Genomic DNA, 42337 nt, shown 5'->3' on the forward strand with positions numbered 1-42337 from the left:
ACGCCGGGTCGCGCGGCCAGCGGTCGGCCGGCAGCGGGGGCAGCCCGGCCTGGGCCGCGGCGTCCAGTGCGGGCGCGTCGGGCAACGCCACCGCGGGATGGTTCTGCAGCAACGCGTGCTGGCCCTGCGCCAGCTCGGCCATGAACAGCAAAAAGTCGCGCATCGCGTGGCCGGCCGCGCGCTGGCGCAGCCGCATCTCGCGCTCGGCGAACAGCGTGCCGCGCTCGGGCAGCCGCAGGAACGGCACCTGCTGCCCGGCCTGGACGGCGATCTCTTCGGGCGACAGCAGCCGCGTGCTGGAAGTCAGGGTCATCGGGTCACTTGTCTCCGCTGACCTCACGGTACCAGAGCGGGTGGTTGCGGCGCGCCCAGTTGTCCGAGACGGTGCCGCGCGTCATCGCGCGCATCGTGCCCTTGACCCAGATCGCGGCATACACGTGGACGATCACGCTGAGCACCAGCACCACCGCCGACACCGCGTGCACCACCACCGCGATGCGCCGCAGCACGATCGGGAAGTAATCGGCGAACCACGGCTGCCAGAACACGAAGCCGGTGACGAACAGCAGCAGCAGGCTGATGGCGAACAGCCAGAACACCAGCTTCTGCCCGCCGTTGTACTTGGCCACCGGCGGCATGCCGTGCTCGTCGCCGGTCTTCATCAGGTGCGGCGCCGCCTTGACCCATTCGGTGTCGCGCGGCTGCCAGGTGTTCTCGCGCCACACCCGGGCGAACAGCAGCACGAAGCCCAGCACCATCAGCACGCCGAAGAACGGGTGCAGGATGCGCGTCCAGGGCCCGCCGCCGAACAGCATCGTCAGGAAGTAGAGGGCAGGGTGGAAGAACGCCAGTCCCGACAGCCCGGCACAGACGAACAGCAGCGCCACCGCCCAGTGGTTCATGCGCGTGCCGTCGGCATAGCGCTGGATGAAGCGTGTCATGAGCGGCCTCCTTCATCCTCGGGCACCTCGACCGGCCCGACCTTGGTGTAGTGGAAGAAGCCGGCGATCGCCGCGCCGATCATCAGCGCCAGCGCGATCGGCTTGGCCGCGCCCTTCCACAGCGAGACCCACGGGCTGATCGTCGGATTGGCCGGCAGGCCGTGGTACAGACCCGGCTGGTCGGCGTGCTGCAGCACGTAGACCACGTGCGTGCCGCCGACGCCCTGCGGGTCGTAGACGCCGGCCTGCGCGTAGCCGCGCTCCTTCAGGTCGGCGACGCGTTCGGCGCCGTACTCGAGCATGTCTTCCTTGCTGCCGAAGTGGATCGCGCCGGTCGGGCAGGCCTTCACGCAGGCCGGCTCCAGGCCGACGCCGACGCGGTCGGAGCACAGCGTGCACTTGTAGGCCTTGCTGTCCTTCTTGCTGATGCGCGGCACGTCGAACGGACAGCCGGTGACGCAGTTGCCGCAGCCGATGCAGTTTTCCTCGATGAAGTCGACGATGCCGTTGGTGTACTTGACGATCGCGCCCGGCGCCGGGCAGGCTTTCAGGCAGCCCGGGTCGGCGCAGTGCATGCAGCCGTCCTTGCGGATCAGCCACTCGAGCTTCATCTCCTCGTTGAGCGACTTCGTCTGCACCTCGGAGAAGCGCATCACAGTCCACGATTCGGCGCTCAGGTCGGCCGGGTTGTCGTAGACGCCGACGTTGTTGCCGACGCTGTCGCGCAGGTCGTTCCACTGCATGCACGCCACCTGGCAGGCCTTGCAGCCGATGCAGCTGGAGACGTCGATCAGCTTGGCGACCTCGGCCGTCGTGCGCGCCTGCGGGCTCGGCGTGGTGGTGGCCGAGCGCGCGGCGATATCGAGAGACTGGAGTGAAGACATGGCTCAGGCCTTCTCGATGTTGACGGTGAACGACTTGTATTCGGGGGTCTGCGTGTTGGCGTCCCCCACGAACGGCGTCAACGTGTTGACGAGGTACCCCTTCTTCGCGAGGCCGACGAAGCCCCAGTGGTTGGGCAGGCCCACCGTGTCGACCTTGCGGCCGTCGACCTCCAGCTGCGGGATGCGCTGCGTCACCAGCGCCACCGCCTTGATGAAGCCGCGCTTGGACGACACCTTCACCGTGTCGCCGTTGGCGATGCCCTTCGCCTTGGCCAGCTCCAGCCCGATCTCGACGAACTGCTGCGGCTGGATGATGGCCGAGGTCTCGACGTTCTTGGTCCAGTAGTGGAAGTGCTCGGTCAGCCGGTAGCTGGTGGCGACGAACGGGAAGTCCTTCGGCGTGCCCATCGCCTCGAGGTCGCCCTTGAACACGCGCGCCGCCGGGTTGGCGCGTGCCTTCGGGTTGTTCGGGTGCATCAGGTTGTTGGCCAGCGGCGACTCGAACGGCTCGTAATGCTCGGGCAGCGGCCCCTCGGCCATGCCGGTGGGTGCGAACAGGCGCGCCACGCCCTCGGAGGTCATGATGAACGGCTGCACGCGCTCGGCATCGGCCGGGCTCGCGTCGGGCCGGATGTCGGGCACGTCGGCACCGCCCCACGCCGTGCCGTTCCACTGCACCAGCTTGCGCCGCGCGTTCCACGGCTTGCCGTCGGGTGCGCTCGAGGCCGCGTTGTACAGGATGCGGCGGTTCGCCGGCCAGGCCCATGACCAGTTCAGCGTCTGGCCGATGCCCCACGGGTCGCTGTTGTCGCGCCGCGCCATCTGGTTGCCGGCCTGCGTCCAGGCGCCGCAGTAGATCCAGCAGCCGCTGGCGGTGCTGCCGTCGTCGCGCAGCAGCCCGAAGCCCGGCAGCTGCTCGCCGGCCTTGGCCAGCACCTTGGGCGGCGTGCCCGCCGGTGCCTTCGGATCGGCCGGGGCCAGCACGTCGGCCAGTGCGCGGCCGTTGTATTCCATCGCCAGCTCTTCGGCCGACGGGCTGTGCGGGATCTTGTAGGGCCAGGTCAGGTTGACGATCGGGTCGGGGAAGGCACCGCCGTCCTTCGCATAGGCCGTGCGCATGCGGTGGAAGATGTCGGCGATGATCTCCGGGTCGCCGCGCGCCTCGCCGGGCGGCTCGGCGCCCTTCCAGTGCCACTGCAGCCAGCGGCCCGAGTTGGTCAGCGAGCCGTCCTCTTCGGCGAAGCAGGTCGACGGCAGCCGGAACACCGTGGTCTGGATGTCGGCGCTCTTCACGTCGTTGAACTCGCCGAAGTTCTTCCAGAACTCCGAGGTCTCGGTGTTCAGCGGGTCGATGGTCACCAGGAACTTCAGCTTCGACAGCCCGGCGATGATCTTCTTCTTGTCGGGGAACGAGCCGACCGGGTTGAAGCCCTGGCAGATGTAGCCGTTGAGCTTGCCCTGGTTCATCAGCTCGAAGGCCTGCAGCACGTCGTAGACCTTGTCGATCTTCGGCAGGTAGTGGAAGGCCCACGCGTTCTCGGCCGTCGCCGCGTTGCCCCACCACGATTTCTGCAGGCTGACGAAGAACTTCGGGTAGTTCTGCCAGTAGCTCATCTGGTTGGGGCGCAGCGGCTTCAGCGCCCGGGTCTTGTAATAGGTGTCGAGGTCCTGCTCGGACTCGCGCGCGAGCGACAGGTAGCCCGGCAGCGAGTTCGACAGCAGCCCCAGGTCGGTCAGGCCCTGGATGTTGCTGTGGCCGCGCAGCGCGTTCATGCCGCCGCCGGCGATGCCGATGTTGCCCAGCAGCAGCTGCACGATCGCGGCGGTGCGGATCATCTGCGAGCCCTGGCTGTGCTGCGTCCAGCCGAGCGCGTACATGATGGTCATCGCCTTGTTCGGCAGCGCGGTGCCGGCGATCATCTCGCACACCTTCAGGAACTTGTCCTTCGGCGTGCCGGTGATGCGGCTGACCAGCTCGGGCGTGTAGCGCGCGTAGTGGCGTTTCATCACCTGCAGCACGCAGCGCGGGTGCTCGAGCGTCGGGTCGACCTTGGCGAAGCCCTTGTCGTCGAGTTCGTAGGCCCAGCTCGCGTTGCTGTAGCTGCGCTTGGCCTCGTCATAGCCGGTGAACAGGCCGTCCTGGAAGCCGTAGGCCTCGCCGACGATGAAGGGCGCATTGGTGTACGCCTTCACGTACTCCTTCTGCAGCTTGTCGTTGCCGATCAGGTAGTTGATGACGCCGCCCAGGAAGGCGATGTCGGTGCCGGCGCGGATCGGCGCGTAATAGTCGGCCATCGCGGCCGAGCGCGTGAAGCGCGGGTCGACGACCACCAGCTTGGCCTTGTTGTGGTGCTTGGCCTCGATCACCCACTTGAAGCCGCAGGGGTGGGCTTCGGCGGCATTGCCGCCCATGATCAGCACGAGGTCGGCGTTCTTGATGTCCACCCAGTGGTTGGTCATCGCACCGCGGCCGAACGTCGGGGCCAGACTGGCCACCGTCGGTCCGTGTCAGACGCGCGCCTGGTTGTCGAAGACCAGCATCCCCATCGAGCGCATCACCTTGTGCGTGATGTAGCCCGATTCGTTGCTCGACGCCGACGCGCACAGCATGCCGGTGCTGGTCCAGCGGTTGACGACCTGGCCGGCGGCGTTGGTGGCGACGAAGTTCGCGTCGCGGTCGGCCTTCAGCAGCTTGGCGATGCGCGTCATCGCATCGTCCCAGCTGACGCGCTTCCATTCGGTGCTGCCGGGCTCGCGCACCTCGGGATACTTGAGGCGGTTCGGGCTGTGCACGAAGTCGAGCAGGCCGGCGCCCTTGGGGCACAGCGTGCCGCGGTTGACCGGGTGGTCGGGGTCGCCCTCGATGTGGATGATGTCCGAGACGACGTTCTTGGCCTTGTCGCCCAGGCTGTACATGATGATCCCGCAGCCCACCGAGCAGTACGGGCAGGTGTTGCGCGTCTCGGTGGTGCGGGCCAGCTTGAAGTGGCGCGTCTCGGCCAGGGCGGTCGCCGGCGAGAAGCCGAGCGCGACGAGGCTGGAGGCGGCCAGCCCTGCGCCGCTCACGCGGAAGAACTGCCTTCGGTTCATGTCCATCTGGGGATCTCCTGGGGGACTTGGCACGTAGGATCAAATCTTGTCGCGGATCGGCGCGGCCTGCAACGTCTTTCTATTTGGCGGGGGCCGACGCGGTGCCGTCGCCGCCGGTGGGGGCGGGCGCGGCCGACTTGCCGCCCGGCGCTTCGCCCGGGTGCGCGGCCATGCCGCCGATCGCGGTGGACCCGCCGGCCGGGCCGGTGGCGCCGGAGGCCGGGGTGTCCACGGGCTGGGGCGTGACGCTCGACGTCGGCGCGCTCGCGGGGCCGGGTGTCGTGGCAGGCGGCGCCTCGCGGCGTTCACACGCCGACAGCGCAAGCAGCATCAGCAGGCAGGCAAGCCTCATGCGAATCCCCCGGCGATGACAAAGGGCCGGCCAGTAAGCCACACGCGTGGGCGCGCCGCAAGTCAAAACTCTCGTGCATGCGGCAGTGATAACCCTGTCCATCGCCGGACGAATGGTCAAGCCATCGCGCCAACGGGACATGGTGCGGCGCCGCATGGCCCGGCACACTGCGGCTCTCCCATTCCACCCGGAGCCGCCCCATGCCGATCCGCCATGCCGTTGCCGTCACGCTGCTGTCCGTCTCGACCTTGCTCGCGGGCAGCGCCGCGCAGGCGCAGGCCGCGTCCGTTTCTGCTCCCGTTTCTGCTCCCGCTTCTGCGCCCGCATCCGCGCCCGAGCTGCCGGCCTGGTTGCGGCGCGGCCTGCCCAATGCCGGCCACGAGGCCATCGCGTCGCTGGCCGGCACCTGGAAGGTCCGCATGGGCGTCTATGCCACGCTGGGCCGCAGCCCCGACGCACCGCCGCTCGTCACCGACGACATGGTGACGCGGCGCGAATGGGTGGGCGGCGGGCGCTACCTCGAGGACACCACCGAGGGCACGCTGGAGGGCCACCGCTACTGGCGCCGCGGCTGGCTCGGCTACAACACCATGGACCGGGCCTACGAGTGGGTCACCATCGACGCGAGCAACGCCGTCATGATGATCTACGCTGCGCCCAAGGCCTCGGGGCCGCAGCGCACGATCAACCTGTTCGGCAGCTTCACCGACCAGGGCGTGTCGGGCGAGGCGTATGCGGGAAAGTCGGTGGGCATGCGCACGCTGATCCGCATCGAGTCGCCGGATCGGCACACCATCGAGCTGTACCTGACGCCGCCCGGGGCGCGCGAGCAGCTGGCCACGCGGGCCGTCTACGTGCGCGCGACGCCGTCCTGAGCGGCCGCGCGCCGGCGCAGGCCGGACGGCGCCTCGCCCATGATGCGCTTGAAGCTGCGGCTGAAGCTCGCATCGGATTCGTAGCCCAGGCGCGTCGCGATCTCGGCCATCGTCAGTGCCGTCGTGCGCAGCAGCTCGGCCGCCCGCTGCATGCGCCATTGCGCGACGTAGCGCGCGGGCGACGTGCCGAGCGCGGCGGCAAAGCGCTCGCTGAAGGTGGAGCGAGACACCGCTGCCACGGCGGCCAGCGCCTCGACGTCCCACGGCTCGCCGGGCCGCTCGTGCAGCGCCGTCAACGCGCGGGCGACGGCGGGGTCGCGCGCCGCGGCGATCCAGCCGGTCGCGTGGCCGGGGTTGTCCTCCATCCACAGGCGCAAGGCACGCACCACCACCAGGTCGGCCAGGCGCGCCATCACGGCGGACGTGCCGAAGCCGGGCGCGGCCGCTTCCTCGGCCATCTGCTCGACCGCTGCCGCCAGTGCCGGGTCGCGCAGGCGCACGCCGGACACCCTCAGCACGGCCGGCATCGCGCTGACGATGTGGCGCGTGGTCAGCGGGTCGAACACCATGCTGCCGCACAGCACCAGCCCCGCGCGCCCGCTGCCGCCGGTACGCAACCGGTAGCTGCAGGGGCCGGCCAGCGCCGGCTGCAGTTCATCCAGCAGGCGCGGCGCGGCGTCGGGCGGGTCGGCGATGACGTGGTCGCTCGCGTGCGGCAGCAGGGCCAGGTCGCCGGTGGCCAGGCGGATCGCGTCATGTCCTGCCACCCGCACCGTGCATTCGCCGCGTGCGACGAAATGAAAGCGCATGCCCGGCCCCTGTGGCAGCCGGATCGCCCACGGCGCCGCCAGCTCGCAGCGGCAGTGCTCGGCCTGCAGCGGGCGCAGGTGCTGCGTGATCGCGTCGAAGAAGCTGGGCATCACGGCATTCTCATGGGCATCGGGTAACCTCGTGGGCCGCACACCACCCGCAGGGGCCCGAGATGACGATTTCCGAACGCACCGAGTCGTTCTTCGGCAGGACCGTGGTCGACTACGAGAGCGGCAAGCCGGCCGGCGCGCCGCCGGCCACCACGGTCTACCGCCTGAGCCTCGACTATGACGCGACGCAGACGATGACCGAGCTGCTGCGCGAGTTCCTCGGCGTGGTCGACAAGGCCACGCTGCAGGCGCTGGTGATCGGGCCCTGGGGCGAGCCGCACGACACCGGGCCGGACGAGCTGCTGGCCGAGCTGGTGCGGCTGGCGCCCCAGCTGCCGGCCTTCGAGGCCTTGTTCGTCGGCGACATGACCTACGAGGATTGCGAGATCTCGTGGATCATCCAGGGCAACTACGCGGCCTTCCTGAACGCCTACCCGGCGCTGAAGGCCTTGCGCATCCGCGGCGCCACCTCGCTCGAGCTGCCGGCCTTCCGGCACGCCGGGCTGCGCCACCTGGCGATCGAATGCGGCGGGCTGCCCACCGGCATCGCCGGCGCGCTGGCGCGCTCCAGCCTGCCGGCACTGGAACACCTGGAGCTGTGGGTCGGCACCTCCGACTACGGTTTCGACGGCAACCTGGCGCTGCTCAGCGGGCTGGTGAACCACCTGCGAACGCCGGCGCTGCGCACGCTCGGCCTGCGCGACGCCGAGATCGCCGACGAACTCGCGGCCTGGCTTTCCGGCGAGGCCTGGGTCGCGACGCTGGAGATGCTCGACCTGTCGCTGGGCACGCTGGGTGATGCCGGCGCGCAGGCGCTGCTCGCGAGCCCCCACGTGCGCGGCCTGAAGAAACTCGACCTGTCGCACCACTACATCTCGGCGCCGCTGCAGGCGCAGCTGCGGGCCGCCATCCCGGGCGTCGTGCTCGACGACCCGCAGCAGGAAGACGACGGCGACCGCTACGTGGCGGTCGGTGAATAGACCGCAGCGGCCCTGGGTCGTGCTGGGCGTCGGCGGCAGCAAGCGCAGCCGCGGCCTGCAGGCGGCCCGCGCGGCGCTCGGCCTGGCGCCGGTCCGGCTGGTCGAATGGCGCGACTGGCTGGCGCAGCCCGACCGGCTGTCGCAGGCGCTGGCCGGCCCGTGCGACTTCAAGATCGAGCCGCCGGGCGACGATGCGCAGGCCCACCTGCAGCTGCTGCACCGCGGCTGCGACGCGCTCGGCCGGCCGCGCTGCGCCGCGCCCGGGCATGGCGAGCTGCTCGCGACCGACGCCTGGTTCCACGGCTTCGCCGATGCGATGGCGCGCATCGCCGCGGTGCTTGCGCAGGCGCCGCAGGCGCACGTGGTCAACGCGCCGGCCGACATCGTCGCGATGACCGACAAGCTGGCCTGCCAGCAGCGCCTGCAGGCGCACGCGGTGCCCACCGCGGCACTGCTCGGCCCGGTGGACGGCTACGACGCGCTGCGCGCGCTGCTCGATGCGCACGGCCTCGACCGGGCGTTCCTGAAGGCGCGCTATGGCTCGTCGGCCGCCGGCGTCGTCGCCTACCGCCGCAACCGGCGCGGCGACGAGCAGGCCACCACGTCGGCCGCGCTGCAGCCGGTGGCGGGCGCCGCGCCGCGGCTCTTCAACGTCAAGCGCCTGCGCAGCTACCACCGGCCAGCCGAGATCCGGCAGGTGGTCGACGGCATCGCTGCGCAACAGGCCTATGCCGAGGCCTGGCTGCCCAAGCCGCGCTGCGGGGCCGGCCACTTCGACCTGCGCGTGCTGGCGCTGGACGGGCGTGCCGCGCACCGCGTGGCCCGCATCGGTCAGCGCGCGATGACCAACCTGCACCTGGACAGCCGGCGCGGCGACGCGGCCGCGCTGCTGTCGCCCGACGAACTGCGGCTGCTGGAAGCCACCGCCGAGCACGCGGCCACCGCCTTCCGCGGCAGCCGGCTGATCGGCTTCGACGTCGTCGTGCGCGGCAGCTCGGCCCACGTGCTCGAGGCCAATGCCTTCGGCGACCTGCTGCCCGGCCTGCTGTGGCAGGGGCAGGACACGCACGCGGCCCTGCAGCAGGGGGCCGCATGACCGAGGCCCCCGACATGAACCGCGTCGTCGGCACGCACGACATCGTCTTCCTCACGCTCGACACGCTGCGCTACGACGTCGCGCAGTCGCTGTTCGAGCGCGGCGAGCTGCCGGTGCTGTCGCGCCACCTCGGCCCGCAGGGCTGGGAGCGGCGCCACACGCCGGGCAGCTTCACCTATGCGGCGCACCATGCCTTCTTCGCCGGCTTCCTGCCCACGCCGGCGCGGCCGGGCCGCCACCCGCGGCTGTTCGCCACCGCATTCCTCGGCAGCGAGACCACCGCCGCCAGCACCTGCGTGTTCGACGAGGAGAACATCCTCGCCGGGCTGTCCGCGCGCGGCTACCACACGCTGTGCATCGGCGGCGTCGGCTTCTTCAACCGGCTGACCGCGCTCGGCCGCGTGCTGCCGGGGCTGTTCGCCGAGAGCCACTGGAACCCGGGGATGGGCGTCGGCCAACGCCGCTCCACCGAGCGCCAGGTGGCGCTGGCGATCGAGCGGCTGCAGGCGCTGCCGCAGAAGCTGTTCCTCTTCATCAACGTGTCGGCCATCCACGCGCCGAACCGGGCCCACCTGCCCGGGCACGCGGTCGATTCGCTCGACACGCACGCCGCCGCGCTGCGCCACGTCGACATGGCACTGGCCCCGCTGTTCGACGCCTGCGCGCAGCGCGGGCCGTGCTTCGTCATCGTGTGCTCCGACCATGGCAGCGCGTACGGCGACGACGGCTACAGCGGCCACCGGCTGGCCCACGACAGCGTCTGGACCGTGCCCTACGCGCACTTCTTCCTCGCGCCGCCATGACCGCCTTGCCACCCTCGCTCGCGCAGCGGCTGCACGAGGGGCCGTACCAGGCCTACTCGTACTCGTACCCGCACAAGAGCGCCTACCGCCCGCTGGCGCCGCCGCGCGCGCTCGACGCGCTGTGGGCCGGGCAAGACCGCTCGGCGCTGTTCGCCTACGTGCACCTGCCGTTCTGCACCATGCGCTGCGGCTTCTGCAACCTGTTCGCGATGGCGCAGCCGCACGACGACCTGGTCGACCGCTACGTCGACGCGGTGCTGCGCCAGATGCGCGCGCTCGACCGGGCGCTCGGCGAGCGGCGTTTCGCGCGGCTGGCGCTGGGCGGCGGCACGCCGAGCTACCTGTCGGCGGCGCAGCTGCAGCGGCTGTACGACGGCGCCGCGCAGTGGCTTCGCATCGACCTGGCCGCGACGCCGTCGGGCATCGAGGTCTCGCCCGAGACCGTCACGCGCGATCGGCTGGCGGTGTGCCGCGCGGCCGGCGTCACGCGCGTCAGCATGGGCGTCCAGAGCTTCTCCGAGCAGGAGGTGCGTTCGCTGGCGCGGCCGCAGCAGAACGCCGTCGTGTCGGCGGCGATCGGCGAGATCCGCCATGCCGGCTTCCCGGTGATGAACCTCGACCTGATCTACGGCATCGCCGGCCAGACGCTGGCGAGCTGGCTGCAGTCGCTGGACAGCGCGCTGGCCTTCGCGCCGGAAGAGATCTACCTGTACCCGCTGTACGTGCGCGAGCAGACCGGGCTCGGCAAGCTGGCGATCCGCCATGCCGCGGCGCCGGTGGCGGCGGCCGACGCGCGCCCTGCGCTCTACGCCGCCGCGCGCGAACGCCTGCGGGAAGCCGGCTACGTGCAGGTGTCGATGCGCATGTTCCGCGCGCCGCACGCGCCGCAGGACGACGGGCCGGTCTACTGCTGCCAGACCGACGGCATGGTGGGCCTGGGCGCGGGCGCGCGCTCGTACACCGCGGGGCTGCACTACTCCACCAGCTATGCGGTCGACCGTGCCGCGACGCGCGACATCGTCGAGGATTTCGCGTCACGCGACGAGGCGCGCTTCGGCTGGGCCGAGCACGGCTTCGCGCTCGACGGCGACGAGCAGCGCCGCCGCCACGCGATCCAGTCGCTGCTGACGTTGCCGGGGCTGGAGCATGCCGCCTACGGTCGGCGCTTCGGCACGCAGGCCCTGGACGACCTGCCGCAGCTGCGCCAACTGGCCGAACTCGGCCTCGCGCACGACGACGGCCGGCAGCTCGTCCTCACCGAACGCGGCGTGGCCGCCAGCGACACCATCGGCCCGTGGCTGGTCTCGCCGCGCGTGCAGCGGTTGATGCAGGGGGCGGCGTGCTGACGCTGCTGTACCGCGGCAGCCTGAGCAGCTGCAACTACGCCTGCGGCTACTGCCCGTTCGCGAAGCGGCGCGACACGCGCGCCACGCTGGCGCGCGATGTGGCCGAGGTGGCGCGCTTCGTCGCCTGGGCCGGCCGGCAGCCGCGCGAGCTGCGCGTGCTGTTCACGCCCTGGGGCGAGGCGCTGGTGCGGCGCCACTATCGCGATGCGATGCTGGCGCTGGCCGCGCTGCCGCAGGTGCGCCAGGTGGCGGTGCAGACCAACCTGGCGGCGCCGCTGTCCTGGCTGGCGCAGGCGCCGCGCGGCAAGCTCGCGCTGTGGTGCACCTTCCACCCGGGCCAGACGCCGCTCGCGCGCTTCACCGAGCGCTGCGCGCGTCTGGCGGCGATGGGCATCGCGCATTCGGTCGGCGTGGTGGCGCTGCGCGAGCACTTCGACGCGATCCGTGCACTGCGCGCGGCGCTGCCGGCGTCCTGCCACCTGTGGCTCAACCCGTACGACCGCCGCGGCCCCGGCTACTACACGCCGGACGACCTGCAGTGGCTCGATGGCGTCGACCCGTGGTTCCACCACGGCCACCAGGACACCGCGTCGCGCGGCAGGCCCTGCCGTGCCGGCGAGGACGTGTTCTCGGTGGATGGCGACGGCGAGGTGCAGCGCTGCCACTTCGTGCCGCGGCGGCTGGGCAACCTCTACGTGGACGATCTCGCTGCGATGGCCGCCGTGCGGCCGTGCCCGCGCTTCAAGTGCGATTGCTTCATCGGCTATGCGCACCGCAAGGACGTCGGGCTGTACGAGGATTTCGGCGACGGCGTGCTGGCGCGCATCCCGCTGCCGTCGCCGCGCTGAGGTCAATGCCGCATCGGCAGCGTCTGCTGGTCCCACAGCTGCTGCGCCTCGATGAAGCGCGACAGGCCGACCTCGGCCACCTCGACGTCGCGCTGCAGCGCCGCGTCATCGGCGTCGTCGTGCTGCAGCACCACCCGCATCAGGCGCGAGCGCAGCAGCGCGAGCGCGGCGTCGTGTTCCGGGATGCCCAGCGCGCGCAGCTGCGACAGCGCCTGGCGCAGCACCGCGATCGGCAATGCATGCGCCGCGGCCGGGGTCTTCTGGCGCAGCGTGCTTTCGAGCATGCTCAGGTGGGCCAGCACCTTGCGCGCGTGGGGGTGGCGTGCCAGCAGGCCGCGCAGTTCTTCGGCGATGCGCTGCTGCGTCTGCGGCGGCACCGCATCCAGCCAGCCCGGCAGCCCGGCCGGTGGCGCGGCGGCCGGCGCGGCGGGCGGCGCCGCATCGTGCTTGCGCGTGAAGCGGCTGCGCACCAGCTGCGCGAGCAGCTGCCAGGTGCCGCGGCGCGCCGGCCGCGGTGCGGGATCGTCATCGGGGAACGGGCCTTCGAGCACGCCGGCGTGGCCCAGCGTCGTCAGCAGCGAATCCACTTCATGCGGGGACAGCCCCGCCTCGGATTGCAGCCAGCTGCGGTTGACGGGATGGACCGACATCGCGCTCAGGGCCTTGCGGAACTTCATGCGGTCGATGGGGGCCGGCAACCGGGGCAGCCTGCTGATGCGGTAGGACATGGCGCGCGAGCCTGTGGAGCGGGGGTGCCGCAGATCGTAGTGGCGCGCCCGCCGCTTGTCAGGTCGGCCAGCCGTCACCGTCCGTTCGGCACAGGCCCACCGCGGCCAGGCGCAGCACCAGCGCATCGGCGGCCGCATGCGGCGTCGAATGTGCAGAGTCGATGCAGATCTCGGCGTCCAGCGGCGGCTCGTACGGCGAATCGATGCCGGTGAAGCCGGGGATCTCGCCGCGCCGCGCGCGCCGGTACAGGCCCTTCGGATCGCGCGCCTCGCACACCGACAGCGGCGCATCGACGAAGACCTCGAAGAACTCACCCGGCGCGAAGCGGGCCCGCGCCGCCTCGCGCGCGGCGCGAAACGGCGAGATCAGCGCGGTGATCACCACCAGCCCCGCGTCCACCATCAGCCGCGCGACCTCGGCGACGCGCCGCATGTTCTCGATGCGATCGGCGTCCGAGAAGCCGAGCCCGGCGCACAACCCGGTGCGCAGCTCGTCGCCGTCGAGCACGTAGGTGCGGATGCCTTGCGCATGCAGGCGCTGCTCGAGCAGCCGCGCGAGCGTCGACTTGCCGGCGCCGGACAGCCCGGTCAGGTAGACGATGCCGGGCCGGTGCGCATTGAGCGCCTCGCGCTGCGGCCGGGTGACGCGCCCCGTCATGCCGCGGCGTCGGCCGGTGCCGACAGGATGCGGCCCACCAGGCCGCCCAGTTCCTCGAAGGTGTTCTGCTTCTCCAGCAGCCCGCGCACGCCGGCTTCGCGCGCCCGCGCGCGCAGCTCGTCGGTGATGTAGCCCGAGCTGATGACGATCGGCAGCCCGGGCCGGATGCCCGCCAGCGCCTCGGCGACGTCGAGCCCGGAACACTCGGGCATGTTGAAGTCGGTGACGACGAGGTCGAAGGCGCGTGGATCGCGCCGCACCGACTCGATCGCCACCGGCGCATCCTGCAGGCTGGTCACGCGGTAGCCCCAGCGCTGCAGCAGGCTCTCGACCATCACCACCATCGTCGCGTCGTCGTCGATGTACAGCACGTGCTCGCCGTGGCCGCGCACCGGCGCGCTGGCCTCGGGCAGCGTGCCGGGGATGGTCTCCTCTTCGTCGACCGCCGGCAGGAACAGGTGGAAGGTGCTGCCGCGCCCGGGCTCGCTCTCGACGTGGATCGCGCCATGGTGCGCCGCCAGGATGCCGTGCACCACCGACAGCCCGAGCCCGGTGCCCTGGCCCACCGGCTTGGTCGTGAAGAAGGGCTCGAAGATGCGCTCGCGCGTGGCCGCGTCCATGCCGACGCCGGTGTCGCTGACCCACAGGTGCGCATAGCGTCCGGCCGGCAGCCCGGCGTGCGCCGGCGTCCCGTCGTCGGCCAGCCGCACCGTCTCGAGGCCGACGCAGATGTGCCCGGCGCCGTCCTTCAGCGCATGCCAGGCGTTGGTGCACAGGTTCATCAGCACCTGCTGGATCTGCGTCGCGTCGGCATGCACGTTCAAGGGCTCGCCGGCCACCACGATCTCCAGCTCGGCCTGGGCCGGCAGGGTGGCGCGCAGCAGCCGGTGCGTCTCTTCGATGATCGGCCGCAGCGACTGCGTCAGCAGCTCCTGCGGCTCGCGGCGGCTGAAGGTCAGGATCTGCCGCACCAGCGTGCGTGCGCGCGAGCTGGCCTTGTGGATCTCCTCCAGGTTCGCCAGCACGGCGTGGCCGCCGTCCAGCTGCGCCACCTGCTCGCGCGCCAGCGCCACGTTGCCGAGGATGCCGCCCAGGATGTTGTTGAAGTCGTGCGCGATGCCGCCGGCCAGCGTGCCCACCGATTCCATCTTCTGCACGTGCCTCAGCTGCGCCTCGAAGCGGTGCATGTCGGCCTCGGCCTCCTTGCGTTCGCTGATGTCGGTCATGGCGATGCGCACCAGCGGCGCGGCGTTGCCGGCGCTCACGCGCATGCAGTCGAGGTGGGCGTGAAAGCTGGTGCCGTCCACCCGCTGCAGCTGCAGCTCCAGGCCGTGCTTGTCGCCGCTGCCCAGCACCTGCGCGAAATGCTGCTGCCAGCGCGCGGCATCGTCGGCCCCCGCGAAGCGCGACAGCGGCGCGGCCAGCAGCCGCTCGCGCGTGTCGCCCAGCATGTCGGCGCCGGTCAGGTTGAGCTGCGCGATCACGCCGTCGGCCGACACCGTGAGGTAGCCCACCGGCGCGAAGTCGTACAGGTCGACGTAGCGGTCGCGCGTGAGCTCCAGCTCTTCCTGGGCCTGGCGGTGCTGGGCGCGGATCACCGCCTGGCCCAGTTCGCGTTCCAGTGCCGGCGCGAGGCGCGCCAGGTTCTGCTTCATCACGTAGTCGCTCGCGCCGGCCTTCATCGCCTCGACGGCGGTCTCCTCGCCGATGGTGCCGGAGACGAAGATGAACGGGATGTCCAGCCCGGACGCGCGGAAGATGCGCAGCGCCTCGACGCCGCTGAAGCTGGGCAGGCGGAAATCCGACAGCACCGCGTCCCACGGTTCGGTGCCGATGACGGACTTCAGCGACTGCGCGTCCTGCACGCGCCGGTAGCTCGGGTCGAATCCGCCCTGGCGCAGCATCCGGATCGCCAGCCTGGCGTCGTCCTCCGAATCCTCGACCAGCAGCACCTTGACCGGCTTTCGCGTCACGGGGCGGCCCCCAGCTGCGGCGGCACCTCGTTCATCATCAGCCAGTAGATGCCCAACACCTTCACCGCCTCGAGGAACTCGGCGAAATCCACCGGCTTGCGCACGTAGCTGTTGGCGCCCAGCGCGTAGCCCGAGATCAGGTCCTGCTCCTCCTTGGACGAGGTCAGGATCACCACCGGCAGGTACTGCGTGCGCGGGTCGGCGCGCATCGCCTTCAGCACGCCCAGGCCGTCGAGCTTGGGCAGCTTCAGGTCGAGGATGACCAGCGTCGGCAGCGCGGCGCCGGCGCGCTCGGCGTGCGCGCCGCGCGCGAACAGGAAGTCGAGCGCCTCGATGCCGTCGCGCGCCACCGCCATCGGGTTCATCAGGTGGCTGCGCTTGAAGGCGCGCAGCGTCAGCGCCACGTCGTCCGGGTTGTCTTCAACCAGCAGGATGACCTTGTTGGAGTCGTTCATGCGAGGGGTCCTTGAGACTGAAATAGAACGTGGCGCCCTGGCCCGGCTGGGCCTGCACCCAGATGCGCCCGTCGTGGCGGCGGAAGATGCGTTGCACGATGGCCAGGCCGATGCCGGTGCCGGAGAACTCGCTTTCGTGGTGCAGGCGCTGGAAGGCGCCGAACAGGCGGTCGGCGAAGCTCATGTCGAAGCCGACGCCGTTGTCGGCGACGAAGCAGCGGCGCTCGCCTTCGCTGTCCTCGATGCCGACGCGGATCACCGGCTGCTCGGTCTTGCCGGTGAACTTCCACGCGTTCTCCAGCAGGTTCTGCATCGCGATGTGCATCAGCGACTTGTCGGCCTGCACCGTCATGTTGTCGTCGATCTGCCACTGCACCGAGCGCTCGGGGTACTGGCGGTCCAGCGAATCGGCGATCTCGCGCGAGATCGCGCTCAGGTTGACGGTGCGGATCGCGAGCTCGGTGCGCGTGACGCGCGACAGCCCGAGCAGCTCGTCGATCAGCCGGCCCATGCGCTGGCTGGCGGCGCGGATGCGGTTCAGCGAATCGCGCGCCTCGTCGTCGAGCTTGTCGCCGTAGTCCTCGAGCAGCGCGAGCGAGAAGCCGTCCATGCTGCGCAGCGGCGCGCGCAGGTCGTGCGAGACCGAGTAGCTGAAGGCCTCGATCTCCTTGTTCAGCGCCGCCAGCTCCTCGTTCTTGCGCTGCACCTCGGCGAAGGATTCGCGCAGCGCCTGCGTCATCGCGTTGAAGTTGCGCGACATGTCGCCGATCTCGTCGTGGCTGTCGACGGCGAGCTGGAAGTTCCAGTTGCCGGACGCGATCTCGCGCGTGGCCTGCTCGAGCCGGCCGATCGGCGCCAGCACGTGGCGGCCGAGCAGCCATGCGATGGCGGCCGTGGTGGCGGCGATCAGCGCCAGCCCGGCCAGGATCGCGATCTCGACGCGGTGCTGCGCCGCATTGATGCGCTGCGTCGAGTCGTCGGCCAGGCGCAGCGCGGCCGTCAGGCTTTCCTGCTGCAGCACCAGCAGCCGGCTCGACAGCTGCGCTTCGAACTGGCGCGTCGCCTCGGGGCCGGCGGCCGGGTCGGGGCTGGCGTTCGAACTGGTCAGGAAGTCCGCGAAGATGCGGTGCGTGGCCTCGATGTTCTCGCGCAGGTCGGCCAGCACCGCCTTGGCTTCGGTGTTCGAGAAGCTGCTCGCGGCCAGCAGCTTGTCGAGCCGGGTCGAGGCCTCCTGCTCCTGCAGCCGCGCGCGGTCGGAGCGGTGCAGGATGTACTCGAAGGTGACCAGCCGCAGGTCGTTCAGCGCGCGTGCGATCTCGGAGGTCTGGCGGCGCTGGCGGTTGGCGTCCTCGACCTCGGTATTGGCCCACCAGATCACGGCCGCGATCAGGCCGATGGTGGCGAGCGCGGTGGCGGTGCCGACGCGGCCCTTGGTGCTGATTTTCATGGGGGGTGCTCCATGGTCAATGGACCACCGTCACGCGCGCCGGCTCGATCGCGAGCAGCGCCTCGAGGTACAGGTGCGGCAGGAAGTTGGGCAGTGCCGCCTTGGGTGCGTAGCCGCGCGCCATCGCCCAGCGGGCCTCGTCTTCGAGCGTGATCAGCTGCGACTGCAGCAGGTCGACGCGGAAATCGAGCTCGGCCCAGCTCGCGCGCAGCACCTTGGGGTCGATCTTCAGGCGCTCGGCGACCAGCGCCATCGCCTGCTGCGGCTGGTCGCGTGCGAAAGCCTCGGCGCGCACCAGCGCGCGCACCAGCTTCTCGGCGACCGCCCGATGCTCCTTCAGCCACGCGGTGCGGGCCGCGACGACGTGCGTCACCGCATAGGCGTTCGGCTCGACGAAGGATGCGGCGTTCTCGCTCAGCGCCGATTCGGTGGCGGAACGCACCGGCTGCCAGGTCGACACCGCATCGACGCTGCCCTGTGCGAGCTGCTGCGTCATCTGGCCCGGCGGCACGTCGACCAGCGTGATGGACGAGGGCTGGATGCGCTGGCGGATCAGGAAGGCCCACAGGAAGTACTCGCCGCTGGTGCCGGCGGTGGCGCCGATCTTCTTGCCGATCAGGTCGCGCGGGGTTTCGATGCCGCGGTCGCGGCGCGCGACGATCGCCATCTCGGACGACACGCTGGCCACCGTGGCGGCGATGGAGAACTGGCTGCCCTTCAGCACCGAAATGACGAAAGGCACCTCGGCGGCGGCGGCCATGTCGATGCGGTCTTGTTCGAGCAGGTCGATCGCGGCCTTGCCGTGGCTGACCGGCGTGAGCGTCGCGTCCAGCCCCTCGGCGGCGAAGAAGCCCTGGGCGGCGGCCAGGTGCAGCAACGCGGCGTGTGGCGTCGACGAGACGGCGATGCTGAGCTTGTCGAGCGTCTGCGGCGCGGCCGGGCTACGGGTTTGTGTGTAGATGAAACCCAGGCCGGCCAGCACCGCGATGACGGCCAGCGGCCCGGCGGCCCACGCCAAGCTCCGCGTCAGGCGAGCACGCACGCTGGATCCGGCCTGTGACAGAGGGCTCACGATTTTGTTCTCCCTCGTACGACGCTGACCGGGTGGCCGGTGCAGCGCACGTCCGTACGCCTCATTCACTGTGCCTAAGGGTACGGGGGCTGCCGCCCGGTGGCAAGCCCCCGGCGCTGCGGGCTTCCCCCTGGGAATGCCCTACTGCGGTATCTTCTCGCGCCATGAGCAGTTCGAGCGACCCGGAAGTACGCGCCCCTTTCCTGGTGATGGCCCACCATCGGTCGGGCTCCAACTTCCTCCATGACCTGTTGCAGGCCCACCCGGCCATCGAATGCATCAACGAGCCGCTGTCGATGCACACCCGTTTTTTCCGGCAATGCGACCTGGTGCAATGGACCGACGTCGACTACGACCCCGAGCTGTTCCACCGCTCGCTGGCGCAGCACCCGGGGCTGCGCGCCTACCTGGGGGAGCTGCGCGACTACCTGATGGGGTCGACCACGGCCCGCGTGGTCGGCTTCAAGGAGACGGCGCTGTTCGGCAAGCTCGAATGGCTGAAGGAGTTCATGCCGGCGCTGAAGGTGCTGTTCCTGACGCGCGACCCGCGCGCCATCGTCTCGTCGGTGCTGCGCAGCGACCTGTCCGAGTTCTGGCTGTATCAAGACCTGGTGCCGCAGGCCTTCCGCGAGTCCTGGCCGCACTACGAGAGCCGCGCCGGCGAGGCCGAGCCGGCCGTGCGCGCGGCCGAGATCGCGGCGATGAGCGTGGCCACGCGGCAGGCGCTGGCACGCCGCAGCCTGCACCTGTTCGAGCACCGGCTGGTGCCGCTGGAAGGCCTGGTGCGCGAACCGCAGCCGGCGCTGCGCGCGATGACGGATTTCCTCGGGGTCGAGCCGCACCCCGAGCAGGCGGCTTTCCTGCAGCAGCGGCAGGCGGCCAGCCGGGGCGGCATGTTCTCGTCGTTCCGCGCGCCGGCCGACGTGCAGGAGGCCTGGCGGCGCCACCTGAGCAGCCGCCAGATCGAGGTGATCGACGGCGTGCTGGAGGCCGCGAGCGAATGACGGACGCCCGGGTGGAACGCTATCTCGACGAGGCGGTGCGCTTCGTGCCCGACCGCACGCGGCTGGCCGGTGCGGCGCCATTGCGCGTGGCCCGCAGCCTGCTGACCTGCGGCCTCGCGGCGGAGGTGCTGAACGCGATGCGGGTGCCGGAAGAGGACGAGACCAGCTACCGCCACATCAACGTGCACAACCCGCGCTGCCCGCTGGTCTTCGACCGGCCGGCGCAGCGCTGGGCCTGCGTGGCGGGGCTGGACGAGCACCCGCTGTGGAGCGTGTCCTGGGCCGGTGCGGCGCTGATCTGCGGCCACCTGGGGGCGCGGCTGCCGAGCGTGGCCGAATGGGAGTGCTTCGCGTCGAACAACGAGCCGGCGCGGCGCTACCCGTGGGGGGACGTCGAGCCCGACCCGTCGCGCGCCAACTACGACGAGCACCATGGCGGCACCACGCCTGTGGGCCGGTTCGCGCCGAGCGAGATCGGCCTGCTCGACCTGGCGGGCAACCTCAGCGAGTGGTGCACCGACCGCGGTGCGTCGCCGTTCGAGCGCGTCGTGAAGGGCGGCGCGTGGAGCAAGCCGGCGCGCTTCCTGGCGATCGCCGCCAGCCGCGGCAAGTGGGAGCGGCTGGGCACGACGACGATCGGCCTGCGCCCGGTGTGGGACGACGGGAGGGCGGCATGAAGCTGGTGATCTTCGACCTGGACGACACGCTGGTGAACTTTGCCGCGACGCGCGAGGTGGCGTATGGCGAGATGGCGCGGCTGCTGGACGGCGAGGGCGTCGATTCGAAGGCCTTCATCCAGGCCTGCGTGCAGGTGGACCGGCCGCTGTTCCTGCAGTTCGAGCGCGGCGTGCTAACGCGCCAGCAGTACCGCGAGCGCCGCTTTGCCGACCCGTTCGGCCTGATCGGCGTGGCGCCGGCGGGCGACATCGTGCCGCGGCTGAACAAGCTGTTCATGGATTGCGTCAACGACAGCCCGCTGCTGTACGACGACGTGCGCCCGGTGCTGGCGGCGCTGCGCGGGGAGGGGGTGCAGACGGCGATCCTGACCAACGGGCCGTCGGATGGACAGCGCCGCAAGCTGAAGGCGACCGGGCTGGACGCGGCGGTCGACCACGTCGCGATCGGCGAGGAGGCCGGCGTCAGCAAGCCGATGGCGCGCGCCTTCCACAACGTGGTGGAGCGCTTCGCGATGAAGGCGCACGAGGTGCTGATGGTCGGCGATTCGCCGGAGCTCGACTACGACGGCGCGGTCAGCGCGGGCTTGCAGGCGCTGCTGCTGGACCGCGATGCGCGGCATGCCGACGGCAGCCGGCCGACGATCCGGTCCTTACGCGAGATCCGGCCCGCATGACGACCTTCGAATGGATCATCCTGCTGTTCGCCGGCGCCGCGCTGCTGGCCGCGCTGGCCCGCCGCGTCGGTGCACCGTACCCCACCTTCCTCGCGATCGGCGGCGCGCTGCTGGCCCTGGTGCCCGACGGCCCGCGCTGGACGCTCGATCCGCACCTCGCGCTGACGCTGTTCGTCGCGCCGGTGCTGGTCGATGCCGCCTACGACACCTCGGTGCGCGACCTGCGCGCCAACTGGAAGCCGATCGCCGGGCTGGTGATCGCGGCCGTCGGCACCACGGTGCTCCTCGTCGCGCTGGCCGCACGCTGGCTGGTGCCCGGCATGCCGTGGCCGATCGCGATCGCGCTCGGCGCCATCGTCGCGCCGCCCGATGCCGCGGCCGCCACCGCGGTGATGCGACAGCTGCAGCTGCCGCACAAGCTGCTCACCATCATCGAAGGCGAGAGCCTGCTCAACGACGCGAGCGCGCTGCTCATCTACCGCCTCGCGATCATGGCGATGCTGGCCGGGCACCTGGGCGTGGCCGCATTCACGCCGGTGCTGCTGCTCACCGTCTTCGGCAGCCTGGTCGTCGGCGTGCTGCTGGCCCGCGTGCTGCAACCGCTGTTGCAGCGCAATGGCGACGTCCCCACCGCGCTGATCCTGCAGTTCACCACCACCTTCGGCGTCTGGATGGGGGCCGAGGCGATCGGCCTGTCCGGCATCCTGACGCTGGTCACCTACGCGATGACGATGGCCCGCCGCGGCGGCGCCGGCATGCCGGCGCGCATGCGCATCCCGGTCTTCGCGGTCTGGGAGGCGGTGGTGTTCGTGCTGAATGCGTTCGCCTTCGTGCTGATCGGCCTGCAGCTGCGCCCGATCTGGGAGCGGCTCGAGGCCGGCGGGCGGGGCGGCGAATCGCTGGCGGTGGCGCTGGCCGTGCTGGCGGTGACCATCGTGGCGCGCTTCGCCTGGGTGATGGCCTACAAGTTCGTGCCGCTGCCCGGGCGGGTGCGCACGCTGCCGGTCCGCCAGGTGCTGGGCGGCGCCGTGGTGCTGTCGTGGGCCGGCATGCGCGGCATCGTCACGCTGGCCGCGGCCTTCGCGATCCCCGAGACGCTGCCCGGCGGCGCGCCGTTCCCCTACCGCGACCTGGTGCTGCTGTGTGCCTTCACCGTCGTGCTGGGCACGCTGGTGCTGCAGGGCCTGACGCTGAAGCCGCTGATCCGCTTCATCCACCTGCGCGACGACGACCCGGTGGGCCGCGAGGTGCGGCTCGCGCGCACCCATGCCTACCGCGCGCTGCTCGACGCGATCGACGGTGACGAGTCGCAGCACGCCCAGCTGCTGCGCCAGGAATACGCGTCGGCGCTGGCGCTGAACCAGGACCGCCAGCGCGACGAGCAGGCGATCGACGAAGGCTCCGGCGGCCCGCTGCGCCGCCGCGCGATCGCCGCCGCGCGCACGCGCACGCAAGAGCTGCTGCGCGCCGGCGTCATCGGCGACGCCGCCTTCCGCGTCGTCGTGCAGGAGCTCGACTGGGCCGAGCTGAGTGCCGGCGCCGGCCGCTCGCACTGACACCTGAACGGGACTCAGGCTTCTTAAGTTGTCGTACATCTTGATGAACATTGCCTTGCAAGCAGCGGTCTGAAACCGTTTTCTGACAGGGCAACTCCGGGGTTTTCTCACGAATTGAAGTCATACGATGACTGATGACTTGGTGGAATCCGCCACCGGGTCGACTTCAGTGAGGAGACAAGCAAGATGCAACGACGCACATTCATGGGCGCGGCGCTGGCGCCGATCGCGCTGGCCGCCTGCGGCGGTTCGGACGACGACGGCACGCCGCCGCCCACCACGCCGCAATCCACGGCCGCCGCGGCGATGAAGCGCGCGGTGACCTACATGGACGAAGAGGTGTCGTACCGCGGCGGCTATGTCTGGTCGTATTCGCCGGACCTGACGCAGACCTTCGGCGAGATGGAGGCCAAGCGCACGATGTGCTGGATCCAGCCGCCGGGCACGCCGTCGGTGGGCAACATCTACCTCGACGCGTACCACGCCACCGGCGACGAGCGCTTCTACCAGGCAGCCGAGCGCACCGCGCTGGCGGTGGTGGCGGCCCAGCACGCGTCGGGCGGCTGGAACTACATCCACGACTTCGCCGGCGAGGAATCGCTGAAGCACTGGTACGAGACCATCGGCCACAACGGCTGGCGGCTGGAGGAGTTCCAGAACTACTACGGCAACGCCACCTTCGACGACGCCGGCACCGCGGTGGCCTCGCAGCTGATGTTGCGCATGCGGCTCGAGAAGAAGGACGCGCGCTTCGAGGCGCCGCTGAACAAGGCGATCGACTACATCCGCCAGGCGCAATTCGGCCCCGAGCTGGGCGTGGCCAACGGTGGCTGGCCGCAGCGCTTTCCGCACTACGCCGGCTCGAAGAGCGCGATGCCGGCACCCAACCCGGAGCAGATCCCGGCCGGTGCGCACGCCGGCATGGAGGATGGCGACTACACGCTGCACGTCACCTTCAACGACGACGTGATGGGCGAGAACATCAAGTTCCTGACGCTGTGCGTGATGGCGCTGGGCCGCACCGACCTGGTCGACAACATCACGCGCGCGATGGCCTGCATGCGCGGGCTGCAGCTGCCGGCGCCACAGGCCGGCTGGAGCCTGCAGCACCTGTCTCGCGACACCGCCGGCCGCACCGCCGGCGCCGCGGCGGGGGCGCGCACCTACGAGCCGCGCTCGCTGGCCACGCACACCACGCAGACCAACATCCAGCAGCTGTTCCACTACTTCACGCTCACCGGGGATCGCAGCTTCCTGGCGCGCATCCCCGAGGCGATCGCGTGGCTGAAGACGGTGCCGCTGCCGGCCGACGCGATCCAGCGCAACCCGCTGCTCAGCGGCCGCACGCACCCGACCTTCATCGAGCTCGACACCAACGAGCCGCTGTACGTGCACCGCTACGGCTCGAACATCCACAACGGCGCCTACTACGCCGACAAGGACCTGGCGAACACGCTGAGCCACTACTCGGCGGGCCGCTCGATCGACCTGGCCGGCCTGCAGAAGCGCCACGACGAGCTGAGCGCGATGAGCGATGCGGCGGTGGCCGAGATGGTGGCGCGTTCGCCGCTGAAGGCGACGCAGCCGACTGCGCTGCCGAAGTACTTCGGCATCCGCGAGGTCGACTTCCCCGACCTGTTCGCCGGCGCGGTGATGGCGACGCCGACGGTGCCGCAGGCCGAGGTGGACACGCTGGTCACCGACCTGGGCGACAAGAACTACTGGACGGCGCCGGTGCCCGAGGTCGTCAACCCGTACCGCGGCGACGGGCCCGGCACGCCGTACACCGGCACGGCCTACCGCAGCAAGCACGTGGGAGACATCTACGACACCTCGCCGTACCCGGCCGACAACCCGCCGGACATCGCGCCCTACGTGAAGCGCGACAAGCCGCAGTTCATCGTGACGGCGGATTTCATCCGGCGCATGGGGCGATTGATCGCGTTCGTCGCGCCGGTGAAGGCGGCCTGACGGGGCGCAGCGTCGAAGACGATGGCGTGGAGTCGTTCAAGCGGGGCTCCGGCCGCAGGCAGAATCGCGCGGCCATCCACACCATCTCTTCATGACTACCAATCCTTACGCCCCTCCCACCGCCGTCGTCGACGACGTCCCGACGCCGCTGGCCGCATCGGCCGAACCGCCGTTCTTCGCGGTGTCACTGCCCAAGCTCGTGGTGCTGTCGCTCTGCACGCTGGGCCTGTACGAACTGTTCTGGTTTTACCGCAACTGGCAGCGCATCAACGTGCGCGAGCAGTACAAGCTCAATCCGGTGCTGCGCACGTTCTTCTCGGTCATCTTCTGCTATGCGTGCTTCTCGCGCATCCGCGAGCACGGCAGCCGCCTGGGCGTTCAGCCGCCGCTGGCCGCCGGGGCGTTGGCCGCCGGCTGGATCGTCACGACGATCCTGTGGAAGCTGCCCGATCCGTTCTGGCTGATCAGCCTGCTCGCCGTGTCCTTCATGCTGCCGGTGCAGGCCTATGCCAACCGCGTCAACGCGGCCGCGGTACCCGACCACGACCCGAACAGGCGCTTCACGGGCTGGAACTGGTTCGCCGTCGTCGTGGGCGGCGGCCTGCTCGTGCTGGCGATCCTCGGCTCGTTCGTGCCGGAGTGAGCGTCAGCCCGCGGCGGCACCCGCCGGCGCCAGCAGGTTGGCGTCCCGCGCCAGCCGCCAGCGGCCGTTCTCCTTGTGGAACACCGTCAGCGCCTGGCCGGTGCGCGTGCTCGCCGGCGAGCCGTCGTGCGGCGTGATCGTCACCTTCAGGCGGTTGCGCGCGATGGCCCAGTCGCCGCTGACGATCAGCTCCTCGATCTCGCTCGTGCCGTCGACCGACGGGCCGCCGGCGCCCGCCTGGGTCCGGGCCTGCTTCTCGAACAAGGCCTTGTCCATCGGCGGCTTGCCCGGCTGCAGGAACAGCGCGTCGTCCGCCACCAGCGCCAGCACGCGCGTCGCATCGCCTTGCTGCGTGGCTTCCATCCACTGGCGCACGAGTTCGTGGATCTGGCGCTTGTCGTCCGCGGTGCCGACCTCGTCGACGAAGGTGCCGGGCTTGGCCTCGTGCGGCAGCGACCACCCGAAGTAGACCTCCACCTCGATCAGCTGCTCGCCGCGCACCGACAGCCGCTCGGCATTGCGGAAGCGCTTGCCGTCGAGCGTGGTGGYCTCGTAGACGACGAAGACGCGGTCGTCGCCATCCGGCGCGATGCTGACGAAGTCGAAGCTCTTCGTGCGCTGGCTGTTCGGCCAGCAGCGCTCCAGGTAGGCGGCGCGGTCGAGCGCATTGTCGAGCGGGCTGGTGAAGCGGAAGTCGGGTGCGACCAGCGCCTCGATGGCCGCGCGGTCCTTGGTGACGTAGGCCTGGTAGCAGGCGCGTGCAATGGTCTCGGCGTGGCTGGCGTTCATCGGCGTACTCCTGTCATCGGTCCTCGGGCTCGTCACCCCGATCCAGTCTGAACCGCCGCGCGAGCGGCCCGGCGGGCGGCAAGTTTTGCCGGTGACGCGGCCGGGGCCAAGGTTTGCGCGACCCGATCCGTTTGGCCACCCGGCTACCTGAGCGAGCCCGACAGGAACTGGCGCAGGCGCTCGCTGCGCGGGCGCGCCAGCACCTCGCGCGGGTCGCCCTGTTCCTCGACCAGGCCCTTGTGCAGGAACAGCACCTGGTTCGACACCTCGGCCGCGAACCCCATCTCGTGCGTGACGACCACCATCGTGCGGCCCTCGGCGGCCAGGTCGCGCATCACCTTCAGCACCTCGCCGACCAGCTCGGGGTCGAGCGCCGAGGTCGGCTCGTCGAACAGCATCACCTCGGGCTCCATCGCCAGCGCCCGCGCGATCGCCACGCGCTGCTGCTCGCCGCCGGACAGCTGCGACGGATAGAGTCCGCGCCGGTGCGCGACGCCCACGCGCGCCAGCAGCGCCTCGGCGCGCTCGACGGCCTGCGCCTTCGGCACGCCCAGCACGTGCACCGGCGCCTCGATCACGTTCTCGAGAGTCGTCATGTGCGCCCATAGGTTGAAGTGCTGGAACACCATCGCCAGCTTGCTGCGCAGCCGCTGCAGCTGCCGGGCATCGGCGGCCTGCAGGCTGCCGTCGCGCGCCGGTTTCAGCGCGATCGCCTCGCCGCCCACCGCGATGCGGCCGGCGTTCGGCTGCTCGAGCAGGTTGATGCAGCGCAGCAGCGTGCTCTTGCCGGAGCCGGACGAACCGATGATGCTGATGACGTCGCCGCGGCGGGCCTGCAGCGACACGCCGTTCAGCACCTCGACCTCCCCGAACCGCTTGTGCAGCCCGTCCACGCGCAATGCTTCCATCCCGAAAGGGTAGCGCAGCTATGATCCAGGCCGCCGCGCGCTGCGTAGAAGCAGCATGAACGTCGCCCGCCCACTGCCCGCCCAGGTCGCGTCGCGCCCGCGCTACCTGTCGGTCGCGGCGCCCTTGAACGCCCGAAGCCCGATGCCCAGCAGCGATGAACTGTCCCAGCTGATCCTTGCAGTTGCACAGCAAGGCGACCGGCAGGCGTTCGCGGCGCTGTTCAAGTACTTCGCGCCGCGCGTCAAGTCCTACCTGCTGCGCACCGGCAGCCACGAGCACCTGGCCGAAGAGGTGGCGCAGGAGACCCTGGTGTCGGTGTGGCGCAAGGCCGGCTCCTTCGACCCGGCGCACGGCCACGCCTCGACCTGGGTCTTCACGATCGCGCGCAACCTGCGCGTCGACCACGTGCGCCGGCGCGGGCTGCACATCGCGTCGGGCCTGGACCTGGGCGACGAGGCGATGGACGACTGCGCGCCGTCGTCCGAAGACGCGCTGCGCTCGGCCCGGCGCGAGCGCGGCGTGCGCGAGGCCCTGGCGCGCATGACGAGCCAGCAGGCGCAGCTGGTGCGGCTGTCGTTCTTCGAGGAGCATCCCCATGCGCAGATCGCGCAGGAGATGGGGATGCCGCTCGGCACCGTCAAGTCGCGCATCCGCGCCGCGATCGGCCGACTGCGGGAGATGCTGGATGGGATCGAATCATGATTGAGCAACATCCGCACGACGACCTGCTGCTGTCGTATGCCGCCGGCACGCTGGCCAGCGGCCCGTCGGTGGTGCTGGCCGCGCACCTGGAAGTCTGCGAGCACTGCCTGGAGCGGCTGCGGCTGGCCAAGACGCTGGGCGGCGCGCTGCTCGACGAGATCGCGCCGGTGCCGCTGGACGTGGATGCGCTGGCGCGCACGCTGGCGGCGATCGATGCGCCCGAGGGGGGCGTGCTGCCGCCCGCGCCCCCGCGCCCGCCGCTGCACCGCCCGCCACTGCCCGAGGGGGCTGCGTGGCCGCAGTCGCTGCAGCACTGCAGCGCGACGCCGTGGCGCTTCATCGCCCCGGGCATGCGCTGGAGCCGTGTCAGCGTGCCGTGGGATCCTGCGGCCAATGTCTTCCTGCTGCGCATCGGCGCGGGCAAGTCGCTGCCGAAGCACAGCCACGACGGGCGCGAGCTGACGCAGGTGCTGCACGGCGCGTTCGAGGACAGCCGGGGGATTTACCGCCCGGGCGACTTCGACGAGGCCGATCCCCATGTGCACCACGAGCCGGTGGTGCGGCCGGGCGGGGCGTGCATCTGCCTGACCTCGGTCGAAGGGCGCATGCGCTTCGACGGGGTGGTGGCTAGGTGGTTCGCGTCGTTAGTCGGCATGTGAGGCCGGCGGCCACCGCGGTGGCGAAGGTGCCCCAGCACAGGTCGAGCAGCGTGACGCGCCACGGCCAGCCCACCAGCGTGGCCTGGTTGGTGAGGTCGTAGGTGGCGTAGGCGACGAGGCCGAGCACGGCGCCGCGCCACAGGGCGGCCTGCCAGCGCGATTGCTGCAGGCCGGGCAGCACGGCCAGGACCACGATGCCGGCGACGTAGAGCTCATAGAAGAGCACGGCCGGCAGCCAGGCGATGTCGTCGCGCATCAACGCACCGAGGGCGGGCTTGTACAGCAGCTGCGAGGTCGACAGCAGCCAGCACGAATCCAGCGCCAGGAAGGCGAGCGCCGCGAGGCCGTAGGCCTGGGCAAGGCGAAGGGGTTTGACTTCGGTCACGGGTGGATCCTCCGCAGCTTCTACGTTGACGCACTCTGGCTGGATCGAGAAGAATGGCCCGCTTTGCGAAAGGCCACAATGCCATCCCTCCAGGCTGATGCAACGCGATGAGTTCGACACCCGCCCAGCGGATTGACGACGTGCTGCGCCGCTGCCCGGTGCCGTTGCTGAAGCAATCCGGCTACAAGACAATGGTCAGGCGATCGACCCCTGGTGGGCGATCGCGCCGGACACGGATGTCGATGGGCTGGGTGCTGAACTGGTGGGTGTCCTGAAGGAAGTCGCGTTTCCGTACCTCGACAGGATCTCGACGCTCGAGGGTGTGACGGCATCGCGGGCCAAGACCCCGTCGCTGTCGACGGCCAGCGAATTGCTGCTGCTCGGGCGCACCGCCGAGACGTTCGCCGCATTCGAGGAATGCAGGGGCCGGTTCGAGCAGCCGCAGGCGTCCTCACGGCCCGGGAGCAGCGCCATGCAGCGGAGCGCTTGGAGCATGGCGCCTTACGTGCTCTGTGCGTTGCACATCTTCGTCGTGGTGCTCTTGCTTGCGATGATGTTTCGAGCAATCTGGCGACATCGCCTGCGCAATTCAGTTGCATGACAAATCCAATGCCCTACCAAGACCAATTCGTCCCCGCCGCCCTGATCGTCGCGTCGACGCTGGTCTTCTTCGTGCTGGAGCGCGTGCGCCCCGGACGAGCCCTGCCGGCATCCCCAGGCTGGTACGCCCGCGCGACGCTGATGAACCTGATGCAGCTGGCCCTGATCGGCGTCGGCGGGTTGACGTGGAACCGCTACTTCCGTGACCACGCGGTGCTGCCGCTGGGACACTGGCCCAGCGCCATCCTCGAGGGTGCGTTCTACTGGTTCGTCGGCACGCTGATCTTCTATTGGTGGCACCGCCTGCGCCATGCCAATGGTTTCTGGCTGATTTTTCACCAGGTGCACCACAGCCCCAGCCGCATCGAATTGCTCACCGCGTTCTACAAGCACCCGATCGAGATCGCGGCCGATTCCATCATCACCGGCTTCTTCATCTACTGCGTGTTCGGCGGCACGGCCGAAGCCGGAGCCTGGACGTCGTTCTTCGGCGCCACAGGCGAGTACTTCTACCACTCCAACATCCGCACGCCGCGCTGGGTGGGCTGGTTCCTGCAGCGGCCGGAACACCACTCCATCCACCACGAGCTCGACGTGCACAAGTACAACTTCGGCGACATCACCTGGTGGGACCGGCTGTTCGGCACCTTCAAGGACACCAACGGGTTCGCCGCGCGCTGCGGCTTTCCGGGGCGGCAGGAGGAGAAGCTGGGCGAGATGTTCAGCTTCAAGGATGTGTATCGATGAAGACTCGTTTCGTTGTCGCCTGCCTGCTGGTCGTGGCCGCCGCGACTGCGACATCGACGAGCCGATGGCCAATCTCGCGATCATCGAGAAAGGAATCATCCGGCTGCAGGGCAATGGCGGCAACTATCGCTCCAGGAGCTCGGATGAGCAGGCCATGGATTCGGAGCCGGGGCATCTGGATGCTCGACTTCCAGCGGACGAAGAACAACGACTGGTGATCGCCTACCAAGGCGGATGCTGGTGGTTCAGCGTCGGGGTGAGTCCTGCAGGAAGGTATCGCGCCGTCAAACCTTCTCGATGATCGCTTCACACCACGTTTCGCGGGCTTTCTGAGTTCGCTGCTGCGGGTGGCGATAGGCGAATTCGCGGCTGCTGTCGCGCAAGCCAATCAATGCCGCGCCATTCAGCGATGTCACTGCTGCTTGTGCCATCGTTCTCAGCCCACGGTTGAGGCCCCAGGCGGCAATGATGGGTGCCTGGGGTTTGCGCACCAGCGCGGCCTGGAGTTCCGCGCTGCGATGGTTGGCAAAGATGGAATGCTCTTGGCGTCCGAATGCCTTCTCGCACGCCTTGATGCATGCAAGGAGCTGTGCGCTTCTCGGCTCCCGCAGGTCCGAAAGATTGATGACGCGCACGAAGCTCCAGCGGAAGTGCTGCATCAACCGCATGACCTGATACTGGGTCAGGTCGGGTCTGGCTGGCTCGAGGCTTGCAGCGTTTCGGGGAAGCAGGCCGCCTCCTTCCAGAGGCATCGACCCGCCCGGGTTCATCATGATCACGATCGCGTCGGCCTGAACACCGGGTTTGCTGGATCGATGGATCTCAAGGAGATCGCGGCACAGGTAGCGCGCCGATCCCCTGTTCAAGCAGTAGAAGTGACCCTTGACTGTGAAGTGCTCCTTCAGCCTTGCCGCCGGAAGCTGATGCGATTTCGGTTCGGTCACAGCGGTGTCGCTTGGGAGATGTCCCGCTGCTGAAGCAACGCTCTTCCGAGACGGCCATCGAAGTCGGCGATACGGTCCAGGAGGTCAAGCAGGCCCACCGACCGCTCGATGATCACGCGGCGCCATTGGCTGTCCTTGTGGCGGGCGAATCTGGCGTCAACGTTGACAAGGAGGCGCCGAAGCTCCTCGGCCTCGGCCGATGACCTGGCGTCCTTGCTGCGCCAGCACAGGGCGAGCGAGTACTTCGACTTGGTGGTATCCGTGAATCGCGCGCGCAGGAAGACGGGCCACCATTCCTCGCCCAAGAACTTCTCCCAACCGCTCGGACACATCTCCAGCCAGGCGCGCTTGTGGTTCACGTTGTCCTTTGGCAAGGACGGAAACCGAGCCAGGATTGCCGATTTGACTGAAGCCATACCTTGGGCTTCCTTCAGGGCTTCCACTGCGCTCTTGTTCTGCAACAGGAACAGCAGGGCCGCGTCAGTTTCGTTTTTCGTCTGGAGCCATTCACGCTCCAGTCGACCCCGAGAAAATCCGATGAGTTGCTTCACGGCCTCGGGGTAGGACTGGTGGAGGTCCGCTGCCAGCTTCAGGCACTTTTCGTTGGCTGGACTCTCCCAGTCCGTCTGGCGATTGCAGTAGCTGACGACGAGCTGGGCGGCTGCGTTGCCACGGGCCACGTGCATGAGTGCTCTCTGCGCAGACGTCTCCAGCCAGTCGTAGCCAATGTGCAGCCAGGAACTCGCTGCTGGTCTCAAGGCGGCATCCTCGCCATCGAACTCCCTGTCGAGGGCGATGTAGACCTGGTGGTAGTCACGCAAGCGCGGATTGGCGGCCACGGCTTCGACGAAGCTGTCGCGATAGCCGTCAAGTTGCTCCTGCCGCTGCGCAGCACCCGCCTTGTTCTCGATCAGGATGACGAACTGGTTCTGGGCGTCGATCACGAAGAGGTCGACACGCTCGCTGGCTTTCATGCCAAGTTCGCGCGCGGTGAATGCGGCGCCAAAGCTGCTTGTGCGGATCTTCGACGGCGGCCAGTCCTTGAAGAATCTCGCTGTCGTTCCGCGCCCGTCGAGGCCGCTGTCGCCGGCGGCCGCCAATGCCGACGAGTAGATCAGCAGGTCTCGGAGGATCTCATCGCCTTGGCCGTGGCCTTCCTTGGCGTCGAGCATCCACGCGAGCACGTCTGAATGCTGGTTTTCGCTCAACGAGATGACGTCAAGCACCTCATCGCCGGTGCGCTGCAACTCGCACAACTCCACGAGCCGCTTGTCCGCCATCAACGCCTCGAGCGATGCGCCGAGTTCGATTGTTGCCATCGTGGTGCCCTCCCAGGCTGGCGCGAAGCCGTGCGGCGACCTTAGCAGATGCCTTGGAAATCGCAATTGCCGAGTTCCCGCTCAGACCCCGTCTGACATGAGATCGCACTACAGTAGGCCGATGCGCCCGACGATCTGGCACCACACGCACGTCTTCGACGAAGGCAACCCGCTGGCCGAGCGCAACACGCTGCTGGCGGCGGTGCTCACTGCCGCGATGATGGTGGTGGAGATCGCCGGCGGCTGGTACTACAACTCAATGGCGCTGCTGGCCGACGGCTGGCACATGAGCTCGCACGTGCTGGCACTCGGCCTGTCGGTGGTGGCGTATGCGGCGGCGCGGCGCCTGGCCCGGCATGCGCACTTCGCATTCGGCACCTGGAAGATCGAGATCCTGGGCAGCTACACCAGCGCCATCCTGCTGATGGGGGTGGCGCTGCTGATGGCCTGGCAATCGGCCGAAGGCCTGCGGGTGCCGGCCGCCATCCACTACGACGAGGCCATCGCGCTGGCGGTGGTGGGCCTGGGTGTCAACCTGGCCTGTGCCTGGCTGCTGGGCGGCGCACATGGCCATGGCCACGACCACGGGCATGGCCACGTCCACCCGCATGACCACCACGAGCACCACGCCCACGACGACCACCGCGACCACCACCGCGGCGACCTGAACCTGCGCTCGGCCTATGCCCACGTGATGGCCGATGCCGCGACCTCGGTGCTGGCCATCGTGGCATTGTTCGGCGGCAAGCTGTGGGGCGCCGCGTGGCTCGACCCGGTGATGGGCCTGGTGGGCGCCGCGGTGGTGGCCGCCTGGGCCTTCGGGCTGGTGCGCGACTCGGGCCGCGTGCTGCTGGATGCCGAGATGAACGCGCCGGTGGTGGCCGAGATCCGCGAGGCGATCGCCGCCAGCCCGATGCCGGCCAGCATCTGCGACCTGCACGTGTGGCGCGTCGGCAAGGGCAAGTACGCCTGCATCGTCTCGCTCGCCACTACCGCCGACGCGACGCCGGACGACTTCAAGAAGCAGTTGGCGGTGCACGAGGAGCTGGTGCACATTTCGGTGGAAGTGAACCGGATGCCGGTGATAGCCGCCGGCTGAGCGGGCGCAAGTACGCCACCAAAGGCGGTGGGGGTGGCGCTGGAGGATGTGGCGTTGGCGGCGCGGGTGTGCCGCGCCGTCGGGGTCATGGCTTGGGCGGCGGATCCACCGCCAGCGGATCGCTCGCCGGAAACGTCATCGCCAGCGCGTCATCCAGTTCCCCTTCGAGCGTGGCGACCCCCGCCCGCTCGGGCGCGATGGCGTGCTCCAGGTCGCGCTCGGCCTGCAGGCTCGCCAGGTCTCGCCCGATGGTGACCACCGCCAGCACCCGGCCGCCCTGGCGGTAGCGCACCGTGCAATCGCGCGCCGCCAGCGAGCCGTCGATCTCGATCGCATCCCAGCGTTCGGCATGGCCCACGTACTGGATGGCCACGTCGTAGTGCTGGCTCCAGAAGAAGGGGCTGATGTTGAAGGGCTGGCGCTGGCCCAGCATGTTCTGCGCGGCAACCTGGCCCTGGCGCTGCGCGAGCGCCCAGTGCTCGACGCGGATGCGTTCGCCCGCGTGCGGATCGGGCCAGCGCGCGATGTCGCCGGCTGCATAGATGCCGGGCACGCTGGTCTGCAGGTAGGCATCGACGCTCACGCCGCGGTCGACCGCCAGCCCGGCCTGCTCGGCCAGCGCGATCGACGGGCGCACGCCCACGCCCGCGACGATCAGCTCGGCCTGCAGCGCGCTGCCGTCGGCCAGGCTGACGCGCGTGCCCTCGACGCCGGCCACCGTGGTGCCGAGGTGGAAGACCACGCCCTGCGCCGTGTGCAGCTCGCGCACGAAGTGGCCCACTTCGGGCCCGAGCACGCGCTGCATCGGGATGGCGTCGGGCGACACCACGTGCACCTCGAGGCCGCGGCTGCGCAGCGAGGCCGCCACCTCCAGGCCGATGAAGCTGGCGCCGATGACGAGCGCCGAGCGGGCAGACGCTGCCTTCCCGGCGATGGCGCGGCTGTCTGCAAAGCTGCGCAGGCTGTGCACCTGGCCGGGCGCGGCGCCGGGCACCGGCAGCTGCACCGGATCGGCCCCGGTGGCGAGCAGCAGCGCGCCGAACGGGCGCGTGGCGCCGCCGGCGATGCGCAGCCGACGCGCCGCCACGTCGATGGCCTCGACGCGGGTGTTCAGCAGCAGCTCGATGCGGCGTTCGGCATACCACTCCGTGGACCGCAGCGGCATCCAATCGGCCTGCGCGGTGCCGGCGAGGAAATCCTTGGAGAGGTTGGGCCGGTCGACGGGCGCGTCGGCATCGGCGCTGAGGATCGCGAGCCGGCCTTCGTAGCCTTCGCGCCGCAGCGTGTCTGCCGCGGCCAGGCCGGCTGCGCCGCCGCCGACGATGAGCACGTCTTGCAGCGGGGCGTGCTTGCGCGAGCGCGGCGGCTGCACGATGCGCTCGCGCGCGAAGACCTGGGTGCCGACCTGCTCGACGCGCCAGCAGGGCAGGTCGTCGAGCGGCGGCGCGCACAGCGCTTCGCCGGTGCGGATGTCGAACTGGCCGTGGTGCATCGGGCAGTGCAGCACGTGGCCGCTGAGCAGGCCTTGGGCCAGCGGGGCGTGGTAGTGGGTGCACTGGGCGCCGATGGCGTAGAGCGCGTCGCCCTGGCGCAGCAGGAGGGCGTCTTCGCCGTCGATCTGGCCGGGGAGCATGGCGCCGTCGGCGAGCTGCGCGAGGGGGATGCCGGCCTTGAGGTCGGGTGGGGTGGTGTCGGGCATGGTCGTGGCGGGGGCTGCGGGATCCGAGGGGTGCACGGTACTCCTGTGGGGCGGGGATGCCAACAGCTTGGCCAACCCACCGCCCCTTCCCCAACGGCCGTCTACCGCTGCAGGCAGTTCCCCAACATCGCGAACACCGAGAGGACCGTAACGGCCATGAGGATGGCCAACACTGTCGTTCGTGGCATGAAAGCTCCTGTGGACGGTTGCGGGGGCTCAGCGATTCAGCGCGCCCCTGGGGCTGCGCCGCCGCGGCGGCATCACGCCGAACTCTGGCCGGTGCATCTGCTGATCGCCGACCCAGCCGCTCAGGCGCGTGGCCTGGTCGCCGATGAGTTCGAGCGAGGCGATGCACAGGCCGCGCAGGGCGGTGTCTTGCGCCTGGGTGATCCACGGTGGCACGGCCGGGGCCTCGGGCGGGGGCGGCGAGGGCGGTTTTCGTTCACCCGCTTCCAGCCACGCGGCCACGCCATCGCTGACGTCGATGACGTGCTCCAGCAGGCGATGCACCAGGCCGGCCTTGAGCGTGAACTCGAGGCTGTCGACGGGGGATGTGCGGAAGGGTTGGAAGGAAGAAGAGGAACCCGCTTGGTCGGACTGCGGTGAAGAAGCGGGGAAGGTTGGCGTCTTGCGATCGCCAACAGGGATACCAGCCATGGTGTCGGCTCCTTGGTTGCGGTGAAAGACCGCACCCGCGCTGCTAAACGAGGGTGGCGGCCCAAAGCAGGGTTAGCAGACCGGAACCAAGGGACCGGCGAGCCCGAAGGCTCCCCCACCCGGGCCGCCCAAAATCTGGAACGACATAGGTGTTCGACGCGAGGAATGCCGCGGTAACGGCTGCGCGCCTTGGTTCTTCGGGCTGCTAAACCCGGCCTGCGTTGGGGCAGGCCGGGGCACTGTAGCACTGTGGGGTCGAGGGCTCTGCTGAGCAGAGTGAGAATGCATGCGGCTATGGGCCGATGGCGGCAACGGTCGAAAGCTGCACTCTCGGGCTGTTCAGGTAGAACGACTGCTTCAGACTGGTTGCGGTCGGTCAGGGACGGCGTCCGAACGACAGCTCTGACCGAGAGGAGACTTTCGTAGCGCCTCGCGGCGAGTCCCCCGCAACGCGCCGGATCGGTCGCCCAGCAACGCCCGGGCGGACGAGGCCGCCATTTCGGCGCTGACCTGGTCGAGTGACTGCTCTTGCGAGCCGTGAATGTGAACTGTCGACCCGTTGCGGACCTCGACGCGGCATTCCTCGCAGACGGAAAGCTGTCGTTCAGCCTTTAATGTGGAGGGACCGGCCGGATTGGCAGCATCTGTAGAGGAAGACCGGCGACCTCCAGCCTCAATCGTTCTCCCGATGCGTGGATCAGACCGTCGGGGCATACGGCGCAACCGGAAAACAGCGGTGCCTGCAGGCACGTCCCCAATATGCATACGCCGTTGGTGTTTCGCGACGAGCCAAGTCATCGCTCCTCGCCCGCTTCGCCAGGCACTCATCTTCCTCCAGAAACTTCAATGGATCAGATTGATGCCATCTCTACAAGCGAAGCTTGAACTCTGCGAAGCAGAACACGCGCATGATCTGCATCATCGTTGTCACGGAGCAGCACATGAAGAAGGACCGGCCGCCTACCAACCAGCGTTCTTGCATAGAGCGTTCGCTTTGTGAGGGACCATGACGCTTCGCTTCTTTCTTCCCATTGCGCCCATTGGCGCCCTTCGATCTCAACGATGTCGATAGAGGAAAGATCGGCCTCGCTCTTAAAATCCAGAAACTCCTCGAAGAGTTTCTTGGCTTCTTGTTCGCTTTCTTGCCGAAAGTCTTTCAAGCCATGTTCGGACTCTTCCATCGAGTCGACAACAACGAAGAAGGCTATGCCGTCGAGTTGGAACAGAGTCAGACTAGGTGCGAAGTCGACCTTGGTGTTATTTGCAACAAAATTGAGGGCGAAAGACGACGATGGCAATTCCCATGTGGCAACTAAATCACCGGGACCTTTTCGAGCAGTTTTGGGTCGAATTTCCGCCCCTTGCACGACAGCCACAAGGCCAAGTGCGGCCAATACTATTGCCCATTTAGTGAACGCGTTTAATAGGCATGCTAGTGTCTTCATCGCTGATAGCTTAGCGTAAGCGGTAGCTCGCAGTCGACGGCAAGGAGCCGCTGAAGTGATCCGCATCGATGCGGTGGGCTGGCGGGGCAACCGCTGGACATGCGCACGGGCTCGCACACGGCGCTCTGCCGGGTGGTCGAGGTGTTGGCAGCGCGCACCGCATCACGCATGCCTGTTCGCCAACAGGCATGCCAGCCGGCTGAAGGTATGCGTCGGCTATCCCGTCTTGACGGAGGCTCAAGCCGCTGTTGTTACCGACCTGCGATGAGGAAGCAGCTCCGCAACCCGATTCGCGGGATGCGTTGGCTGCTGCCCGAGCACGTCCTTCGGGTAGACCCAGGGATCGAGCCTGTTGAGCCGGGCCGACTGGATCAAGTTGATCACGGCTGAAACCCGCTTGCCCGCACGCAAGCTGCCGGCGAACAACCAACTATTGCGCCCAAGCGCGATAGGGCTTATGCGGTTCTTCGCCCAGTTGTTGTCCGCCAGCGGCGAGCCGTCGTCCAGGCCGCGCGTGAGCGCTGCCCATCGCCAAAGCTGTAGTCGATCGCCCTGGCGTTCGCTGATCGCGCCGGCACCTTCTGCCGGGGCAACACCAGCCAAGAGCACCGCATATCGGCCATCGACATCCCACCGACCGCCGCCGCTCGCACGAAAGCAGTCGGTCGCGAATGGCAAGTACTGGCCGACTGCTGCCGGCCGCTGAATCCACGGCCCTCTACTTGACGACAAGCAGTCTGGACGAGATGTCATAGCGGAGTAGTTGTGGAAGCTTACCGTCATTCTGGTAGACGAACTGCTCTGCTGCCTCGCCAGCGGCAAACGATGTCTTGTATGAGAGCGTTACGACAGTGCCGTTCTGCGTGTAGTTGATGCCCCATCCTTCACGCTTGGCCGACCCCACGTTCCCGAGCTTGCGATGAACAGCAGACAGGAACTCGATGAATTCCTCGCGCGTGACCACCTTCTGGAATTCCGTGGAGCCCTGGTACCAGATGGTCTCGAACCTCCCCTCATCCAACAAGGCGTGGAACTTGGCTACTTCGGCCTCGACGCTGTCAATCTTCTCGGAGGCGGTGCAGGCGCCAAGGAAGATTGCGATGAGCAGTGGAGCGACAGAACGGCTATTCAACATCCAGTTTCTCTTGAGAATAGGCATGAGACGAGTTTGCGACCGGAGGCGCACTTCGGGCGACGTGACGATGCCTGCATTCCGGAGTGGTTTGTCTGCTGCGATGACACGCAGTCCCGGGCCAGGTTCGACACGTCCAGGCAGCCTACCCTAAAGAGGCCGTTCGTCGACGACTGTTCATGGCCGGCAGCCGAGATTCGAGCCTACACACGTCCCGCGCTCGGCGCGCGCCCCTCTCGGATGTCTACATCGTCAAGGATAGGTCGCGCCAAAGCCTCGCGCATCAGTTGCAGTTGGTCGTCTAGGGCGTCGAGCGTGTCACCGTGGACGTACGTCGGGCTCACGTTCGTTGAGACGGGCTGACCGGCATCGTCATAGTAGACATCGAAAATGCGGAGGCCGTCCGCGCCTCGTACGACTCTGTAGTTCCAGCTGCTCATGCTGTGCAGTCTAGCGATCAAGGCTTGGACGGTGCCGTCGCCTTGTCAGCGCGCCGGATACCGGCCGCTCACGAGTGACCGGTTGTGGCCGATTCTCGCCGATCAGCTGCCGCACCTGATTGCGGGCAGGCGACACTGCGACGCAGGTCGGACACGATATTGGCCGCGTCGGCAGACGGCGCGATCTACTTGGGAGAACCATCAGATGCGTGGATCAGTTTTCGTAGCGCTTGACGTGGAATCGGCGCAGGAGGCTCTTTCTCTTGTGGCGGCTCTCGGCGACGAATGCATGGCCTACAAGGTCGGATTGCAGACTCTGGTTGAAGCAGGGCCAGACATCGTTCGACAGCTGATCGCTCGAAGAAAGAAGGTGTTTTTGGACCTCAAGTCTCACGAGATCCCAAGCTCCGTGGCCGGAGCGGTTCGTGCTGCGGGTAAGCTCGGGGCAAGCATGGTCACAGTCCATGCTTCAGGAGGATCAGCGGTGCTGAAAAGCGCCGTCGAAACTTCGCTGCCGTTCCCCGGCCTGCAGGTACTGGCGCTCACGGTCATCACCAGCCTTGGTGACGCCGACCTGCCGGAGATTGGCCTGAAACCCGATGTCAAAGAACAGGTACTGCGCCTCGCCAAACTCGCTGTCTCATGCGGATGCCACGGAGTGGTTGCGTCTCCACATGAGGCCGCGATGCTCGCCGGCGAACTGCCGCGGGGAACTCGCATCGTGGTTCCTGGCATTCAACTGAACACGCCCACCGGCGGTGATCAAGCGCGCTTCGCCTCACCCGAGTACGCGAAGGCGGCAGGAGCAACTGACATAGTTGTGGGCCGTGCGGTTGCGAAAGCGGTCAATCCGCAAAGCGCATATCGCATGGTTGCCTCCGCGTTCGAACGGTAGCCAACTCGAAACCGGTCGCTGGCGAAGGTCACCTCCTGGCCGGAACCGTCGTCGCGCCACGATAGGATACAGCCATGGTTCAGGCGGCGGCGCTGGCAAGCAGCCGACGCAGCCGCCATTGATTGCCTCAGATTTCAGTCTGTTCGGAGATCTCGAGAGCGTCGTCGACTTCGATGCCCAGGTACCTCACCGTCGACTCGAGCTTCGAGTGCCCAAGGAGCAGTTGCACGGCGCGAAGGTTCTTGGTGCGCCGGTAGATCAGCGTCGCCTTCGTTCGTCGCATCGAGTGCGTCCCGTAGTCGGCACGGTCCAGCCCGAGTTCGTCGACCCAGTGCCCGAGGATTCTGGCGTACTGACGAGTACCCAGATGGAGCGAGTCATGGAGGCGGCTTGGAAACAGGAAGTCTTCGGGCTTCAACCCAGCGAGCTTGATCCACGCCTGCACGGCATCTCGGGCGACTGGCGTGATTTCGAACTGAACCGGGCGCTGAGTCTTGTGCTGGACAACAATGGCACGCGCAGCCACCTGATCGCCGTGGCATACATCGCGGACCTTCAGGCCGATCAGATCGCAGCCGCGCAGTTTGCTGTCGATGCCGAGGTTGAAAAGTGCCAACTCACGAACCCGGCCTTCCATCTGCAACCGGACGTGCAGGGCCCAGATGTCCTTGAGCTTGAACGGCGCTTTCTGTCCGACGAGCTTGCCCTTGTTCCACGGTTCGCGACGAGCGGCGTTACCTGCGGTGCCCATGATGGTCTCCTATCGAGTTGAGGGCCATTCAGGATGCACGCGGCCGCCGCTTGGGCACTTGCTCTGGGCCACGCCCCTGGCGGCGCGGTCTCCGATGCTGAAGGGCTGCTTTGGAGCGGTCTGGCAAACTCACGCAGCCGGCCAGGAGCAGCCGGTCGCAACTGTCTGCTTCCGGGTTCGTCAGCGAGCCTCAGCGCAGAACCGGTTCCTGATAGCCTTGCCACATGCTTCCAGAACGGATCTCAGCCTATCTGAACGCGGGTGACACGGTGGTTGTCGAGACCTCGACCGAGGATTTTGGCGAGACGACTTTCGTTCGAGTACGGCCGGTGCCGAAGCCGGGCGTCCCTCGAGAGGAGCGACGATATCTGAACTCAGCTTGGTCTCAATGGGAGTATTGGGACTTCGAGTTTCGTCGCCTTGTTCTTCAGGACGGCTGGAGAGATGACGAATGGAACTTCGATCGCTACATCATCGAAGATGGGCGGAGGCTCGCTATCGATCAGGCCACGTTCGAGGCGGCATTGAATGACTGGGTTCCTGAGGTTGCCCGCTTCAAGCACATCAGCGAATCTGCGTGTCCAGAGTAGGTCGATAGCTCTCCGCAGTCGATGGCCGCATCCGGTGCATCGCGACTGGCAATGACCGGCCAGGAGCGGGCGCCCACGAGCGGCGGCTTTGGCGTAGTTCACCCGCACTACCATCGAGTCCATGGCTTCTCTTCATGAAAGCGCCGATTTCTCCGGCAAGTCTGAGCTTCCCAGAGGCTGGGAGGACGACGTCTTCAGGTACTGCACGTTCTCCAATCTCGATATCGAGGGCAGCGCTTTCGAGGGCGTGTTGAGCGGCTGCAAGATCGAAGATTCGAGCTGGTACTGGGGCCTGTTCAACACAACGAAGTTTGTTGAGGTTGAGTTCCACAACTGTGTCTTCCGAGGTTCGGGCTTCGCAGGATGCCTTTTCGCAAAGTGCCACTTCGAGAACTGCAGGTTCACCAAAGACAACCTTGATGCCAACTGCACGTTCACGGAGTGTTCTTGGTACGACTGCGAGCAGACGGGGTGCGAAGGTCTGTCACGTCAATTCGCCGCTGAAGCAAAGCGGCGCAGACCGTAGGCGGCGCTGGTCAGCCAGAATCCAGCGGTCGGTACATTGAGCGTCTTCTGTCGGCCTCGACCGCGAACTGGAAGTCCCGGCCACGAGCGGTCCTTCGCGAGCGGCGGCTTTCGGATAGGCTGACGAATCCGTGAAGTCGAGCTTCACCGCAAGAGAAAGGTTAGGCGCCGAATTGAAGATCGCTCGTCACTCCCTGGCCCTGCTGGTGGCGCTGTTGCTTGCAGCCTGCACGCTCGACATCCCCTCGATACAGGCCGCAGAAGCCACTCAAGCGAGAACCGGTCCTTCTGGCACCTTTGTGCGTCAAAGTTGGGAACTGGATGCAGGGCGTGCCCAAGAGATCGCACTCTGGCTTAAGGGTCACAGTTCCGGATGGTCGACAAGTGCCGCCTCATACACCGGTGGCAGTCCGTATGTCCGAATTACGCATCACAATGGTGACACTACATCGATAGGAATTCTTTCGCCCACGGAAGTCCTGGTGGTACGCGACAGGCAGCAGTACGTGCAGCGACTCGAAGAAGCCGATGTTCGGAACCTACTTTCCGCCATTGGCGCGCCCGCTGTCTAACCATTCCGTCGAGAGGACTTCACGGGGCTGCGCCCTTGCGTCACCTCTCATGTCCAAACGTTGGGCGACCGGTATCGGACGCACTGGACAGCCTTGGCAGATATCCGCTCCGGGTCGCCTACAGGCAACCAGGCACCGCTGACGACCGGCAACAGTCGGCCAGAACCGGTCGGTCGTGAGCGGCAGCTTTCGGATAGGCTACGGCATGTTTTCAGCAGCACGAGCTCTTCGTTCCCTAGGGATGGTCTGCATAACTGCCGCGACGCGGGCCGGTGATGCAGAGGAGGCAGGATGCAAGTTTGCTGTCGCGCTGAAGCAGTAGAGAAGCTCGGCGCCGCAGCCGCACCGGCCCGTTTGGACCGTTCGATGCGGCTATCGGGCGCACTGCGGGCGCACTCATCCCAAGGCCATCAGCTTTCTTCGCGCCATCCACAGGTTCGACAGCGCGAACAGCGTGACGATCTGCGCCGTGTTCTTGGCAAGCC

At 68.4% G+C, this 42337-nt stretch carries 43 protein-coding genes and 3 pseudogenes; 22 read left to right on the top strand and 24 right to left on the bottom strand.

From position 1 onward, the window contains the following. The 5 genes from fdhE to AC1DYN_RS18740 form a co-directional block, all read right to left on the bottom strand. The coding region (gene fdhE / locus AC1DYN_RS18720) for a formate dehydrogenase accessory protein FdhE domain-containing protein (protein WP_477962265.1) at nucleotides 1-313 on the bottom strand (313 nt) is incomplete at its 3' end. A 4-nt stretch (nucleotides 314-317) separates the two neighbouring features. After that, nucleotides 318-941, bottom strand: coding sequence for a formate dehydrogenase subunit gamma (locus AC1DYN_RS18725; protein WP_477962267.1), 624 nt, complete (start codon nucleotides 939-941; stop codon nucleotides 318-320). Beyond that, nucleotides 938-1825 (bottom strand): formate dehydrogenase subunit beta, encoded by an 888-nt coding sequence (gene fdxH / locus AC1DYN_RS18730; protein ID WP_477962269.1) that lies wholly within the window; start codon nucleotides 1823-1825, stop codon nucleotides 938-940. The genes AC1DYN_RS18725 and fdxH overlap by 4 nt, the downstream gene beginning before the upstream one ends. 3 nt (nucleotides 1826-1828) lie before the next feature. Further along, entirely contained in the window at nucleotides 1829-4921 is a 3093-nt protein-coding gene (gene fdnG, locus AC1DYN_RS18735) for a formate dehydrogenase-N subunit alpha (protein WP_477962271.1), read from the bottom strand. A 73-nt stretch (nucleotides 4922-4994) separates the two neighbouring features. Further along, nucleotides 4995-5147 (bottom strand): hypothetical protein, encoded by a 153-nt coding sequence (locus AC1DYN_RS18740; protein ID WP_477962273.1) that lies wholly within the window; start codon nucleotides 5145-5147, stop codon nucleotides 4995-4997. Nucleotides 5148-5467: 320 nt separating this feature from the next. Between AC1DYN_RS18740 and AC1DYN_RS18745 the strand changes: the two genes are divergently transcribed. Next, nucleotides 5468-6142: a DUF1579 family protein gene (locus AC1DYN_RS18745; RefSeq protein ID WP_477962275.1), complete on the top strand. Its 675-nt coding sequence runs from the start codon at nucleotides 5468-5470 to the stop codon at nucleotides 6140-6142. On the opposite strand, the gene AC1DYN_RS18750 is transcribed toward AC1DYN_RS18745, so the two are convergent. Then, nucleotides 6118-7062 (bottom strand): AraC family transcriptional regulator, encoded by a 945-nt coding sequence (locus tag AC1DYN_RS18750; RefSeq protein WP_477962277.1) that lies wholly within the window; start codon nucleotides 7060-7062, stop codon nucleotides 6118-6120. The genes AC1DYN_RS18745 and AC1DYN_RS18750 overlap by 25 nt on opposite strands. Before the next feature lie 62 nt (nucleotides 7063-7124). Here AC1DYN_RS18750 and AC1DYN_RS18755 point away from each other — a divergent pair, with 62 nt between their 5' ends. The 5 genes from AC1DYN_RS18755 to AC1DYN_RS18775 are packed head-to-tail and all read left to right on the top strand — an operon-like array spanning nucleotide 7125 to nucleotide 12135. Then, nucleotides 7125-8042 (top strand): STM4015 family protein, encoded by a 918-nt coding sequence (locus AC1DYN_RS18755; protein ID WP_477962279.1) that lies wholly within the window; start codon nucleotides 7125-7127, stop codon nucleotides 8040-8042. Beyond that, a complete protein-coding gene (locus AC1DYN_RS18760) occupies nucleotides 8035-9138 on the top strand; it encodes an STM4014 family protein (protein WP_477962281.1) in 1104 nt (367 codons plus the stop codon). Before AC1DYN_RS18755 ends, AC1DYN_RS18760 begins: the two co-directional genes overlap by 8 nt. Beyond that, on the top strand, nucleotides 9135-9941 hold the full coding sequence (locus AC1DYN_RS18765) for an STM4013/SEN3800 family hydrolase (RefSeq protein WP_477962283.1): 807 nt from the start codon (nucleotides 9135-9137) through the stop codon (nucleotides 9939-9941). The genes AC1DYN_RS18760 and AC1DYN_RS18765 overlap by 4 nt, the downstream gene beginning before the upstream one ends. After that, nucleotides 9938-11287 (top strand): STM4012 family radical SAM protein, encoded by a 1350-nt coding sequence (locus AC1DYN_RS18770; RefSeq protein ID WP_477962285.1) that lies wholly within the window; start codon nucleotides 9938-9940, stop codon nucleotides 11285-11287. The genes AC1DYN_RS18765 and AC1DYN_RS18770 overlap by 4 nt, the downstream gene beginning before the upstream one ends. Continuing rightward, the gene (locus AC1DYN_RS18775; protein ID WP_477962286.1) at nucleotides 11281-12135 is read left to right on the top strand and encodes an STM4011 family radical SAM protein; all 855 of its coding nucleotides are present in this window, start codon (nucleotides 11281-11283) and stop codon (nucleotides 12133-12135) included. Before AC1DYN_RS18770 ends, AC1DYN_RS18775 begins: the two co-directional genes overlap by 7 nt. 2 nt (nucleotides 12136-12137) lie before the next feature. Here AC1DYN_RS18775 and AC1DYN_RS18780 read toward each other — a convergent pair whose 3' ends face one another. The 6 genes from AC1DYN_RS18780 to AC1DYN_RS18805 are packed head-to-tail and all read right to left on the bottom strand — an operon-like array spanning nucleotide 12138 to nucleotide 18468. Then, nucleotides 12138-12863, bottom strand: coding sequence for a hypothetical protein (locus tag AC1DYN_RS18780; RefSeq protein WP_477962288.1), 726 nt, complete (start codon nucleotides 12861-12863; stop codon nucleotides 12138-12140). A gap of 58 nt (nucleotides 12864-12921) precedes the next feature. After that, on the bottom strand, nucleotides 12922-13521 hold the full coding sequence (cysC, locus tag AC1DYN_RS18785; RefSeq protein ID WP_477962289.1) for an adenylyl-sulfate kinase: 600 nt from the start codon (nucleotides 13519-13521) through the stop codon (nucleotides 12922-12924). Continuing rightward, nucleotides 13518-15494, bottom strand: a complete 1977-nt coding sequence (locus AC1DYN_RS18790) for a hybrid sensor histidine kinase/response regulator (RefSeq protein ID WP_477962291.1) — start codon at nucleotides 15492-15494, stop codon at nucleotides 13518-13520. Before AC1DYN_RS18790 ends, cysC begins: the two co-directional genes overlap by 4 nt. Beyond that, complete coding sequence (locus AC1DYN_RS18795; protein WP_477962294.1) at nucleotides 15491-15949, bottom strand: response regulator; 459 nt, start codon at nucleotides 15947-15949, stop codon at nucleotides 15491-15493. The genes AC1DYN_RS18790 and AC1DYN_RS18795 overlap by 4 nt, the downstream gene beginning before the upstream one ends. Further along, nucleotides 15915-17396, bottom strand: coding sequence for a sensor histidine kinase (locus AC1DYN_RS18800; RefSeq protein WP_477962296.1), 1482 nt, complete (start codon nucleotides 17394-17396; stop codon nucleotides 15915-15917). The genes AC1DYN_RS18795 and AC1DYN_RS18800 overlap by 35 nt, the downstream gene beginning before the upstream one ends. 16 nt (nucleotides 17397-17412) lie before the next feature. Next, the gene (locus AC1DYN_RS18805; protein ID WP_477962298.1) at nucleotides 17413-18468 is read right to left on the bottom strand and encodes an ABC transporter substrate-binding protein; all 1056 of its coding nucleotides are present in this window, start codon (nucleotides 18466-18468) and stop codon (nucleotides 17413-17415) included. Nucleotides 18469-18632: 164 nt separating this feature from the next. Between AC1DYN_RS18805 and AC1DYN_RS18810 the strand changes: the two genes are divergently transcribed. The 6 genes from AC1DYN_RS18810 to AC1DYN_RS18835 all read left to right on the top strand — a co-directional run bounded on the left by AC1DYN_RS18810 (nucleotide 18633) and on the right by AC1DYN_RS18835 (nucleotide 24993). Further along, entirely contained in the window at nucleotides 18633-19472 is an 840-nt protein-coding gene (locus tag AC1DYN_RS18810; protein WP_477962300.1) for a sulfotransferase, read from the top strand. An 11-nt stretch (nucleotides 19473-19483) separates the two neighbouring features. Continuing rightward, nucleotides 19484-20149 carry a formylglycine-generating enzyme family protein gene (locus AC1DYN_RS18815; protein WP_477962302.1) on the top strand — a complete coding sequence of 222 codons (666 nt, stop codon included), beginning with the start codon at nucleotides 19484-19486 and terminating at the stop codon, nucleotides 20147-20149. After that, on the top strand, nucleotides 20146-20823 hold the full coding sequence (locus AC1DYN_RS18820) for an HAD family hydrolase (RefSeq protein WP_477962304.1): 678 nt from the start codon (nucleotides 20146-20148) through the stop codon (nucleotides 20821-20823). Before AC1DYN_RS18815 ends, AC1DYN_RS18820 begins: the two co-directional genes overlap by 4 nt. Further along, a complete protein-coding gene (locus AC1DYN_RS18825; protein ID WP_477962306.1) occupies nucleotides 20820-22379 on the top strand; it encodes a cation:proton antiporter in 1560 nt (519 codons plus the stop codon). The genes AC1DYN_RS18820 and AC1DYN_RS18825 overlap by 4 nt, the downstream gene beginning before the upstream one ends. Before the next feature lie 186 nt (nucleotides 22380-22565). Continuing rightward, the gene (locus AC1DYN_RS18830; protein WP_477962308.1) at nucleotides 22566-24350 is read left to right on the top strand and encodes a pectate lyase; all 1785 of its coding nucleotides are present in this window, start codon (nucleotides 22566-22568) and stop codon (nucleotides 24348-24350) included. Between the two features lie 91 nt (nucleotides 24351-24441). After that, complete coding sequence (locus tag AC1DYN_RS18835) at nucleotides 24442-24993, top strand: hypothetical protein (RefSeq protein WP_477962310.1); 552 nt, start codon at nucleotides 24442-24444, stop codon at nucleotides 24991-24993. A gap of 3 nt (nucleotides 24994-24996) precedes the next feature. On the opposite strand, the pseudogene AC1DYN_RS18840 reads toward AC1DYN_RS18835, so the two are convergent. The 3 genes and pseudogenes from AC1DYN_RS18840 to AC1DYN_RS18850 all read right to left on the bottom strand — a co-directional run. Next, nucleotides 24997-25383: pseudogene (locus AC1DYN_RS18840) on the bottom strand (YybH family protein); the annotation flags it as partial. A gap of 27 nt (nucleotides 25384-25410) precedes the next feature. Then, a pseudogene (locus AC1DYN_RS18845) lies at nucleotides 25411-25782 on the bottom strand (nuclear transport factor 2 family protein); the annotation flags it as partial. Nucleotides 25783-25925: 143 nt separating this feature from the next. Further along, a complete protein-coding gene (locus tag AC1DYN_RS18850) occupies nucleotides 25926-26690 on the bottom strand; it encodes an ABC transporter ATP-binding protein (protein WP_477962312.1) in 765 nt (254 codons plus the stop codon). 55 nt (nucleotides 26691-26745) lie between these two features. Between AC1DYN_RS18850 and AC1DYN_RS18855 the strand changes: the two genes are divergently transcribed. Continuing rightward, a complete protein-coding gene (locus AC1DYN_RS18855) occupies nucleotides 26746-27393 on the top strand; it encodes a sigma-70 family RNA polymerase sigma factor (protein ID WP_477962314.1) in 648 nt (215 codons plus the stop codon). After that, complete coding sequence (locus AC1DYN_RS18860; protein WP_477962316.1) at nucleotides 27390-28052, top strand: ChrR family anti-sigma-E factor; 663 nt, start codon at nucleotides 27390-27392, stop codon at nucleotides 28050-28052. Before AC1DYN_RS18855 ends, AC1DYN_RS18860 begins: the two co-directional genes overlap by 4 nt. Here AC1DYN_RS18860 and AC1DYN_RS18865 read toward each other — a convergent pair. After that, on the bottom strand, nucleotides 28021-28437 hold the full coding sequence (locus AC1DYN_RS18865) for a DUF2177 family protein (RefSeq protein WP_477962318.1): 417 nt from the start codon (nucleotides 28435-28437) through the stop codon (nucleotides 28021-28023). The two genes, AC1DYN_RS18860 and AC1DYN_RS18865, sit on opposite strands and share 32 nt — an antisense overlap. 262 nt (nucleotides 28438-28699) lie before the next feature. Here AC1DYN_RS18865 and AC1DYN_RS18870 point away from each other — a divergent pair, with 262 nt between their 5' ends. Genes AC1DYN_RS18870 through AC1DYN_RS18880 form a run of 3 tightly spaced genes read left to right on the top strand, consistent with a single transcriptional unit; the run spans nucleotide 28700 to nucleotide 30085 of the window. Further along, complete coding sequence (locus tag AC1DYN_RS18870; protein WP_477962320.1) at nucleotides 28700-29038, top strand: hypothetical protein; 339 nt, start codon at nucleotides 28700-28702, stop codon at nucleotides 29036-29038. An 8-nt stretch (nucleotides 29039-29046) separates the two neighbouring features. Then, nucleotides 29047-29784, top strand: a complete 738-nt coding sequence (locus tag AC1DYN_RS18875; RefSeq protein WP_477962322.1) for a sterol desaturase family protein — start codon at nucleotides 29047-29049, stop codon at nucleotides 29782-29784. Continuing rightward, nucleotides 29771-30085, top strand: coding sequence for a hypothetical protein (locus AC1DYN_RS18880; RefSeq protein ID WP_477962324.1), 315 nt, complete (start codon nucleotides 29771-29773; stop codon nucleotides 30083-30085). The genes AC1DYN_RS18875 and AC1DYN_RS18880 overlap by 14 nt, the downstream gene beginning before the upstream one ends. Here the strand turns inward: AC1DYN_RS18880 and AC1DYN_RS18885 are convergent. Together AC1DYN_RS18885 and AC1DYN_RS18890 are read right to left on the bottom strand one after the other, a co-directional pair. Beyond that, the gene (locus tag AC1DYN_RS18885) at nucleotides 30069-30728 is read right to left on the bottom strand and encodes a DUF1643 domain-containing protein (protein ID WP_477962326.1); all 660 of its coding nucleotides are present in this window, start codon (nucleotides 30726-30728) and stop codon (nucleotides 30069-30071) included. The two genes, AC1DYN_RS18880 and AC1DYN_RS18885, sit on opposite strands and share 17 nt — an antisense overlap. Next, nucleotides 30725-32047 carry a PDDEXK-like family protein gene (locus AC1DYN_RS18890; protein ID WP_477962328.1) on the bottom strand — a complete coding sequence of 441 codons (1323 nt, stop codon included), beginning with the start codon at nucleotides 32045-32047 and terminating at the stop codon, nucleotides 30725-30727. Before AC1DYN_RS18890 ends, AC1DYN_RS18885 begins: the two co-directional genes overlap by 4 nt. 121 nt (nucleotides 32048-32168) lie before the next feature. On the opposite strand from AC1DYN_RS18890, the gene dmeF reads away from it, so the two are divergent. Continuing rightward, nucleotides 32169-33146: a CDF family Co(II)/Ni(II) efflux transporter DmeF gene (gene dmeF, locus AC1DYN_RS18895; protein WP_477962330.1), complete on the top strand. Its 978-nt coding sequence runs from the start codon at nucleotides 32169-32171 to the stop codon at nucleotides 33144-33146. Between the two features lie 85 nt (nucleotides 33147-33231). On the opposite strand, the gene AC1DYN_RS18900 is transcribed toward dmeF, so the two are convergent. The 5 genes and pseudogenes from AC1DYN_RS18900 to AC1DYN_RS18920 form a co-directional block, all read right to left on the bottom strand. Further along, entirely contained in the window at nucleotides 33232-34845 is a 1614-nt protein-coding gene (locus AC1DYN_RS18900) for an FAD-dependent oxidoreductase (protein ID WP_477962332.1), read from the bottom strand. A gap of 216 nt (nucleotides 34846-35061) precedes the next feature. Continuing rightward, entirely contained in the window at nucleotides 35062-35502 is a 441-nt protein-coding gene (locus AC1DYN_RS18905; protein ID WP_477962334.1) for a hypothetical protein, read from the bottom strand. Nucleotides 35503-36353: 851 nt separating this feature from the next. Then, nucleotides 36354-36947 (bottom strand): hypothetical protein, encoded by a 594-nt coding sequence (locus tag AC1DYN_RS18910; protein ID WP_477962336.1) that lies wholly within the window; start codon nucleotides 36945-36947, stop codon nucleotides 36354-36356. A 237-nt stretch (nucleotides 36948-37184) separates the two neighbouring features. Next, nucleotides 37185-37564, bottom strand: a pseudogene (locus tag AC1DYN_RS18915) (IS66 family transposase); the annotation flags it as partial. 101 nt (nucleotides 37565-37665) lie between these two features. Continuing rightward, a complete protein-coding gene (locus AC1DYN_RS18920; protein WP_477962337.1) occupies nucleotides 37666-38082 on the bottom strand; it encodes a DUF4019 domain-containing protein in 417 nt (138 codons plus the stop codon). A 642-nt stretch (nucleotides 38083-38724) separates the two neighbouring features. On the opposite strand from AC1DYN_RS18920, the gene pyrF reads away from it, so the two are divergent. Next, nucleotides 38725-39414: an orotidine-5'-phosphate decarboxylase gene (pyrF, locus tag AC1DYN_RS18925; RefSeq protein WP_168563612.1), complete on the top strand. Its 690-nt coding sequence runs from the start codon at nucleotides 38725-38727 to the stop codon at nucleotides 39412-39414. A gap of 127 nt (nucleotides 39415-39541) precedes the next feature. Here the strand turns inward: pyrF and AC1DYN_RS18930 are convergent, their stop codons facing one another. Further along, the gene (locus AC1DYN_RS18930) at nucleotides 39542-40165 is read right to left on the bottom strand and encodes a tyrosine-type recombinase/integrase (RefSeq protein WP_477962339.1); all 624 of its coding nucleotides are present in this window, start codon (nucleotides 40163-40165) and stop codon (nucleotides 39542-39544) included. 224 nt (nucleotides 40166-40389) lie between these two features. Here AC1DYN_RS18930 and AC1DYN_RS18935 point away from each other — a divergent pair, with 224 nt between their 5' ends. The 3 genes from AC1DYN_RS18935 to AC1DYN_RS18945 all read left to right on the top strand — a co-directional run bounded on the left by AC1DYN_RS18935 (nucleotide 40390) and on the right by AC1DYN_RS18945 (nucleotide 41852). Continuing rightward, complete coding sequence (locus tag AC1DYN_RS18935; protein ID WP_477962341.1) at nucleotides 40390-40755, top strand: hypothetical protein; 366 nt, start codon at nucleotides 40390-40392, stop codon at nucleotides 40753-40755. Nucleotides 40756-40876: 121 nt separating this feature from the next. Beyond that, on the top strand, nucleotides 40877-41281 hold the full coding sequence (locus AC1DYN_RS18940) for a pentapeptide repeat-containing protein (RefSeq protein WP_477962343.1): 405 nt from the start codon (nucleotides 40877-40879) through the stop codon (nucleotides 41279-41281). 130 nt (nucleotides 41282-41411) lie between these two features. Continuing rightward, nucleotides 41412-41852 carry a hypothetical protein gene (locus AC1DYN_RS18945; protein ID WP_477962345.1) on the top strand — a complete coding sequence of 147 codons (441 nt, stop codon included), beginning with the start codon at nucleotides 41412-41414 and terminating at the stop codon, nucleotides 41850-41852. Nucleotides 41853-42337 lie beyond the last annotated feature (485 nt).

The organism is Rhizobacter sp. P2_D12 (genome assembly GCF_056404395.1).

Coding starts and splice junctions, on each gene's coding strand:
- AC1DYN_RS18880 (WP_477962324.1), top strand. CDS start 29,771: ATGTGTATCGATGAAGACTCGTTTCGTTGTCGCCTGCCTGCTGGTCGT.
- AC1DYN_RS18890 (WP_477962328.1), bottom strand. CDS start 32,047: ATGGCAACAATCGAACTCGGCGCATCGCTCGAGGCGTTGATGGCGGAC.
- AC1DYN_RS18900 (WP_477962332.1), bottom strand. CDS start 34,845: ATGCCCGACACCACCCCACCCGACCTCAAGGCCGGCATCCCCCTCGCG.
- AC1DYN_RS18905 (WP_477962334.1), bottom strand. CDS start 35,502: ATGGCTGGTATCCCTGTTGGCGATCGCAAGACGCCAACCTTCCCCGCT.
- pyrF (WP_168563612.1), top strand. CDS start 38,725: ATGCGTGGATCAGTTTTCGTAGCGCTTGACGTGGAATCGGCGCAGGAG.
- AC1DYN_RS18780 (WP_477962288.1), bottom strand. CDS start 12,863: ATGTCCTACCGCATCAGCAGGCTGCCCCGGTTGCCGGCCCCCATCGAC.
- AC1DYN_RS18725 (WP_477962267.1), bottom strand. CDS start 941: ATGACACGCTTCATCCAGCGCTATGCCGACGGCACGCGCATGAACCAC.
- AC1DYN_RS18930 (WP_477962339.1), bottom strand. CDS start 40,165: ATGGGCACCGCAGGTAACGCCGCTCGTCGCGAACCGTGGAACAAGGGC.
- AC1DYN_RS18755 (WP_477962279.1), top strand. CDS start 7,125: ATGACGATTTCCGAACGCACCGAGTCGTTCTTCGGCAGGACCGTGGTC.
- AC1DYN_RS18860 (WP_477962316.1), top strand. CDS start 27,390: ATGATTGAGCAACATCCGCACGACGACCTGCTGCTGTCGTATGCCGCC.
- AC1DYN_RS18830 (WP_477962308.1), top strand. CDS start 22,566: ATGCAACGACGCACATTCATGGGCGCGGCGCTGGCGCCGATCGCGCTG.
- AC1DYN_RS18825 (WP_477962306.1), top strand. CDS start 20,820: ATGACGACCTTCGAATGGATCATCCTGCTGTTCGCCGGCGCCGCGCTG.
- AC1DYN_RS18940 (WP_477962343.1), top strand. CDS start 40,877: ATGGCTTCTCTTCATGAAAGCGCCGATTTCTCCGGCAAGTCTGAGCTT.
- cysC (WP_477962289.1), bottom strand. CDS start 13,521: ATGACGGGGCGCGTCACCCGGCCGCAGCGCGAGGCGCTCAATGCGCAC.
- AC1DYN_RS18855 (WP_477962314.1), top strand. CDS start 26,746: ATGAACGTCGCCCGCCCACTGCCCGCCCAGGTCGCGTCGCGCCCGCGC.
- AC1DYN_RS18875 (WP_477962322.1), top strand. CDS start 29,047: ATGCCCTACCAAGACCAATTCGTCCCCGCCGCCCTGATCGTCGCGTCG.
- AC1DYN_RS18820 (WP_477962304.1), top strand. CDS start 20,146: ATGAAGCTGGTGATCTTCGACCTGGACGACACGCTGGTGAACTTTGCC.
- AC1DYN_RS18850 (WP_477962312.1), bottom strand. CDS start 26,690: ATGGAAGCATTGCGCGTGGACGGGCTGCACAAGCGGTTCGGGGAGGTC.
- AC1DYN_RS18750 (WP_477962277.1), bottom strand. CDS start 7,062: ATGCCCAGCTTCTTCGACGCGATCACGCAGCACCTGCGCCCGCTGCAG.
- AC1DYN_RS18920 (WP_477962337.1), bottom strand. CDS start 38,082: ATGTTGAATAGCCGTTCTGTCGCTCCACTGCTCATCGCAATCTTCCTT.
- AC1DYN_RS18770 (WP_477962285.1), top strand. CDS start 9,938: ATGACCGCCTTGCCACCCTCGCTCGCGCAGCGGCTGCACGAGGGGCCG.
- AC1DYN_RS18765 (WP_477962283.1), top strand. CDS start 9,135: ATGACCGAGGCCCCCGACATGAACCGCGTCGTCGGCACGCACGACATC.
- fdxH (WP_477962269.1), bottom strand. CDS start 1,825: ATGTCTTCACTCCAGTCTCTCGATATCGCCGCGCGCTCGGCCACCACC.
- AC1DYN_RS18745 (WP_477962275.1), top strand. CDS start 5,468: ATGCCGATCCGCCATGCCGTTGCCGTCACGCTGCTGTCCGTCTCGACC.
- AC1DYN_RS18835 (WP_477962310.1), top strand. CDS start 24,442: ATGACTACCAATCCTTACGCCCCTCCCACCGCCGTCGTCGACGACGTC.
- dmeF (WP_477962330.1), top strand. CDS start 32,169: ATGCGCCCGACGATCTGGCACCACACGCACGTCTTCGACGAAGGCAAC.
- AC1DYN_RS18910 (WP_477962336.1), bottom strand. CDS start 36,947: ATGAAGACACTAGCATGCCTATTAAACGCGTTCACTAAATGGGCAATA.
- AC1DYN_RS18795 (WP_477962294.1), bottom strand. CDS start 15,949: ATGAACGACTCCAACAAGGTCATCCTGCTGGTTGAAGACAACCCGGAC.
- AC1DYN_RS18800 (WP_477962296.1), bottom strand. CDS start 17,396: ATGAAAATCAGCACCAAGGGCCGCGTCGGCACCGCCACCGCGCTCGCC.
- AC1DYN_RS18810 (WP_477962300.1), top strand. CDS start 18,633: ATGAGCAGTTCGAGCGACCCGGAAGTACGCGCCCCTTTCCTGGTGATG.
- AC1DYN_RS18935 (WP_477962341.1), top strand. CDS start 40,390: ATGCTTCCAGAACGGATCTCAGCCTATCTGAACGCGGGTGACACGGTG.